Source organism: Yinghuangia soli (assembly GCF_021502675.1).
Classification (GTDB): domain Bacteria; phylum Actinomycetota; class Actinomycetes; order Streptomycetales; family Streptomycetaceae; genus Yinghuangia; species Yinghuangia soli.
Window position 1 is genome coordinate 120,861 of sequence record NZ_JAKFHA010000013.1, and the last position, 57,671, is coordinate 178,531.

General features: G+C 72.5%; 45 protein-coding genes and 2 tRNA genes (1 of these 47 only partly in view). 33 read left to right on the forward strand and 14 right to left on the reverse strand.

Annotation, left to right across the window (positions count from 1 at the left end; genetic code table 11):
• Window positions 1–241: 241 nt before the first annotated feature.
• From LZ495_RS22010 to LZ495_RS22040, 7 genes are all read left to right on the forward strand, one after another.
• Window positions 242–3,772: an ATP-dependent helicase gene (locus LZ495_RS22010; protein ID WP_235054496.1), complete on the forward strand. Its 3,531-nt coding sequence runs from the start codon at window positions 242–244 to the stop codon at window positions 3,770–3,772.
• 112 nt (window positions 3,773–3,884) lie between these two features.
• Window positions 3,885–4,628, forward strand: a complete 744-nt coding sequence (locus LZ495_RS22015) for a hypothetical protein (RefSeq protein WP_235054498.1) — start codon at window positions 3,885–3,887, stop codon at window positions 4,626–4,628.
• Between the two features lie 129 nt (window positions 4,629–4,757).
• On the forward strand, window positions 4,758–5,486 hold the full coding sequence (locus LZ495_RS22020) for a hypothetical protein (protein WP_235054499.1): 729 nt from the start codon (window positions 4,758–4,760) through the stop codon (window positions 5,484–5,486).
• A 184-nt stretch (window positions 5,487–5,670) separates the two neighbouring features.
• The gene (locus LZ495_RS22025) at window positions 5,671–7,035 is read left to right on the forward strand and encodes a hypothetical protein (RefSeq protein WP_235054501.1); all 1,365 of its coding nucleotides are present in this window, start codon (window positions 5,671–5,673) and stop codon (window positions 7,033–7,035) included.
• 215 nt (window positions 7,036–7,250) lie between these two features.
• Window positions 7,251–8,060 carry a hypothetical protein gene (locus LZ495_RS22030; protein ID WP_235054503.1) on the forward strand — a complete coding sequence of 270 codons (810 nt, stop codon included), beginning with the start codon at window positions 7,251–7,253 and terminating at the stop codon, window positions 8,058–8,060.
• A 133-nt stretch (window positions 8,061–8,193) separates the two neighbouring features.
• Window positions 8,194–11,892 (forward strand): ATP-dependent helicase, encoded by a 3,699-nt coding sequence (locus tag LZ495_RS22035; RefSeq protein WP_235054504.1) that lies wholly within the window; start codon window positions 8,194–8,196, stop codon window positions 11,890–11,892.
• 163 nt (window positions 11,893–12,055) lie between these two features.
• On the forward strand, window positions 12,056–13,234 hold the full coding sequence (locus LZ495_RS22040) for a PP2C family protein-serine/threonine phosphatase (protein WP_235054505.1): 1,179 nt from the start codon (window positions 12,056–12,058) through the stop codon (window positions 13,232–13,234).
• Window positions 13,235–13,256: 22 nt separating this feature from the next.
• On the opposite strand, the gene LZ495_RS22045 is transcribed toward LZ495_RS22040, so the two are convergent.
• Entirely contained in the window at window positions 13,257–14,120 is an 864-nt protein-coding gene (locus LZ495_RS22045) for an endonuclease/exonuclease/phosphatase family protein (protein ID WP_235054507.1), read from the reverse strand.
• Window positions 14,121–14,322: 202 nt separating this feature from the next.
• Here LZ495_RS22045 and nudC point away from each other — a divergent pair, with 202 nt between their 5' ends.
• Complete coding sequence (gene nudC / locus LZ495_RS22050; protein WP_235054509.1) at window positions 14,323–15,231, forward strand: NAD(+) diphosphatase; 909 nt, start codon at window positions 14,323–14,325, stop codon at window positions 15,229–15,231.
• A 147-nt stretch (window positions 15,232–15,378) separates the two neighbouring features.
• Here nudC and LZ495_RS22055 read toward each other — a convergent pair whose 3' ends face one another.
• The gene (locus LZ495_RS22055; protein WP_235054510.1) at window positions 15,379–15,642 is read right to left on the reverse strand and encodes a mycoredoxin; all 264 of its coding nucleotides are present in this window, start codon (window positions 15,640–15,642) and stop codon (window positions 15,379–15,381) included.
• A 131-nt stretch (window positions 15,643–15,773) separates the two neighbouring features.
• Here LZ495_RS22055 and LZ495_RS22060 point away from each other — a divergent pair, with 131 nt between their 5' ends.
• The 4 genes from LZ495_RS22060 (at window position 15,774) to LZ495_RS22075 (ending at window position 19,393) form a co-directional block, all read left to right on the forward strand.
• Window positions 15,774–17,948 carry an ATP-dependent DNA helicase UvrD2 gene (locus LZ495_RS22060; RefSeq protein WP_235054511.1) on the forward strand — a complete coding sequence of 725 codons (2,175 nt, stop codon included), beginning with the start codon at window positions 15,774–15,776 and terminating at the stop codon, window positions 17,946–17,948.
• Between the two features lie 239 nt (window positions 17,949–18,187).
• Window positions 18,188–18,595 (forward strand): hypothetical protein, encoded by a 408-nt coding sequence (locus LZ495_RS22065; protein WP_235054512.1) that lies wholly within the window; start codon window positions 18,188–18,190, stop codon window positions 18,593–18,595.
• A 163-nt stretch (window positions 18,596–18,758) separates the two neighbouring features.
• Window positions 18,759–19,097, forward strand: a complete 339-nt coding sequence (locus tag LZ495_RS22070) for a WhiB family transcriptional regulator (protein ID WP_372498621.1) — start codon at window positions 18,759–18,761, stop codon at window positions 19,095–19,097.
• Window positions 19,094–19,393, forward strand: coding sequence for a putative WhiB-interacting protein (locus tag LZ495_RS22075; protein ID WP_505011343.1), 300 nt, complete (start codon window positions 19,094–19,096; stop codon window positions 19,391–19,393). Before LZ495_RS22070 ends, LZ495_RS22075 begins: the two co-directional genes overlap by 4 nt.
• 117 nt (window positions 19,394–19,510) lie before the next feature.
• Here the strand turns inward: LZ495_RS22075 and LZ495_RS22080 are convergent, their stop codons facing one another.
• A complete protein-coding gene (locus tag LZ495_RS22080) occupies window positions 19,511–20,941 on the reverse strand; it encodes an ABC1 kinase family protein (RefSeq protein ID WP_235054514.1) in 1,431 nt (476 codons plus the stop codon).
• A 266-nt stretch (window positions 20,942–21,207) separates the two neighbouring features.
• On the opposite strand from LZ495_RS22080, the gene LZ495_RS22085 reads away from it, so the two are divergent.
• From LZ495_RS22085 to LZ495_RS22100, 4 genes are all read left to right on the forward strand, one after another.
• A complete protein-coding gene (locus tag LZ495_RS22085; RefSeq protein ID WP_235054515.1) occupies window positions 21,208–21,870 on the forward strand; it encodes a M48 metallopeptidase family protein in 663 nt (220 codons plus the stop codon).
• A 419-nt stretch (window positions 21,871–22,289) separates the two neighbouring features.
• On the forward strand, window positions 22,290–23,990 hold the full coding sequence (locus LZ495_RS22090; RefSeq protein ID WP_235054516.1) for a TerD family protein: 1,701 nt from the start codon (window positions 22,290–22,292) through the stop codon (window positions 23,988–23,990).
• 7 nt (window positions 23,991–23,997) lie between these two features.
• A complete protein-coding gene (locus LZ495_RS22095) occupies window positions 23,998–24,678 on the forward strand; it encodes an AIM24 family protein (RefSeq protein ID WP_235054518.1) in 681 nt (226 codons plus the stop codon).
• Window positions 24,679–24,692: 14 nt separating this feature from the next.
• Entirely contained in the window at window positions 24,693–25,445 is a 753-nt protein-coding gene (locus LZ495_RS22100) for an AIM24 family protein (protein WP_235054519.1), read from the forward strand.
• Window positions 25,446–25,514: 69 nt separating this feature from the next.
• Here LZ495_RS22100 and LZ495_RS22105 read toward each other — a convergent pair whose 3' ends face one another.
• Both LZ495_RS22105 and LZ495_RS22110 read right to left on the reverse strand, forming a co-directional pair.
• Window positions 25,515–26,060, reverse strand: coding sequence for an NUDIX hydrolase (locus LZ495_RS22105; protein WP_235054520.1), 546 nt, complete (start codon window positions 26,058–26,060; stop codon window positions 25,515–25,517).
• 675 nt (window positions 26,061–26,735) lie between these two features.
• Complete coding sequence (locus LZ495_RS22110) at window positions 26,736–28,274, reverse strand: zinc-dependent metalloprotease (RefSeq protein WP_235054521.1); 1,539 nt, start codon at window positions 28,272–28,274, stop codon at window positions 26,736–26,738.
• A 327-nt stretch (window positions 28,275–28,601) separates the two neighbouring features.
• On the opposite strand from LZ495_RS22110, the gene LZ495_RS22115 reads away from it, so the two are divergent.
• From LZ495_RS22115 to LZ495_RS22130, 4 genes are all read left to right on the forward strand, one after another.
• On the forward strand, window positions 28,602–29,708 hold the full coding sequence (locus LZ495_RS22115; protein WP_235054522.1) for an NAD-dependent epimerase/dehydratase family protein: 1,107 nt from the start codon (window positions 28,602–28,604) through the stop codon (window positions 29,706–29,708).
• Between the two features lie 112 nt (window positions 29,709–29,820).
• Window positions 29,821–30,249: a molybdenum cofactor biosynthesis protein MoaE gene (locus tag LZ495_RS22120; RefSeq protein ID WP_235054523.1), complete on the forward strand. Its 429-nt coding sequence runs from the start codon at window positions 29,821–29,823 to the stop codon at window positions 30,247–30,249.
• Window positions 30,250–30,442: 193 nt separating this feature from the next.
• Window positions 30,443–30,733 carry a hypothetical protein gene (locus LZ495_RS22125; protein ID WP_235054524.1) on the forward strand — a complete coding sequence of 97 codons (291 nt, stop codon included), beginning with the start codon at window positions 30,443–30,445 and terminating at the stop codon, window positions 30,731–30,733.
• 10 nt (window positions 30,734–30,743) lie between these two features.
• On the forward strand, window positions 30,744–31,796 hold the full coding sequence (locus LZ495_RS22130) for a YlbL family protein (protein ID WP_235054525.1): 1,053 nt from the start codon (window positions 30,744–30,746) through the stop codon (window positions 31,794–31,796).
• A 99-nt stretch (window positions 31,797–31,895) separates the two neighbouring features.
• Here the strand turns inward: LZ495_RS22130 and LZ495_RS22135 are convergent, their stop codons facing one another.
• The gene (locus tag LZ495_RS22135; RefSeq protein ID WP_235054526.1) at window positions 31,896–32,417 is read right to left on the reverse strand and encodes a PPA1309 family protein; all 522 of its coding nucleotides are present in this window, start codon (window positions 32,415–32,417) and stop codon (window positions 31,896–31,898) included.
• A gap of 233 nt (window positions 32,418–32,650) precedes the next feature.
• On the opposite strand from LZ495_RS22135, the gene LZ495_RS22140 reads away from it, so the two are divergent.
• Both LZ495_RS22140 and LZ495_RS22145 read left to right on the forward strand, forming a co-directional pair.
• A complete protein-coding gene (locus tag LZ495_RS22140) occupies window positions 32,651–35,671 on the forward strand; it encodes a UPF0182 family membrane protein (RefSeq protein WP_235054641.1) in 3,021 nt (1,006 codons plus the stop codon).
• 137 nt (window positions 35,672–35,808) lie between these two features.
• Window positions 35,809–35,885 (forward strand) — tRNA-Met (locus LZ495_RS22145).
• Window positions 35,886–36,105: 220 nt separating this feature from the next.
• On the opposite strand, the gene LZ495_RS22150 is transcribed toward LZ495_RS22145, so the two are convergent.
• Window positions 36,106–36,390, reverse strand: coding sequence for a hypothetical protein (locus LZ495_RS22150; protein ID WP_235054528.1), 285 nt, complete (start codon window positions 36,388–36,390; stop codon window positions 36,106–36,108).
• 327 nt (window positions 36,391–36,717) lie between these two features.
• Between LZ495_RS22150 and LZ495_RS22155 the strand changes: the two genes are divergently transcribed.
• From LZ495_RS22155 to LZ495_RS22185, 7 genes are all read left to right on the forward strand, one after another.
• Window positions 36,718–38,223 (forward strand): aldehyde dehydrogenase family protein, encoded by a 1,506-nt coding sequence (locus tag LZ495_RS22155; RefSeq protein ID WP_235054530.1) that lies wholly within the window; start codon window positions 36,718–36,720, stop codon window positions 38,221–38,223.
• On the forward strand, window positions 38,220–39,953 hold the full coding sequence (locus tag LZ495_RS22160) for an N-acyl-D-amino-acid deacylase family protein (protein WP_235054531.1): 1,734 nt from the start codon (window positions 38,220–38,222) through the stop codon (window positions 39,951–39,953). Before LZ495_RS22155 ends, LZ495_RS22160 begins: the two co-directional genes overlap by 4 nt.
• A gap of 106 nt (window positions 39,954–40,059) precedes the next feature.
• Complete coding sequence (locus LZ495_RS44960) at window positions 40,060–41,349, forward strand: cytochrome P450 (RefSeq protein ID WP_235054533.1); 1,290 nt, start codon at window positions 40,060–40,062, stop codon at window positions 41,347–41,349.
• Window positions 41,350–41,458: 109 nt separating this feature from the next.
• Window positions 41,459–42,553, forward strand: coding sequence for a Gfo/Idh/MocA family protein (locus LZ495_RS22170; RefSeq protein WP_235054535.1), 1,095 nt, complete (start codon window positions 41,459–41,461; stop codon window positions 42,551–42,553).
• A gap of 105 nt (window positions 42,554–42,658) precedes the next feature.
• Window positions 42,659–42,735, forward strand: a tRNA-Met gene (locus LZ495_RS22175).
• 120 nt (window positions 42,736–42,855) lie between these two features.
• Window positions 42,856–44,952 carry an SEL1-like repeat protein gene (locus LZ495_RS22180; protein ID WP_235054536.1) on the forward strand — a complete coding sequence of 699 codons (2,097 nt, stop codon included), beginning with the start codon at window positions 42,856–42,858 and terminating at the stop codon, window positions 44,950–44,952.
• Window positions 44,953–45,496: 544 nt separating this feature from the next.
• Window positions 45,497–46,864, forward strand: coding sequence for a DUF6777 domain-containing protein (locus tag LZ495_RS22185; RefSeq protein ID WP_235054537.1), 1,368 nt, complete (start codon window positions 45,497–45,499; stop codon window positions 46,862–46,864).
• A 92-nt stretch (window positions 46,865–46,956) separates the two neighbouring features.
• Here the strand turns inward: LZ495_RS22185 and LZ495_RS22190 are convergent, their stop codons facing one another.
• From LZ495_RS22190 to LZ495_RS22200, 3 genes are all read right to left on the reverse strand, one after another.
• A complete protein-coding gene (locus tag LZ495_RS22190; RefSeq protein WP_235054538.1) occupies window positions 46,957–48,108 on the reverse strand; it encodes an ABC transporter substrate-binding protein in 1,152 nt (383 codons plus the stop codon).
• Window positions 48,109–48,208: 100 nt separating this feature from the next.
• Window positions 48,209–49,048 (reverse strand): ABC transporter permease, encoded by an 840-nt coding sequence (locus LZ495_RS22195; protein ID WP_235054642.1) that lies wholly within the window; start codon window positions 49,046–49,048, stop codon window positions 48,209–48,211.
• A gap of 74 nt (window positions 49,049–49,122) precedes the next feature.
• A complete protein-coding gene (locus LZ495_RS22200; protein ID WP_372498622.1) occupies window positions 49,123–49,947 on the reverse strand; it encodes an ABC transporter ATP-binding protein in 825 nt (274 codons plus the stop codon).
• A 429-nt stretch (window positions 49,948–50,376) separates the two neighbouring features.
• Between LZ495_RS22200 and LZ495_RS22205 the strand changes: the two genes are divergently transcribed.
• Entirely contained in the window at window positions 50,377–51,651 is a 1,275-nt protein-coding gene (locus LZ495_RS22205) for a hypothetical protein (RefSeq protein WP_235054539.1), read from the forward strand.
• 22 nt (window positions 51,652–51,673) lie between these two features.
• Here LZ495_RS22205 and LZ495_RS22210 read toward each other — a convergent pair whose 3' ends face one another.
• The gene (locus LZ495_RS22210) at window positions 51,674–52,090 is read right to left on the reverse strand and encodes a Fur family transcriptional regulator (protein WP_235054540.1); all 417 of its coding nucleotides are present in this window, start codon (window positions 52,088–52,090) and stop codon (window positions 51,674–51,676) included.
• A gap of 139 nt (window positions 52,091–52,229) precedes the next feature.
• Between LZ495_RS22210 and LZ495_RS22215 the strand changes: the two genes are divergently transcribed.
• Window positions 52,230–53,696, forward strand: coding sequence for a catalase (locus LZ495_RS22215; RefSeq protein ID WP_235054541.1), 1,467 nt, complete (start codon window positions 52,230–52,232; stop codon window positions 53,694–53,696).
• Between the two features lie 126 nt (window positions 53,697–53,822).
• Here LZ495_RS22215 and LZ495_RS22220 read toward each other — a convergent pair whose 3' ends face one another.
• Together LZ495_RS22220 and hisN are read right to left on the reverse strand one after the other, a co-directional pair.
• Window positions 53,823–54,239 (reverse strand): CBS domain-containing protein, encoded by a 417-nt coding sequence (locus LZ495_RS22220; protein WP_235054542.1) that lies wholly within the window; start codon window positions 54,237–54,239, stop codon window positions 53,823–53,825.
• Window positions 54,240–54,477: 238 nt separating this feature from the next.
• On the reverse strand, window positions 54,478–55,266 hold the full coding sequence (gene hisN, locus LZ495_RS22225) for a histidinol-phosphatase (protein ID WP_235054544.1): 789 nt from the start codon (window positions 55,264–55,266) through the stop codon (window positions 54,478–54,480).
• Window positions 55,267–55,493: 227 nt separating this feature from the next.
• Between hisN and LZ495_RS22230 the strand changes: the two genes are divergently transcribed.
• Window positions 55,494–56,096, forward strand: a complete 603-nt coding sequence (locus tag LZ495_RS22230) for a hypothetical protein (protein WP_235054648.1) — start codon at window positions 55,494–55,496, stop codon at window positions 56,094–56,096.
• 96 nt (window positions 56,097–56,192) lie between these two features.
• On the opposite strand, the gene LZ495_RS22235 is transcribed toward LZ495_RS22230, so the two are convergent.
• Complete coding sequence (locus LZ495_RS22235; RefSeq protein WP_235054546.1) at window positions 56,193–57,029, reverse strand: hypothetical protein; 837 nt, start codon at window positions 57,027–57,029, stop codon at window positions 56,193–56,195.
• 210 nt (window positions 57,030–57,239) lie between these two features.
• Here LZ495_RS22235 and LZ495_RS22240 point away from each other — a divergent pair, with 210 nt between their 5' ends.
• Window positions 57,240–57,671, forward strand: partial view of a TetR/AcrR family transcriptional regulator gene (locus LZ495_RS22240; protein WP_235054548.1) — the 5' portion only. It continues 123 nt past the right edge of the window; only the first 432 of its 555 coding nucleotides appear in the window; its start codon is at window positions 57,240–57,242; the stop codon falls past the right edge of the window.

Here is a 57,671-nt window from a genome sequence, read left to right on the forward strand (position 1 = left end):
GCAAGGCCGCGCCCTGCCGACCGGGGCGCGGCCCCCTGCGCACCCCGAATGCCCTGCATGACCTGGAAGATGCCCGGATGGATGCCCGGAAGGTTGCCCGTGCCACGCGGCCGGCCGCTGTGTCGTCCGTCCGCCGTACCGCCTCGATGACCCTCTCCACTTCTCCCCGCTTCTCGGCTTCCCCGTAATCCCCGTCCCCGTCTTTCCCGAACCCCTCGGCTTCCCCGTAAGGCCCCGAGCCATGACGACCGCGACCTCCGCGTACCGCTTGCGGCGTACCGACGTCAGCCCGCAGGCAGTGCTGACGCTGGACGAGCGCCAGCGTGCCGTGGTCGCCCATCCGGGCGGCCCGCTGCTGGTGCTGGCCGGCCCCGGTACGGGAAAGACAACCACTCTTGTGGAGGCGGTCGCCGACCGGGTCGCCCGGGGGATGCTTCCCGAGGAGATCCTGGTTCTCACGTTCAGCCGCAAGGCGGCCGGGGAGCTGCGCGACCGTATCGCGACCCGGCTGCGCGGTGGCGCAGGCGCGCAGGACGGTCCCGCGCGAGGGGGTGCGCTGCCGACCGCGACCACGTTCCACTCGTTCTGCTACGCCCTGGTCCGGCAGCACCAGCCGCCCGAGCTGTTCACGTACCCGCTGCGCCTGCTGTCCGGTCCCGAGCAGGACGTGTTCGTCCGCGAGCTGCTGGCCGGCGAGGCCGAGGACGGCACCGTGCGCTGGCCCGACGAGCTGCGTGCCGCCCTGGGCACGCGCGGGTTCGCCGACGAGGTGCGGGCGGTGACCGCGCGCAGCCGCGAGCTGGGCCTGGACCCGGAGGCGCTGGCCCGGTTCGCCGCCGCGACCGGCCGCCGGGACTGGGCCGCGGCCGCGGAGTTCCTCGGCGAGTACCTGGACGTGCTGGACGCGCAGGGCGTGGTCGACTACGCCGAGCTGGTGCACCGCGCGGTCATACTCGCCGAGCGCCCCGAGGTGTCCGAGGAACTGCGCCGCCGCTACAAGGTGGTGTTCGTCGACGAGTACCAGGACACCGACGCGGCCCAGGTGCGGCTGCTGCGTGCGCTTGCCGGGGACGGGCGCGACCTGGTCGCGGTGGGCGACCCGGACCAGTCGATCTACGCGTTCCGCGGCGCCGACGTGAACGGCATCCTCGACTTCCGCCACCGGTTCCCGGACCGCACCGGGCAGGCCGCGCCGACCATCGTGCTGCGCACCTCGCGGCGCGCCGGGGCCGGACTGCTGCGCGCCTCCCGGGAGATCACCAAGCGCATGCCGCTGTCCCGGCTGCCCGCGGCCGACGCCCTTGCGCACCGCGACCTGACCGCGGACCGGGTGGGGGACGACGACCCGAGCCGCGTGCAGGTCTTCACGTACCCGACGCCGGGCGCCGAGCTGGACAACATCGCCGACATCCTGCGCCGCGCGCACCTGGAGGACGGCGTGCCGTGGGGCGAGATGGCGGTGCTGGTGCGGTCCGGCGCCCGCTCGATCCCGGCGATCCGGCGCGCGCTGTCGGTCGCGGGCGTGCCGCTGGAGATCGCCGGCGACGAACTCCCGCTGGCCGCCGAGCAGGCCGTCAACCCGCTGCTGACCGCGCTGCGGGTGGCCGCGGACCCGGACGCGCTGGACGAGGAGACCGCGCGGCTGCTGCTGCTCTCGCCGATGTGCGGCATGGACTCGGCGGACCTGCGGGTGCTGGGCCGCGCGCTGCGGGCCGAGGAGCGCGCGGCGGCGGTCGCGGACGCGCAGCTCGCCGAGGCCGACGCAGAGGCCGACGCAGAGGCCGACACGGAGGCAGCGGCCGATGCGGAGGCCGGCGCCGACGGCGGGCCGCAGGACGGCGAACCCGAGCAGCTGACCATGTTCGGTTTGCCGGCGGCACCGCTCGAAGCCGCGGATGCCGCCGAAACTGCCGGAGCCCAGGCCGCGGCCCCCGCGGACCCGGGCGCCCCCGCGGAACCTGCCCCGCCCGCCTTCCCCGTCGTCGCCCGCCCCTCCGCCGTTCTCATACGCGACGCCCTCGCGCACCCCGAGCAGCTCGTCGCGGTCGACGCGCAGATCGCCGCGGGTGCGTACCGGCTCGGGATCCTGCTCGCCAAAGCCCGCGCGATCCTGGACGCGGGCGGCACCACCGAGGCCGCACTGTGGGAGCTGTGGCACGGGACCCCCTGGCCGGCCCGCCTGGAGCGCGCGGTGCTGCGCGGCGGCCCGTCCGGCCGCAACGCGGACCGCGATCTGGACGCGGTGGTCGCGCTGTTCGAGGTCGCCGCCCGGGCCGAGGAGCGGGCCGGGCACCGCGGTGCGCTGAACTTCCTGGAGGAGTTGACCGCGCAGCAGATCCCCGGCGACCGGCTGGACGACAAAGCGGTGCGCGGCGAGTCCGTGCGGCTGCTGACCGCGCACCGCTCCAAGGGCCTGCAGTGGCGGCTCGTGGTGGTGGCCGGGGTGCAGGAGGGCCTGTGGCCGGACCTGCGGCGCCGCGGCTCGCTCCTGGAAGCGGACCGCATCGGCGCCGACGGCCTGGCCGAACCGCTCTCGCCCGGTGCGCTGCTGGCCGAGGAGCGCCGGCTGTTCTACGTCGCGGCCACCCGCGCCCGCGAGCGGCTCGTGGTGACCGCGGTGAAGTCCGCGTACGAGGACGGCGACCAGCCCTCGCGGTTCCTCGCCGAACTGGGCGACGAGAAGACCGGGGTGGAGCGGGCCGATGTGACCTCGCGGCCGCGGCGCCCGCTGTCGACGTCGGCGCTGGTCGCCGAGCTGCGGTCGGCGGCGGTCGACCCGAAGGCGCCGCGCAGTGTGCAGCTGGCCGCCGCGCGGCGGCTCGCGAAGCTGGCCGCGCTGCGCGACGAGGACGGCTACCCGATGGTCCCCGCGGCGCATCCCGAGCGCTGGTGGGGGCTGGTGGAGCCGACCGACCCGGGCATCCCGGTACGCGATCCGCGGGCGCCGGTCCGGCTGTCCGGCAGCGCGGTGGAGAAGGTCGACACCTGCTCGCTGAGCTGGTTCCTGGGCCGCGAAGTGCGGGCCGAATCGGCGCGCAGCGCAGCGCTGGGATTCGGCAATGTCGTGCACGCGCTGGCCGACGAGGTGGGCACGGGCGCGACTGCGGCCGAACTCCCGGTGCTGATGGACCGGTTGGACCGGGTATGGGATGCGCTGGCGTTCGATGCGCCATGGCAGTCCGAGCAGCAGAAGGAAGAGGCCCGGGGGGCGTTGGAGCGGTTCCTGGCCTGGCATACCCACGAGCGGCACCGCGTGGTGGCCGCGACCGAGCACGAGTTCGAGGTGAGCCTGACCGCGGGCGAGCACGACATCGTGATCCGCGGGTCGATGGACCGGGTCGAGCGCGGCGCCGACGGCCTGGCGTACGTCGTCGACTTCAAGACCGGCAAGCACAAGCCGACCGCGAAGGAGGTCGACCGGCATCCGCAGCTGGCGGTCTATCAGGCGGCGGTGTCGGGCGGCGCGTTGGACGAGGTCGAGGCGTTCGGCGGGGCCCGCCCGCCGGTCGGCGGTGCGGAGCTGGTGCAGCTGCGGCACCGGGCGGCGGCGAAGGACGCCGGACCGGACGCCGAGCGGCTGCCCGCGGTGCAGGAGCAGGGCCCGCCGGTGCCGGACGAGGACGGCGGTACGTGGGTGTCCGCGCTGCTGGCCGACGTGGCGGGCCGGATCCTGGGCGAGCGCTTCCGGCCGAAGGGCGGTTCGCACTGCGACCGTTGCGAGTTCCGGCGCTGCTGCAGCGCGCGCAGCGAAGGCCGCACCGTCGTCGAGTGACCGCGCCGCGCCGCGCCGAGGACGCCGGACGGGGGCGGTTCGGCGGGACGAATCGGGGCATCGCCATACTGGCGATCAAGACCGGCCGCCCCCGGAACCGATGGAGCTTCTCGTGCACGTGCGCCGTATTGCCCTCTCCGTGTCCGCCGCGTTCCTCGCGGTCGCCGCTCTCGGCGCCTGCAGCGACGACAAGGGCGAGGACAAGACCGACAACACGAAGACCGACGCGAAGACGCTGGCCGACCAGTCCATCGCCGAGATGGACAAGCTCGAATTCGTGCAGGCGGACGGCACCGGCACCGCGGACGACGGGAAGCCGGCGTCGGCGTCCATGTGCGCGGTGATGAAGACCAAGGCGGTGTCCGGCTCGGTCACCATCGACGGGCACAAGCTCGACGTCATCGCCATCGACGGCGCGCAGTACATGCGCGGAGCCGGCGAGGCGTGGGCCTACCTGCTCGGCAAGCCGGACGATGCGCGCATCGTCGCGGCGGCGGGCAAGGTCGCCGGCGACAAGTACATCAAGTCCCCGGCGGAGGACAAGGACGACCAGATCGTCGACTTCTTCGACGGCAAGACCGACACGGTCACCAAGGGCGAAGTCACCGACTTCAAGGGCCAGAAGGTCGTGCCGCTGTCGCAGACCGGCACGGACGGCGAGAAGAAGACGTACTACGTCGCGGCCGAGGGCAAGCCGCTGATCGTCGGCAAGAAGGAAGAGGCGGCCGAGGGGCCGGAGCGCCAGGAGACGGTCTTCACGAAGGCCGGTTCGTGCGTGGTCAAGGCGCCCGGAACCGACCAGGTCATCGACGCGGACACGTTCGACACCGAGCTCAAGGCCGAGCTCACGAGCTGACGCCTGCCCGCCGGCCGATGAACGCAAGTACCGTTGATCATTTTTGACGGTGATTTGACCGCTGCCATACTGGCGCGCACTTGCGATCTTGTGCCGGGGGAGAGCCCGGTGCCGACACCCGGAGTTTTTGTGCGCGTTCGCCGTCTTGCCACTGCCGCCTTTGCCGCCGTCTTCGCCGTCGCCGGCGTCGCCGCCTGCTCCGAGGACGAAGGGGCCGACAACACCAAGACCGAGGCGAAGGCGCTGGCCGACCAGGCGGTCGCCGCGATGAAGAAGGTCCAGTACATCAAGGGTGAGGCCAAGGGGAAGGACGAGGAGGGCAAGGACGTCGCGCTGTCCATGTGCGCCGACATGACCGGCAAGACCTTCTCGGCCAAGGGCACCATGGCCGGCCACGCCGTCGAGATGATCGAGATCGGCGACGACAAGTACATGAAGGGCGACGGCAAGTTCTGGGCATCGGTGACCGGCGGCGGCGAGGACCCGGAGGCCGCGGCCACGTTCGACAAGGTGCTGGGCGGCAAGTACGTCCTGACCAAGGCCGACCCGGGCGACGAGGACGGCGTCACCTTCTTCGAGGGCGGCACCGACGGCGTCACCAAGGGCGAGGTCACCACTTTCCAGGGCAAGAAGGCCGTCCCGCTCGTCAAGACCAAGAGCGGCGACAAGACGACGTACTACGTCGCGGCCAAGGGCGACCCGGTCGTGCTCGGCCAGCTGGAGGAGAACAAGGACGGCTCGCGCAACGAGGTCACGTACAGCAAGAGCTCCAAGTGCGAGGCCCAGGCGCCTGCCAAGGACCAGGTCATGACCGACGACGACGTCGAGGCCGCGCTCGAGGCGGAGAAGGCCGCCTGACCGAGGTCGGCGGCCGGTCGGGTCGCGGGTAGTCGCAAGTAGTAGCAATTAGCAGGGAAGCAAGCAATATCCGGGAAGCGCGCCGGATATTGACCGGATCTTTCCGTGTCATTGGCTGCTGCCATACTTGCGCGCACGTTCGACCTGAGCCCGGTTGCCGGGTGCCGACCCACGGAGACCTCCTGTGCGTGTGCGTCCCTTTGCCATAGCCGCGTCCGCGACGGCCCTTGTGGTCGCCGGCCTTGCCGGGTGTTCCGAGGGCAAGGTGGCCGACAACACCAAGCTCGACGCCAAGGTGCTCGCCGACAAGGCCGTCGCCGAGATGAACAAGATGCGGTACGTCGACGCGGCGGCGAAGGGCAAGACCGCCGAAGGCGTGGAGACGACGAGCGCTCTGTGTGCGGACCTGTCGGCCAAGTCGCTCGCGGGCAAGGGAACGTTCGCCGGGGAAGCCGTCGAGATGGTCCAGGTCGACGACCGGACCTACTCGAAGGGCAACGGCAAGATGTGGGCCGCCGCGGCCGGCTCCGCCGACGACGTGGCCGCGACCGCGGCGTTCGAGAAGGCCCTCGCCGGCAAGTTCGTCCAGGGCAAGGCGGATCCCGACGCCATGGTCGAGTTCTTCTACGGCGACACCAACGGTGTCACCAAGGGCGACGTCATGACGTTCGCGGGACAGCAGGCAGTGCCCCTCACCAAGACCAGCAGCAGCGGCGGCAAGACGACGTACTACATCGCCGCCAAGGGCGCGCCGGTCATCCTCGGCGACGTCGAGGACGACAAGGACGGCGCGCGCGACGAGACCACGTACACCAAGGCCGCCGCCAAGTGCGAGGTGAAGGAGCCGGCCAAGGACCAGGTCATCCCCGAGGACGAGGTCGAGGCGGCGCTCGAGGCCGTGGCCGACAACACGCTGGCCGACCCCAAGGACCTGGCCGACCGGTCGCGTGAGCACGCCCTCAAGCAGAAGTCCGTGGCGCTTTCCGGCACGGGCACGGACGAGGACGGCACCTTCACCATGGAGGGCTGCATCTCGTACAAGGCGGACGGCACGATCACCGGCCTCAAGGCCAGCATGGCGGACACTAAGGGCCGCAAGATGGAGATGATCGAGGTCGACGGCAAGTCGTACATGAAGATCCCGACCTCGGCCTTCATCGACGCCATGGGCTCCGCTGCCACCCCCAAGGCCAAGGAGGTGGTCGAGAAGGCGCTCGGCGACAAGCACCTCGTGGCCGATGCCGAGGACGGCGAGGAGTTCGACAAGGCCGTCGGCAAGGTCACCAAGGGCACGGCCACCACGTACCAGGGCAAGCCGGCCGTCGAGTTGGTCTTCAAGGCTACGGATGGCCTGCAGCACCTCCGCTATGTGGCCGCGGAAGGAGCGCCGGTCATCCTCGGGGATATCGAGGACCCGGACGGCAAGGAGCGCGTGGAGTCGGTCTACAAGGCCTTCGGCGGCGGCTGCGACGTGGTCGCGCCTCCGGCGGCTCAGGTCATCGAGGAGTCGCAGATCGAGAAGGCCTTGGAGGACGCCGCCCGCGGTTGAGCCGAGATACACCGGGCGGCAGGGTGACCGCGCTTCTGAGCCGCCCACGGGCCGGTCCTACCGATCCCCGGGCCGGAGGCCGGCGGCAGTCCACCATCGGTGACTGTCCGTCAGATGCTTGACAGAGTCGGGATACTGGGCGCGCGATGCTCCCACGGCGCCCCGCCATCGCACGGTCCGCGGTGGCGGGGCGCCGTCCGTCCCGAGGAGTACCTGTGCGTCCGACCCGCCCTGTTCCGACCGCGCTGGCCGCCGGTGCCGCCCTGGTGTTCGCGTTCGCGAGCCTGACCGCCTGCTCCGGCGGCGCGGCCGAGAACCCCGAGGCGGTGTCCCGGACCGGTCCGGGCGCCCCCGGCGGTACGGCTCCCGCGCCCGGCTCCATCATCGACGGCACGAAGGGCGCGGTCCCCGACACGCGTCCGCCCGGCGCCCTCAGCGGCCGCGAACTTGCGGACCGCGCGGTGCAGTTGATGGCCGCCACCTCGTACAAGCTGACCGGCAGCTCCGGTGCCGGCGCCGATGCGGTCACGCTCACCATCGAGGTCAGCAAGCAGCGCGACGCGGTGCAGACCGTGGCCGGCGTCGAGGTGAAGCAGGAGCTCATCCGGGTCGGCGGGGTCGTCTACACCAACGTCGAGAGCGTCATCGGCGCGACGCCGGGCGCCCAGATACCCGCGTCACTGCGCGGCATGTACCTCAAGGCGGACGGCCAGCAGCTCGACCCCAAGCTCGTCGACCCGTTCGCCGGAACCTTCGCGGGTGCGGTGGACGTGGCCAAGGGCGCCGAGACGCAGGTCGACGGCAAGAACGTGTGGCCGCTGACGGTGAAGTCCGCGGACGGCTCGACCACCACGATGTTCGTGATGGCCTCGGGCGACCCGTTCCCGATCCGCATGACGGTCGCCGGCGGCGCGCCGCTCGACCTCAAGGTCAGCGACTTCGGCGCCGACGTGCGGGTCGTCGCGCCCCCCGCGGACCGCGTCCTGGACCAGGCGGCCCTGCAGCAGCGCCTCGCGGGGGCGTAGCGCCCGGCGGGTGCCCCGACGTGCGACAAAAACGGACGCTTGCGGACGCGCAGGGTAGCGCTCCCTGCGCGGCCCGTGGGACACAACGCACAGGATGCGGTTCTTGTCCTCAGGTGCGTCTAACGTTGCGCCGGTGCGACCGGCCCACCCCCACCCCATCCGCGACGCGGACGACCTCAAGGAGGTCCTCGGCGTCCCCTACACCGCCGAGCAGATCGCCGCCATCACCGCACCGCTCGAACCCGGCGTGATCGTCGCGGGGGCGGGCTCCGGCAAGACCACGGTGATGACCGCGCGGGTGGTGTGGCTGGTCGGCCGCGGCGACGTGCGCCCCGACGCGGTCCTGGGCCTGACCTTCACCAACAAGGCCGCGGGCGAGCTCGCCGAGCGCGTCCGCACCGCACTGCGCAAGCTGTGGCCCGACCCGGCCGGCCTCGCGCTCGGCGGCGACGAGGACGCCGGCGAGCCGACCATCTCCACGTACCACGCGTTCGCCGGGCGCCTGCTCGCCGAACACGGCCTGCGCATCGGCCTGGAGCCGTCCGCCCGGCTGCTCGCCGACGCCACGCGCTTCCAACTCGCCGCCCGCGCCGCGCGCCGCGCCCCCGGGCCGTTCCCGATGCTCACCAAGTCGCTGTCCGCGATCACCGCCGACGTCCTCGCGCTCGGCGGCGAGATGGCCGAGCACCTCGTCGGCATCGAGCGGCTGCGCGCCCACGACCGCGCCCTGATCGCCGAGGTCGAGGCGGCCGCCAAGCCGTCCGCGGGGGCCCGCGAGGCGGCCGAGGCCGCCCGTACCCGCCTCGACCTGCTGCGCCTGGTCGCCGACTACGCCGACGCGCGCCGGCAGCGCGACCTCCTCGACTTCGGCGACCAGATCGCGTACGCCGCCCGGCTCGCCGAGGAGCGCGCCGAGGTCGGCCGCATCCTGCGCGAGACGTACCGGGTCGTGCTGCTCGACGAGTACCAGGACACGTCCGTCGCGCAACGCCGCCTGCTGTCCGGCCTGTTCGGCGTCCCGGAAGGCACCGACCCGGGCCAGGCCGAAGGCCGCGGCCACCCGGTCACCGCGGTCGGCGACCCCTGCCAGGCCATCTACGGATGGCGCGGCGCCTCGGTCGCCAACCTCGACGAGTTCCCGCACCACTTCCCGCACCTCGACGGCACGCCCGCGCGCCGCTACGCGCTGGCCGAGAACCGGCGCAGCGGCGGCCGCCTGCTCGCCTTCGCCAACGAGCTCGCCGTACCGCTGCGTGCCATGCACGAAGGCGTCGAGGCGCTGCGGCCCGCGGACGGCGCCGAGCACGACGGCTGGGCCCGCTGCGCACTGCTGGCCACCCAGGACGGCGAGATCGCCTGGCTGGCCGACCAGGTCGCGCACGTCATCGGCACCCGCTTCGGACCGGAGGGCGACCTGCTCGGCCCCGGCGACGTCGCGGTGCTGGCGCGGACCGCCGCGGACTTCCCGGAGATCCACAAGGCCCTCGTGGAACGCGACGTGCCGGTCGAGGTCGTGGGCCTGTCCGGGCTGCTCAACCTGCCCGAGGTCGCCGACCTGGTGGCCGCCTGCGAGGTCCTCGACGACCCGACCGCCAACGCCGCCCTGGTCCGCCTGCTGGTCGGGCCGCGCTGGCGCATCGGGCAGCGCGACCTGGCGCTGCTCGGGCGGCGGGCCGGCGACCTCGTGCGCTTCGACCGCGGCCGCGCCGACGGACCCGACGCCCGGCTGGAGGAGGCCGTCGCCGGCGTCGACCCCACCGAGGTCGTGTCGCTGTCCGACGCGCTCGCCGACCCGGGGGAGGAGTACCCGTTCTCCCGGGCCGCCCGGGTCCGGTTCGCCCGGCTGGCCGCCGAGATAAGGGAGTTGCGGCGGCACCTCGGCGAGCCGCTGATGGACATACTTCACCGCGTCCTCTCGGCCACCGGGCTGGAAGTCGAGCTGTCCGCGTCGCCGAACGCGCTGGCCGCGCGCCGCCGCGAGACGCTGCACTCGTTCCTCGACGTCGCGGCCGGGTTCGCGGACCTGGACGGCGACCCGTCGCTGACCGCGTTCCTGGCCTTCCTGCGCACCGCGGCCGAACACGACAAGGGCCTCGACGGCAGCCTGCCCAGCGCGGGCGACTCGGTGAAGGTGCTCACCGCGCACAAGTCCAAGGGCCTGGAATGGGCCGTGGTCGCGGTCCCCGGCCTGGTCAAGGACGCCTTCCCGAGCACCAAGGCGCAGGCCAAGTGGACGAAGAGCGGGCACACCCTCCCGCATCCGCTGCGCGGCGACGCCGACGGGCTCCCCGAGCTGGCCGGCCTGGCCCCCAAGGACTTCAAGGCCTTCGAGGCCGGCATGAAGGACCACAAGGCCACCGAGGAACTGCGCCTGGGCTACGTGACCTTCACCCGCCCCAAGCAGCTCCTCATCGCCTCCGGGCACTGGTGGGGCCGCACCCAGACCAAGAAGCGCGGCCCGTCGGACTTCCTGCTCCGCCTCGAAGAGCACTGCGCGGCCGGGCACGGCGAGGTCGCCAGCTGGGCCGTCGAGCCCGAAGAGGACGCCAACCCGCACCTGGCCGGGCAGGTCGAGCAGCTGTGGCCGCTGCCGCTGGACGCCTTCGCCCTGGAGGAGCGCCGCCGCGCGGCCCGCGACGTCGCCGACGAACTGGCCCGGCTGGAAGGCGCCGCCCGGACCGCGGCGGAGCAGCACCCGGACGTCGGCGCCGCACCGGGCCCCGAGGCGGACGCACCCGGCGCCGACGCGGCGGTGTTCGCCGAGGAAGAGCCGCCGCCGTTCTTCGACGAGCCCCCGCCGGACGACGACGAACTGCCGCCGCCCCCGGACGACGACATGCCCCCGCCGGGCGGCTGGTACGACGACGCAGACGAGGATGAAGCCGCCGAGGACGTAGGCGCCGCGCCTGCCGCGAGCGGCGGCCACGCCGCTTCGTCGGCCGCCGAAGCCGCCGCCGACGCTGCGGGCGCGGTCCCGGCCGGGCACCCGCCGGTGGACGCCGGGCCCGATGTCCTGCCCGATGCCCTGCCCGCCGCCCGGTCCGGGAGCGGGCCCGGCGTCCTGCGCGAGATCCTGCCCGGCGTGCTGCCGGAGGACCCCGAGGACCTCGTCCTGTTCCCCGGCTTCGAGTCCGACGACGAGCACCTCGGCCCGGTGGACCGCGAGCTGATCGAGTCGTGGGACCGCGACCTCGACCGCCTGGTCGAGGAGCTGTCCCGCGGCCGGTCCGGGGTGCGCGAGGTGGAGCTGCCCGCATCGCTGTCCGCCTCGCAGCTGCTCAGGCTGGCCGCGGACCCGGACGGCCTGGCCCGCGAGCTGGCCCGGCCGATGCCGCGCCCACCCGCCCCCGCCGCGCGCCGCGGCACGCGGTTCCACGCGTGGATCGAGGCGCAGTTCGGCGAGCGTCCGCTGCTGGAGCCGGACGACCTGCCGGGCGCCGCGGACGAGGAGATCACCGACGAGGCCGACCTGGTCGAACTGCAGGAGGCGTTCCTGCGCAGCCCCTACGCGCAGCGCGCCCCGCACCGCATAGAGGAGCCGTTCCAGCTGGTCATCGGCGGCCGCGTGGTGCGCGGCCGGATCGACGCGGTCTACCGCGACCGCGACGGCCGCTACGAAGTGGTCGACTGGAAGACCAGCCGCACCCACACCGCCGACCCCTTGCAGCTCGCCGTCTACCGGCTGGCCTGGGCCGAGCTGGCGGGCGTCGACCCGGAAGAGGTCACCGCCTCATTCGTGTACGTGCGGTCCGGCGCGGTGGTCCGCCCGCAGCGGCTGCCGGACCGCGCGGGCATCGAACGCGTGATGGCCGGCGGGCCGGACGGACCTTGATCCGCTCGCTACACGGCGATTCGTATCCTTGCGGTCGCATCGTTTCGGTTCCGACCGCATAAGTCCGTATTAATCTGCATCAATCTGCAACAATCTGCACTGATCCGCATCGGAATGCATCGAACCGCATCGGACCGCCGGAATCGAGGTAGTAGCTCCACCGATGGGATCGCCGCAGCCTGAGCGCCGCACCGCCCCGCCCCCGGCCGAGGGGTCGTCCGGGCACGACGGGCTGCTGCCCGTGGCCGGGTGGACCCTGCGGGTCCTGCCCGTCGCCGTCATCGTCTGCGTCGTCGTGATCGGCTTCGCGACCCCGCCCGAAGTGCACGTCGGCCCGCTGCTTGCGGTCGCGCCCGCGCTGGCCGGCCTCACCCGTGGTTCGGCCCGCACCCCCGTGTGGATCGGTATCCTCGCGGCCGGCGCGATGCTGGTGCTCAGCAATCTGGGCGAGACAAAGGGCGACGGCGAGCCGTTCGTGACGCTGCTCTCGATCTTCCTGGTCTCGATGACCAGCTGGGCCGGCGTCCAGGTCCGGCGCCGCCAGGATCGCAAGCTGGAGGACGTCCGCAGCGTCGCCGAGGCCGCCCAGCACGTCCTGCTCAGCCCCGTGCCGCGGCGGATCGGCCCGGTCCGGGTCGGCGTGCGGTACCGGGCGGCGGCGGCCGAGGCGCGCATCGGCGGCGACCTGTACGAGGTGATCCTCACGCCCTACGGGGTCCGCGCGGTGGTCGGCGACGTCCGCGGCAAGGGCCTCGGCGCGGTGCAGACCGCGGCGGCCGTGCTCGGCGCGTTCCGGGAGGCCGCGTACGAGGAGCCCGGTCTGCCCGGCGTGGTCCAGCGCATCGCGGCGAGCATGAGCCGGCGCCTCGAGGAGAACGTCGAAGAGTTCGTGACGCTCGTGCTGGTCGGCTTCCCGCCGCAGGGCGGCGTCGAGATCGTCAACTGCGGCCACCCGGCCCCGCTGCTCCTCCGGGCGGCCCGCGCCGAGCTGCTCGAACCGCCCTCGCCGGTGCCGCCGCTGGGCATCGTGGACCCGGCGCTGTTCGGGATCCCGGTCCTGGACCTACCGGTCCAGCCCGGCGACCGGTTGCTGCTCTACACGGACGGCATCGTCGAGGCCCGCGACGCGCAAGGCGTCTTCTACCCCCTTCTCGACCGCGCGCCGGACAGCATGCCGGGCGTCGAGGAGACGCTGGACCGGCTCGACGCCGACGTGCAGCGGCACGTCGGGCGGCCGCTCCAGGACGATGCGGCGATGCTCCTGCTCATGTACGCGCCGGGCGTCGGAGGCATCTACGACACGGGCCCGCTGCCGCCCGCCGACCTGCACAAACGGACCTGACGCACGGCCCCTCCCCGGAGCGTCACAGGTCCAGTTCCACGACCAGCGCGCAGTGGTCCGACACGCCCAGCCGCACGACCTCGGTACGCCGCACCGCGTCCGGCCCGAGCCCGTGCCCGAAGACGTGGTCGAACTGCACGCGCGGCCGGTACGACGGATAGGTCGGCACCCGGGCCAGCGACCGCCAGCGCACCCGGTGCCGCCGCGGCCGGGCCGGTGTGCCGCGCTCCGGGCGCCGCCCGACCACCGCCTGCGGGATCCGGCCGGGCAGGTTGAAGTCGCCGAGCAGCAGCTTCGGCTGCGGCAGGTCCGCGGACGACCGGCCGACCCGCGACAACTGCGAGACGTTCCACCCCGGGACGAACGACAAGTGCGCGGCCAGCACGGTCAGCGGCCCGTGCGGGCCGTCCACCACCGCGGCGAGCACCGCGCGCGGCTCGTCCGGCACCCGGGTCAGCCCCGGCCGGCCCTGCACCCGCAGCGGCAGGCTCAGCGGCGCGGCCGGGAAGCGCCGGGCCCGCCAGCGCAGCACCGGCAGCCGGGACACCAGTGCGATGCCGTACGAGGGCCCGCCGGTGCCGTCCTGCGCGGGGCCGTAGACGTGCCGCTCGGGTTCGCCCGGATCCGGCAGCCACCCCGACACCGGCGCCGGGACGCCGTGCACCGACGCCAGGAACCTCCAGTCGGCTGCCCCCAGCGCGCGGGCCGCGACCGCCGCCTGGTCCGCCCCGCCGGACCGCTCCTGATGGCGGTCGACCTCCTGCAGCGCCACGATGTCGGCGTCCAGCGCGGCCAGCGCCTCGGCGAGCCGGTCCGGTCCCGCGGTCCCGTCGTCCAGCGCCATCCCGTGCAGCAGATTGAACGTGGCCACGCGCAGCACAGTCATGAACCGACGGTACGGGCCGCCCCGCGGACCCGCAGCGCATTGCCGCGACCCGCCCGCCGCTCCGGGGCCATCCCGCTTCCCCGGCCCGTGCCGCGATCGTGTAGACCGGAAGCACGCGCCGCGCTCCGGGAATGCCCGGCAGTCGGCTGCGGCTGGGACGAAACGGAACACGGAACGACGTGCGAGAACGAGGGGTGTGTTCGTGGGCGATCGCGATCCGAGACTGCCGCTGACCCGGGCCGGCCACGACCGGGCGGCCGTGCACCGGCTCGACGAGGCCTGGTTGGCGCAGGCGTGGGCCACCCCCGAGACCCGCGTCCTGGTCATCGAGCAGGGCAAGGTGCACTGGACCGACGCGGGCGGTCCGGCGCTGGTCCTCGTGGGACCGGGCGACGCCCCCGAGGGCGAGCGGTACTTCCTCGGCCTGGACCCGGACGGCGTGGCGTTCTTCGCGGTCGCCGCCGCGGCCCTGCCCGAGGGCGTCGACGCCCAGGTCGGCCACCTGTTCACCCTCGGTTCGACGCTCGGCGAGCGCGACGCGGGCCTGCTGGTGCACGCGTACGGGCTGGAGAACTGGCACCGCACGCACACTTTCTGCGCGCGCTGCGGGCAGCCGACCGAGCCGGTCGCCGCCGGGCACGTGCGCAAGTGCACGGTGTGCGCCGCGGAGCACTTCCCGCGGACCGACCCCGCGGTGATCATGCTCGTCGTCGACCCGCAGGACCGGGCGCTGCTGGGCCGCCAGACGAGCTGGCCGGAGAAGCGCTTCTCGACGCTGGCCGGATTCGTCGAGCCGGGCGAGTCGCTGCGCCAGGCGGTGATCCGCGAGGTGGCCGAGGAGGCCGGCGTGCGGGTCGCCGACGTGACCTACATCGACAGCCAGCCGTGGCCGTTCCCGTCCAGCCTCATGCTCGGGTTCCACGCCACCTCGGTGGACGACCGCATCGACGTGGACGGCACCGAGATCGCCGAGGCCCGGTGGTTCTCGCGCGAGGAGCTGCGCGCCGCGGTGGACGCGGGGGAGATCCTGCTGCCCGGCGCGATCTCCATCTCGCGGCACCTGATCGAGCTCTGGTATGGCGAGCCCATCCCGGAGACCAACAAGTGGTGACCGGCCGGCGCTGAGCCGCCGCGCGGTCGTCCGCGGACCCCGGCGGACATGCGAGGGCCCCGGCAGCGGATCCGCTGCCGGGGCCCTTCGCGTTCAAGCTGCGTTCAAGACGCGCTCGAGCTGTCGATCAAGCCGTCGCTCAAGCCGTCACGCGGCGGCAGCCGCGAAGGCGTCCTTCACCTGGGCGAGGCTCGGGTTGGTGGCGACCCACTGGATCTCGCCGCCGACCGTCACGACCACGGTCGGAACGGTCTGGTTGCCGCCGTTGACGCTCATCACGTAGTCGGCCGCCGCGGCGTCCTGCTCGATGTCGACCTCGGTGTAGGCCAGACCCTCGCGCTCCATCTGGCTCTTGAGGCGGCGGCAGTACCCGCACCACGGGGTGCTGTACATCGTCACGGTGGCCGACATCGGCGAGGTCTCCTCTGCTGCGGGTGGACGTACTGACGTCACAACGTACGACGCCGCCGGGTTTCTTCCGCAACCGCACAGCCTGTGGACAACTTCACGTCCGCGACAGTGCGGCCTGAGAGGATGGCCCGGTGTTCGACCAGTACGGGCCCCCGCCCACCGCCGACGAGATCCTCGACGCGCTCGACCCGGAGCAGCGCCGAGTGGCCAAGTCCGTCGACGGTGCCGTCTGCGTGCTCGCCGGTGCCGGCACGGGCAAGACTCGGGCGATCACCCACCGCATCGCGTACGGCGTGCTGACCGGTGTGATGCAGCCCACCCAGACCCTCGCGGTCACCTTCACCGCGCGGGCCGCGGGGGAGATGCGCGGGCGGCTGCGGCAGCTGGGCGTGTCCGGTGTGCAGGCCCGGACCTTCCACTCGGCGGCGCTGCGCCAGCTGCAGTTCTTCTGGCCGCGCACCTACGGCGTGAACGCCCCGCGGCTGGTCGAGCGCAAGGTCCCGCTGGTCGCGGAGGCCGTCGCGGACTGCCGGCTGCGCGCCGACAAGGCCGAGTTGCGCGACCTGACCGGCGAGATCGAGTGGGCCAAGGCCACCCAGACCGCGCCCGACGACTATCCGGGCCAGGTGCTGGCCACCAAGCGCAAGCCGCCGCGGGACGCCGCCGAGGTGGCCCGGGTCTATGCGGCGTACGAGAAGATCAAGGCCGGCCGCGGCCAGATGGACTTCGAGGATGTCCTGCTGCTGACCGTCGGCCTGCTCGACGAGCGCATCGAGGTGCGCGAGCAGGTCCAGGCGCAGTACAAGCACTTCACCGTCGACGAGTACCAGGACGTCAACCCGCTGCAGCAGCGGCTCCTCGACCTGTGGTCCCAGCAGTCCCGCAGCCTGTGCGTGGTCGGCGACGCGAGCCAGACCATCTACTCGTTCACCGGGGCCACCCCCGGCTTCCTGCTCGGCTTCCGGCACCGGCACCGCAGCGCCGAGGTCGTCGAGCTGGTCCGCGACTACCGCTCCACCCCGCAGGTGGTGCGGCTCGCCAACCGGCTGCTCACGCATGCCACCGGTGAGGCCGCCAAGCACCGCATCGAGCTGATCTCGCAGCGCGCCGACGGCCCGGCGCCGGAGTATGTCGAGTTCGGCGACGAGCCCGGCGAGGCCGAGGGCGTCGCCCGGCGCGTCGCCAAGCTCCTGGAGCAGGGCGTGCGGGCTGCCGAGATCGCGGTGCTCTTCCGCACCAATTCACAGTCCGAGAGCTACGAGCAGGCCCTCGCCGACCTGGGCATCCCGTACGTGCTGCGCGGCGCCGAGCGGTTCTTCGAGCGGCCCGAGGTGCGCCAGGCCGCGGTCCTGCTGCGCGGCGCGGCCCGCTCCGCGGACTCCGGCGCGGGCAGCGGGCTGGCCGCCGAGGTCGGCGCGGTGCTGGTCGCGGGCGGCTGGACCCCCGAGCCGCCGAGCGGATCCGGCCAGGTGCGCGAGCGCTGGGAGTCGCTGAACGCCCTGGTGCGGCTGTCCGAGGACTTCTCCGCGGCCCGCCCCGAGGCCACCCTGGCGGACTTCGTCGAGGAGTTGGCCGAGCGGGCCAACGCGCAGCACGCCCCGACCGTCGAAGGCGTCACGCTGGCCTCCCTGCACGCCGCCAAGGGCCTGGAGTGGGATGCCGTCTTCCTGGTCGGCCTGACCGAGGGCATGATGCCCATCACCTACGCCGACACCGACGAGAAGGTCGAGGAGGAGCGGCGGCTCCTGTACGTCGGGATCACCCGGGCCCGCGAGCACCTGACCTTGTCGTGGGCGCTGTCCCGGTCGCCCGGAGGGCGGCCGAACCGCAGGCCCTCGCGTTTTCTGGATGGTCTGCGCGGCGGCGGTCCGGTCTCGTCGGGCGGCAGTTTCGCGCGCACGGCCGGCGCCGCGGCCCCCGCGTCCGGCGAAGCGCGCGAGCGGGCCGAGCGCCGGACCCGGTCCGGGCCGGTGCGCTGCCGGGTGTGCGGGCGCGGCCTGGCCGAGGCGGCGGCCCGCAAGCTGGGCCGGTGCCTGGAGTGCCCGTCCGACCTGGACGAGGAGCTCTACCAGCGGCTGCTGGACTGGCGGAAGGGCCAGGCCGCGGAGCTGGGGCAGCCTGCGTACTGCGTGTTCACCGACGCCACGCTGACCGCGATCGCCGAGGCCCAGCCGTCGTCGGAGAACCAGCTGGCGGCCATCTCGGGCGTCACCCGTGCCAAGATCGGCAAGTTCGGCGACGATGTGCTCGCCCTGGTCGCAGGGCGGGTGCCGGGTACTTCGGAACCCTTCGTCGAGGCCCCGTGAAGGCCGTTCGACGAGGGACTTCCCTCAAGTGAGCGCAGACACGCGGAAAATAGTTTGCGCTCGTCTTGTTGCCCGATCTAACCTCACGAGCACGGTCAACGTGTTGACCGTGCTCGGCTGTGAAGTCGAGCCGCAGCAGCACGCTGCAGCAGAACCACCAGCACCACCTGTCCGAATCAGCTGATCCGGATCCGCCTCAGGCGGAGCCCCGAACATCCCGTGGAAGGGAGGCGAACGTCGTGTCGATCAACATCAAACTCTCAGTTGACGCCATTGCCGTCGCGCCCTCCGCGATGTCGGTGCGCTCTGCTGGGCTGGGTTCGCTGAAGCCTGCCTCCCTTTCGTCCTTGAACCTCAAGGGTCGGAACCTGCTCCTGGCTGCCTATGCCGGGACCGATGCCCGCATTCTCGCCACCGCCACGCCCGTAGTGGGCCTGGGCAGCGGCGAAGGCATCGGTCTGGCGGCAAGCGCCGAAGCAGGTTGGCAGGGCAGCGAGCGTACGAGTGTCATCACGCGCGATGAGCGACCGTCGGCATCCAGCGTGGCGGCATGCGAGCAGCAGCAGGTCGAGGACATGGCTCAGGCCATGGGCACGACCGGATTTGCCGGAATGCACGGGTACCCGTCCTGGAGGACGCGAACCTGACGATACGTCAGGTCGGCTTACCTCCAGGGCCGCGGAACCCGTACACCGGGATCCGCGGCCCTTGTTCTTTGCCCTGACCCAACCGGCAGGACGCGTCCACCAGGACCGCGAAGACAACCAACTGGCGACAACGCCAAACGAGTTCACTCACGAGGAGCACCACGTGCCGTTCGACAAGCCCCCCACCGCAGCTGCTTTGGCCGTCCCAGTACCGGAGGTAGACCTGATGACTCTGACCGCGTTCGACGACATCGAGACCGTCGAGGGCACCATCCCGTGCCGTTCGTACGACCCGGAGGTGTTCTTCGCCGAGTCGCCGGCCGACGTCGAGTACGCCAAGGCCCTCTGCGGCGAGTGCCCGGTCCGGGCCGCCTGCCTGCAGGGCGCGCTCGAGCGCCGCGAGCCGTGGGGCGTCTGGGGTGGCGAGCTGTTCATCCAGGGTGTCGTCGTGGCCCGCAAGCGGCCGCGTGGGCGTCCGCGCAAGACGGAGGTCGCCGCGTGAACCCCGCCGACCTGCCGCGCGCAGCCACCGTCCGCACCACCTCGAACGCACGCCAGGAACCGATGAGCACCCAGCCCGCACCCGCCGAGACCCACAGCACCCCGATCCTGGACAGGAACCGCGACATGTATCTGCTTCATGAAGCCCTCGCAAGAGCACAGATGGACGAACGACATCGGGAGGCCGAGCTGCACCGCCGTGCGGTGCACGTCCGGGCCGCGCGCAAGATGAAGCGCCGGGCCGAGGTGGCCTCGCTGCGCGCCCGCCGGGCCCTGGCCCTGGCGGTCATGCAGTAACACGGCGCCGACCTGCCGATGCGCACGGAAAACCTGCTGTGAAGACGTGAAGACCTGAAGAAGCGAAAGGGCGGGCACCCGAGAGGGTGCCCGCCCTTTGTGCGTCGATGCTTGCGGTCAGCCGGACTTGCCGGCGCCGGCGGCCCCGTCCGGGCCCCCGGCCCCTTCGGTCCCCGCGGTCTCCTCGAGTTCGTCGAACTCCTCGAACTCGTCCAGCTCGTCGTCGATTTCGTACTCCAGCTCGGCGAAGCCGGGGAGCCAGCACTCCAGTTCCTCGCGGAACGGCACCTCGGCGTCGAGCTGGCACAGCACGCCGATGGTGCTGAGCGTGACGCGGTGGATCAGCAGGTAGTTCGGCGGCAGGTTGAGCTGGCGGGCCATCGCGGACGCCGGGTTGCGCGGGTCGCCGATCCGGGCGCCCTGCAGCCGCAGCCAGGCGCGGGTGAAGCGGAAGCGCTCGACCTGCGCCGGCTCGACCATGGGCAGCAGGTAGTCGAGGACCTCCTGCGCATCGAGCTTGATGGACGGCTTGACGAAGCCCTCCGCGCGCAGCACCTCCATGACGCCCTCGGCCTCGTCGTCCAGGGCCAGCCGCATGGCCACCCCGATCGGTTCGGGCAGGCCGTCCGGCAGCCGGTTGACGGTGCCGAAGTCCAGGACGCCGAGCCGGCCGTCGGGCAGCAGCCGGAAGTTGCCCGGGTGCGAGTCGGCGTGCAGCATCCCGGTGCGCACCGGGCCGGAGAACAGGAACCGGACCAGCAGGTGCCCGGCCTGGTCGCGCTCCTCCGGGGTGCCCTTCTCGATGATCTTGGAGAGCGGGGTGCCGGTCATCCACTCGGTGACCAGCACGCGCTCCGCCTGGAAGACCACGCGCGGCACGAAGATGTCCGGGTCGTCGGCGAACTCGTCGGCGTGCGCCTGCTGGGCCTCGGCCTCCAGCTGATAGTCCAGCTCCTCGGCGACGCGCGCCTTGAGTTCGGCGATCAGCGGCTTGACGTCGATGCCGGGGATCAGCGCACCGGCGAACCGGGCCACATGGCCGAGCTGGTTGAGGTCGGAGATCAGCGCATCGCCGGCTCCCGGGTACTGGATCTTGACGGCCACCTCGCGGCCGTCGTGCCAGACCGCCCGGTGCACCTGCCCGATCGACGCGGCCGCGGCCGGCTTGTCGTCGAACTCCACGAACAGCGAGCGCCAGTCGGTGCCGAGGTTCTCGGCCAGCGCCTTGTGTACGGTGCGCACCGGCATCGGCGGCGCGGCGTCCTGCAGCTTGGTGAGCGCGGCGCGGTACGGCCCGGCGACTTCCTCGGGCAGGGCGGCCTCGAAGACGGACAGCGCCTGCCCGAGCTTCATGGCGCCGCCCTTGAGCTCGCCGAGCACCTTGAACATCTGCTGTGCGGTGCGCTGCTGGAGCTCGGCGGCGACGATCTCGGCCGGGCGGCCTCCTATCCGGCGCCCGAGCCCGATGGTCGCTCTGCCGGCGACGCCGAGCGGCAGCGATGCGAGCTTGGCGGTACGGGTCACCGCCCTGCGCGGAAGATCACTCATGCTTGCCCTTCGCCGGTTCGCTCGCATGGCTGGCTCACGATCCCATTGTGCGGGACGCGGTGCGCTGCCATGCACGATCAAGCGCCGGGCGCGCGGACCGGACCCGACCGTTGCGCGCTGCTTCCGTCCGACAATCGGACCAATCAGCGCACTGAACGCCGCAAAATGGAGGAAAATCACCGGTTGCTGCGATCGAACACGGGTGATTTGCGGACGCGGCGGCGAAGCAGCGGCTCGCGGCGCGCGGCGTTGGGTAACGTCTGGTTGTGGCCGCCGATCCCGGGGCCGGGCGCTCCGCCGTGCCCGGAAACCCGTACGAGAACGCCGTCGAAGTCCGCCGCAGCGCTCGACGGCGACGAACCGTGTCGGCCTACCGCGACGGCGACCGCACGGTCGTCCTGCTGCCCGCGCGGATGTCCGCGGCCGAGGAGCAGCGCTGGGTCGGCATAATGCTCGACCGGCTGGCCGCCCAGGAGAAGCGCCGGCGCCCGAGCGACGAGGCCTTGGCCTTGCGGGCCCGCGAGCTGTCCGACCGCTATCTCGGCGGCCGCGCCGTACCGCTGAGCGTGCGGTGGGTGGACAACCAGAACACCCGCTGGGGCTCGTGCACCCCGCTCGACGCGTCCATCCGGCTGTCCAGCCGCCTGCAGGGCATGCCGACCTATGTCGTCGACTACGTGCTGCTGCACGAGCTGGCCCATCTGCTGGTGCCCGGGCACGGCCCGCGATTCTGGACGCTGCTGGCCGCATACCCGCGGACCGAGCGGGCCCGCGGCTACCTGGAGGGCGTGGCCGCGTCCGGCGGACCCGACCTCTCGGACGAGGACGACGACGTCGACGGCCTCGACGGCATGGCCGATGCCGATGATGCGGACGACGCAGAGGACGACGTGGACGACGAGGACGCCGCCGCAGAGCTCAACGGCTGACCGGCGCGGCCGCCGCCCGGCGGCTGCCCGGTCGGCCCGCCGGCGCATCGCGTGCCGCCGGCGCGTCCGAACGGCTGAATCCGGCATACGGCCGCGCACCGGACCTCGGCGCCCGGCCGAGGTGAGGCATAACCCTCGGATCCCGGGTCCAACCTGCCGAGACCATCGCGGTGGTCCCTGCCTCCGTATTAACGTGATGCCTTGCCCCGCCGGGTGCCGTGCGATACCACGGCACCTCTGACGGAACCGGGAACGGCGTCTTCACGTCGGGATTCCACGGGGACTCGACCGAGTCTCCGCCGGGGGCCTGAACGGGGCCGAGGGGCCCGGCCCGACCCGGGTCGGGATGTTGTAGCGTGCCGTGCGCGGTGGGGGTCAATGCCCGGATGGGCCCCTTCTGACGGGAAGGGAGCCACGAGGTGGTCGAGTTCAGGAAGGGTCAGAAGGCCAAGCTGTCCGATCTGACCCCGGGAACCGATCTGTACGTCGGCCTGCGGCTTGACGCCCCGGGTTTGACGTTCGACATCAGCTGTTTCGGCCTGGACATGCAGGACCGGTTGTCCGACGACCGGTATTTCGTGTTCTTCAACCAGCCGAAGTCGCCCGAGGAGTCGATCCAGCTGCTCGGTGCGCAGGCGGGCGACCAGGAGTCGTTCCGCGTGACGCTGGACCGGGTGCCGCCGCAGATCGGCAAGCTCGCGTTCACCGCGACGATCGACGGCCAGGGCCAGATGTCCCAGGTCGCGTCCGGATACTTGCGCATCGCAGTGGGCGGCCAGGAGGTCGTCCGCTACGCGTTCTCCGGTGTGGAGTTCAGCACCGAGCGCGCCGTGATGATCGCCGACTTGTACCGCAAGGAGCCGTCGGTCTGGCGTTTCGCCGCCGTCGGCCAGGGCTTCGACGGCGGCCTCAAGGCACTCCTTGAGAACTTCGGCGGCGAGGCGGCCGAGGACGAGCCGGCCCAGCAGGCGGCGCCGCAGGCCGCACCCGCGTTCGGTGCGCCGCAGCAGGCCGCCCCGGCGTTCGGTGCGCCCGGCCAGCAGGCGCCCCCGCAGCAGGCTCCCGCGCCGCAGTTCGGCCCGCCGCCGGGTGCGCCGCAGCCGATGGCCGCGCAGCAGACCATGCCGATGCCGCAGCCGCAGCAGACGATGCCCATGCAGCAGCCGCCCGGGCAGTTCCCCGGCCAGCCCGGCATGCCCCCGCAGGGGATGCCGCCGCAAGGGATGCCCCCGCAGGGCATGCCGCCGCAGGGCATGGCCCCGCAGGGCCACATGGCGCCGCCCGCTCCCGGCATGCCGGGGCAGCAGATGCCCGGCCAGTACCCGGGCCAGCCCGGGATGCCGCAGCCCGGCATGCCCCCGCAGGGCATGCCCGGCCAGCCCGGCATGGCGCTGGGCACCGCGCAGGGCGGCATGAACCAGGCCGGCATGGGCCCGGCCGGACTGCCGATGGAGGCCCAGTACGGCTTCGGCCTCGACCAGTTCCGCGAGGTCCAGGGCCAGGGCCGCTGGGTCCAGCAGAACCCGAAGATGATCCGCGCGAGCCTGGCCGGCAGCACCGTCAAGGTGATCGCCAAGCAGGGCTCGATGGTCGCCTACCAGGGCAAGGTCGACTTCAAGTTCCAGGGCCAGAGCCTGCGCGGCCGGTTCGAGAACCGGCAGACCGGCCAGTCCATGGAGCTCATGCGGTGCGAGGGCGACGGCGAGGTGTTCTTCGCCGAGGACGCCGCCAACCTGCACCTGGTCGAGCTGGCCGGGCACCGGCTGTGCGTCAACGCCGCCAACGTCCTGTGCTGGGACGAGGGCCTCACGCTCGAGGTGCAGCGCATCGAGGGCCAGGGCATCCCCGGCGGCGGCCTGTTCGTCCAGACCTTCAGCGGCAACGGCACCGTGGTCGTCAAGACCATGGGCATCCCGATGGTGCTGCCGGTCAACCCGGGCGCCCCCACCTTCGCGGACACCAACGCGATCGTGGCGTGGACGCACGGCATGCAGGTGTCGACCAGCACGGCGGTACGCGTGCGTCGTACGGCGTACCCCGGGCACAGCGGCGAGACGGTTTCGCTGCAGTTCCGGGGCATGCAGGGCCACTTCATCGTCGTCCAGCCGTACGAGGTGTGAGGGGACCATGAACCAGCAGATGATGGCCGCGTACGGCCAGCAGGCGCCGGTCGGGCGGATGAGCCCGCACGGCAACAAGATTTGCCGCGTCGCGATGCAGCAGGGCTACGACCTGTTCGCCAAGCAGGGCTCGATGATCGCCTACAACGGCTTCATCACCTACTCCCCGTACCGCGAGAACCGCGGCGCGCGGATGCGCGGCCGGGCCGCGGGCGAGACGCTCGAGCTCATGCAGTGCTCCGGGCAGGGCGACCTGTACCTCGCCGACTACGGCGCCGACGTGGTGATGCTGCAGCTCCAGGGCAACGGCATCTCGGTCAACGGCTCGAACATCCTCGCCTTCGACGCGCAGCTGACGAAGTCGATCGAGTTCGTCTCCGGCATCGCCAACAAGTTCAGCGGCAACGGGATGACCAACATCACGCTGACCGGGAACGGCTGGGTGGCCATCACCACCCGCGGCACGCCGGTCGTCCTCGACCCCTCGCAGCAGGAGACCTGCGTCGACCCGGACGCCCTGGTGGCCTGGTCGACCGGCCTGCGGATCAAGAGCAAGCGTTCGGCGCGCATGGGTGCGCTGGTCGGCCGCGGCACCGGCGAGGCCATGCAGGTCGCGTTCAGCGGCGCCGGCTTCGTCGTCGTCCAGCCCTCCGAGGACTCCACCGACCGCTTCAAGATCCGCGGCTGAGCGGGGGAGAGACGATGCAGAGTTCACTGTTCGGCTACATGGAGGTCCAGTCGCAGGAGCGCTGGGCCCACCAGAACGCCCAGATGCTGCGGATCATGCTCGGCCAGCAGAACCGCGAGGTGCTGGCCCGCAAGGGCACGATGGTCGCCTTCACCGGCGGCATCGACTTCGACGGCCACCTGCAGTCCGGCGGCGAGCGCCAGGCCGCGCGGCAGACCGGCGAGCAGCTCGACCTGATGCGCTGCTCCGGCAACGGCACCGTGTTCCTCGCGAACATGGCGCAGTCCATCCACGTCATCGACCTCGCCAACGAGGGCCTGACCGTGGACGGCCAGTACGTGCTGGCCCTCGACTCGACGCTCAGCTGGAACGTCGTGCGGATCGAGAGCGAGCAGGGCATCGCCGGCGTCGGCGGCGGCTACAACCTGGAGATCGGCGGCACCGGCAAGCTCGCTGTCATGACCTCGGGCAAGCCGCTGGTCATGCAGGTCACGCCGCAGCAGGAGGTCTTCGCGGACGCCGACGCGGTCATCGCGTGGAGCACCAGCCTGGTGACCCGCATGGAGTCGCAGCTGACCTCGCAGCGCGTGTGGAGCCGCCGCGGCGGCACCGGCGAGGGCTGGAACCTGAGCTTCCAGGGCCAGGGCTACGTCATCGTGCAGCCCAGCGAGATGCTGCCGCCGACGGCCTTCACCTCGGCGGGCGGCTTCATGGCCAACCGCGGCATGGGCCAGCAGGGCATGCGCGGCAACACCTGGGGCAGCTGACCCCGGGACGGATACGCACGGCTGAGGGGCGCACCCGCAAGGGTGCGCCCCTCAGCCGTTTCAGGGGTGTCAGCCCAGCAGCTTGGCGGCGCGCGCGACCAGCGTGCGCACGGCATCGTCGGTCTTGTCGGGCAGCGCGTCGAACGGGAACCAGCGCAGGTCGAGCGACTCCTCGCTGATCGCGGCCTGCGCGTCCGGTGCGGCGACCGCGACGTACTCGACGTCGAAGTGCACGCTGGCCAGGTCCGGGCCGCCGCACTTCACCTCGTGCCGGTCCAGGCACACCGGCTCGGGCAGCAGCTCCAGATCGTCGATGCCGCCCTCCTCGACCGCCTCGCGCAGCGCCGCGGCGGCGAGCGTCGCATCGCCCGGTTCGCAGTGCCCGCCGGTCTGCAGCCACAGCCCGACCTTGGGATGCAGCGTGAGCAGCGCCCGCCCGCCGACCGGGTCCACGATCAGCGCACTTGCGGTCAGATGCCCCTCGCGCCGGGCTTTCCACATGCCGTCGGGGTAGGCGTCGAGGTGCGCGAGATAGCCATCCCGCAACCGGGCCTGCGCATCATCCGGCGCGACCCAACCGGTGAGCACCCGTCGGGCGTCGTCATGGAGCGTCATACCCCCAAGCCTGCCGCAAACGGGCCGCCGCCCGACCACCAGGGCGACGCGGACGGCGACCTGGACCACACGCCAAGGCACGCCAGCCCCCGCTCCGCCGCTTGCCGCCCCCAGGCGAGACGCACTTCGACGCGACGACTCGTGTGCACCGCGACGCCCCCGACGACGACCGGCAGCCGGCACCGCACCTGAGGACGGGGCCCGCGCCGCGCCCGCGCGCAACGAGCCGCCCCAGCGATGGGGGCAGGTCGCGCCCCCACCTGCCACAGATGGCGGCTCGCGCAGCAGGAGCACAGCGGGCCGTCCTGCTTGCCGCCTGTCTCCGGTGACGGGCAGGCGGTGCCACAGGCCGGCGGATGTGCTGCGTGCGCGATGCCTGGAGACGTTCCTCCACCGAGGTATGGGAACGCCGCGGAGTCTGGCGCGGGAGCGACGCGGATCTCGGTCGGAGGTCCAGGGCTTGCGGTGTCACCTCCATCCGGCCTGCCGCTCGTGCTTTTGCCGCCCCGCGGTCCCCGCATGGCGGGACACGGGCTTGGGTGGCTGCTTTGCGGGGCGGATGTGGTGCGTGTGGTGCCCGGACGTGCCCAGTCACGCGTCGGCAGGGCTGTCGGGAAATGCCGCGGCACCCGGCGCGGAAGCGCGCCAGGTGCCGCGGGGGGCCTTGCGGGTGGGTCAGGCGGGCGTGCCCTTGTCGTCTTCGTCCGCCTTGCCCTGGCCGTCCTCGCTCGTGTCGTCCTTGCTGTCGTTCTTGTCCTTTTCGGCCTGGGCGGCCTGGGCGGCCTTGGCGTCCAGGGCCTCCAGGTCGGCGTCCAGCTGGGCGGTCAGGCCGGACAGGTCCAGTTCCTCGCGGTGCACGAAGCCGTCCGGGTCGTCCAGGTCGTCTGCGGTGGGCAGCATGTCCGGGTGCGCCCACAGCGCGTCGCGGCCCTCGATGCCGCGGGCGTCGGCGAGCGAGGCCCACAGGCGCGAGGCGTCGCGGAGGCGGCGCGGGCGCAGCTCCAGGCCGACCAGGGTGGCGAACGTCTGCTCGGCCGGGCCGCCGGTGGCCCGGCGGCGGCGCAGGGTCTCGCGCAGCGCGTCCGCGGAGGGCAGCCGCGGCGCAGCCGCAGCGTGCACGACGGCGTCGACCCAGCCCTCGACCAGCGCCAGCGCGGTCTCCAGGCGGGCCAGTGCGGCCTTCTGCTGCGGGGTCTCCTCCGGTTCGAACAGACCCTGCGTGAAGGCCTCCTGCAGGGCCTCCGGGTTGGTCGGGTCGAGCCGGCCCGCGGCCTCTTCGAGGCGGCTCATGTCGACCTTGATGCCGCGCGCGTACGCGTCGACCGCACCGAAGAGGTGCTGCCGCAGCCACGGCACGTGGGCGAAGAGCCGCTGGTGGGCGGCCTCGCGCAGGGCCAGGTACAGGCGTACTTCGTCCTGCGGCAGGCCGAGGCCCGCGCCGAACGCGGCCAGGTTCGCGGGCAGCAGCGCGGCGCGCCCCGCGGGGCCGATCGGCAGGCCGATGTCGGCCGAGCCGACCACCTCGCCGGCCAGCGCACCGAGCGCCTGGCCGACCTGGGCGCCGAACATCGCGCCGCCCATGCCGCGCATCATGCCGATCAGCGGCCCGGCCATCTGCTGCATCTCGCCGGGCATCATCTCGCCCATGGCGCTGACCACCCGGGTGGCCAGCGGTTCGACCAGGTCCTTCCACTGCGGAAGGGTCGCCTCGATCCACTCCGCGCGGCTCCAGGCCAGCGTGGTGCTCGCCCCGGAGGGCAGCGGGGTGGCCTCGTCGAGCCACAGCTCGGCCAGCCGCACCGCCTCCTCGACCGCACTGCGGTCGACCTGCCCGATGCTCGCGTCGCCGCCCTTCTGGGCCACGGTCTGCCGGGCGATGTCGTGCGCGAGGTCCCAGTTGACCGGGCCGCCCTCGTACGAGAGCAGCTTGCCGAGCTGCTGGAACGCGGCGCCGAGGTCGGCCGGGTTCATGTTGCCGAACAGCGCACCGAAGGGGTTGTCCGGGTCGCCGCCGAACGGGTCGAAGCCGCCCGGCCCGCCCGGGCCCAGCGGTCCGCCCGGACCCTTGCCGCCGCCCGACGACCCGCCCGAGCTGTCGCCGAATCCGAACCCGGGGGAACTCCCGGACCCGCCTGACGCGTCGGAGGAGTCAGGGTCGCGGTCGGGATCGTTGCCGCCCGACGGCTTTCCGAAACCGAAGGGGAAGTCACCCATGACAACCTCCGTGCCGACCCCCGTCGCCGGGGGTATGGCGGCGGCCTGCTGGGCCGGCCGCGCCTCGTTTGAGCTGCCCGGGGGCGTGGGCACGGGACCTGGCGGGGCGCGCTTCGGCGCCTCGCGTCATGGTCATGGCCACACCTCGGGCAGGATGGATTGCGGATGCTGCGTCGCGTGCGGCCGTTCCGGACGCGTACTCCTCGGTAAACGTAGAGCAGCCGCACATACCAAACTAACCACGGGAGGCGGTCAGTGAGTTCCCAGCCTCCGCACGTTCGCTCTGGGCGGAGTGGGCGGGACCGGTCGGCGCAGCCGTCCGACGAGATGCCCCAGGAGGTCGACATCGAGACGCCCCGACGCGGGATGGGCCCGGGTGCGCGCCCGGTCGTCGCGGTCACCGGCGCGGCTTCCGGGATAGGCCACCGAGTGGCGCTGCTGCTGTCCGAGCACGAGCAGATCAAGCGGCTGGTCGCGATCGACGAGCGGCGCGGGGACATCCCCGGCGCGCAGTGGCGGATCATGGACGTCCGCGATCCGGCACTGGCGAGCCGGCTCGACGGCGTCGACGTCGTGGTCCACCTGGCGCTGGACATGTCGCTGGATTCCGAGCCGCGGGCCCGCGGCGCGCGCAACGTCCGCGGCACCCAGACGGTCCTGACCGCCGCCGCGGCGGCCGGGGTGCCACGTGTCGTGCTGTGCACCTCGGCGATGGTCTACGGCGCGCTGCCGGAGAACGAGACGCCGCTGGACGAGGACGCCCCGCTCAAGGCCACCGCGGACGCCTCGCTGGTCGGCGACCTGCTGGAGATCGAGGAGCTGGCCGCCCGCGCGCCGCGTGCGCACCGCGCACTCAACGTCACCGTGGTCCGGCCGGCCACCCTGGTCGGCGGTCCCGAGGCGGACAGCGTCATGACCCGGCACTTCGAGGCGCCGCGCCTGCTGGTGGTGTCCGGCAGCCGCCCGCGCTGGCAGTTCTGCCACGTCGACGACCTGGCCGAGGCGCTGGTGTACGCCGCGCTCGGCAAGGTCGAGGGCGTCGTGACGGTCGCCAGCGAGGGGTGGCTGGAGCAGGAGGAGATCGAGGAGCTGTCCGGTATGCGCCGGATGGAGCTGCCCGCGACCCTCGCGCTGGGCACCGCGGAGCGCTTGCACCGGCTCGGCCTGACCCCGGCGCCGGCCGGCGATCTGGCGTACGCGATGCACGGCTGGGTGGTGCCCTCCACCCGGCTCCGCGCGGCCGGCTGGCGCCCGCTGTGGACCAACGAGCTGGCGTTCGCGGCCCTCCTGGAGGACGTCGCGGGACGTCACGCGCTGGTCGCCCGGCGCCTGGGCCGCAAGGACGCCACGACTCTGGGTGCGGCGGGTGCCACCGTGGCGCTCATCGGCACCGCGGCCATCGTGCGGAAGGTGCGCAAGCGGCGCGGCATCTGAGGGTTGGACCCGCTCCGGGGGACCGGTCGTACCGGTACGGCCCGGGGCGGGGCATACTGCGCCGCATCGGGATGTCGGCATGGATCGGCACGGAGGCAGGAAGGTACGCACGATGAGCACCGATGTGATCCGCTTGCTCGGCATCCGCGAGACGCCGCTCTCGCTGGACGAGGTCTTCGCCGCGGTCGGCGACCGCACCGCGGGCGGCACCGACCTGTTCGTGGGCACGGTGCGGGACCACGACGGCGGCAAGCACGTGACGAAGCTGGAGTACTCCGCGCATCCCAGCGCCGAGGACGAGCTGCGCCGGGTCGCAGAGAAGGTGGCCGCGGACTTCCCGGTCCGGGCGCTGGCCGCGGTGCACCGGATCGGCAGCCTGGAGATCGGCGACATCGCGGTGATCGTCGCGGTGTCCTGCCCGCACCGCGGGGAGGCGTTCGAGGCGTGCCGCCGGCTCATCGACACCCTCAAGCACGAGGTGCCGATCTGGAAGCACCAGCACTTCGCGGACGGCACGACGGAGTGGGTCGGCGCCTGCTGACGGCGGCCCCGGAGACAGCCGCGGACCGACCACGGACCGACCGCGGAGCACCCCCGAGACGGACCGGCACCCGGCGAACTCCCCGTAGGATTGGGCAGGTCGGGTGATTCCGGCGTTTTTCCGAAATGCAGCCCGGGTCACCAAAAGATACGATTAACGCACTAATCCGTTGGTCTTCGGGCGGGGGTGCGTCATGGCGTCGATCGCAGGCTGGTGGGCCATTCCGGCGGTGGCGCTGCTGCTCATCGTGCTGTGGACCACGTGGCGCGGCCGCACCCGGAAGCCCGCCGCGATGTACGACACGGTGGCCCGCTACGAGCAGTTCCAGGCGGTGCTGACCCGGGTCGTCGACGTCGACCTCGAAGCGCACCCGCCGACCGCCCCGCAGGGCAGCGTCCGGACCGCCGCGCCGCAGGTCACAAGGCCGCCCCGCAACCCGAACGCCACCGAGCCCCGCGCTGCCGGGCGCGGCGACGTGCCGTAATGTCGCGCACATGTCGCGACGTGCAGCCACCCTGGTCGTTCCCGGACTGCTGTTCATAGCCCTGACCCTCGCCGCCGCGGTCACTCCGGTGCCGTACGGGGAACTCACCCCCGGCCCGACGGTGAACACCCTGGGCGACTACCGCGGCAAGCCGGTGATCGAGGTCGAGGGCGCGCAGACCTACCCGACGACCGGGCACCTGAACATGACGACCGTGTCGGTCACGAGCAAGGGCTACGACATGCCGCTGCTCGAGGCGTTCGTCGGCTGGTTCCAGGACGACGCCGACATCACCGTGAAGACCGACCTGTATCCGGACGACAAGACCGAGAAGGAAGTCGAGCAGGAGAACGCCGAGGAGTTCACCTCGTCGCAGGAGCACGCCAAGATCGCGGCGTTCAAGGAACTCGGCATCCCGATCGAGGAGCAGGTCGTCGTCGCCAAGGTGGCCAAGGACATGCCGGCCACCGGGCTGCTGCACGCCGGCGACATCATCCGGTCCGTGGACGGCGTCCCGGTCAAGACGCCGGCCGAGGTCGGCGCGGTGATCACCAAGCACAAGGCGGGCGAGACGGTGCAGTTCACCGTCGACCCGGCGGACGCGCGCGGCACCGAGAAGACCATCCCGGTCACCACCGTCGCGGCCGAGGACGACGGGCGCCCGGTGGTCGGCATCACCCCCGGCGAACTGCCCAAGTTCCCCTTCAAGGTGACCATCCACCTGGAGGACGTGGGCGGCCCGAGCGCCGGCCTGATGTTCGCGCTGGGCATCGTCGACACGCTCAGCCCCGGCGACCTGACCGGCGGCAAGTTCGTGGCCGGCACCGGGACCATCACCGACGAGGGCAAGGTCGGCCCGATCGGCGGCGTGCAGATGAAGACCATCGCCGCGCAGCGCGCCGGGGCCAAGTACTTCCTGACCCCGAAGGCCAACTGCGTCGAGGCGGTCAAGAACAAGCCGGGCGGCCTGACGCTCGTCGAGGTCGGCTCGTTGGACGACGCGATGTCCGCGCTCGACGTGATCCGCACCGGTCAGGGCACCCTCAAGGAGTGCCAGGGCTGACCGGCGCGGACCCGCTGCGTCGTCCAGCGCCTGCGGCGGTCCTGCCGCGGTTCTGCCGTGGTTCTGCTGTGGTCCCGCCGTGGTCCGGCGGGGAAGGCGTCAGGCGAACGTCGCCTGGAGCGCCTCGGCGAGGCCGGGCACCAGGTCCGCACCGGACAGCACTTCGAGGTCGGAGTCCTTGTCGCGCAGCCGCACGACCGACTCGCGGGTGCCGTCGCGCAGCACGCCGACCGCGATCCGGACCTCCTGCTTGTCGGGCCGGGCCGCCACCCACGCGGCGATCTCCTCGTCCGACCCCGTGGCCGGCATCTCGGCCTCCGCGGCGGGCGGCAGCATGAGCCGCTCCAGCACCAGCGCGCAGCCGGCCACCGGCTCGGGCCAGGCGATGCCGGCCAGGAACTCGTCGACCGGCGTCTCGGCCGGGATCTCGTCCTGCTCGATCGGGGTCAGCGTCGACGCGCCCTCCTCGGCGGCCAGGCCGAGGTCCTTGGCGAGCTGCGGTTCGGAGCGGATCAGCGCGGCGGTGTCGACGAGCGCGTACAGGCGGGCGGGCTGGTCCCACCCGAATGCCGAGACGTGGCGTTCGATCTCGACGACGGCCTGGGTGAGTGCAACGGTCATGCCCCCCATCATCCCGGACGCACCCGAGCGCGCCGCCCGCGGACCGGCCGCCGGAGACCGCCTGTACCGGGCGCTTGCTCCGAACGTCCGCACCGGGCACCCCGAAGGTCCCGACCTCCCGACAGTTACGCCGTGTCGGTGGGGAACCCTGGCCGGGCTCGGTAAGTTGACGTGTCGAGCGCCGACCGGGCGCAACCAGGTAATGATCGAGGTGCGCACCCTTGGTTTTTCAGATGCCCGAACGCGGCGACGCAGGAGGTCGCCGCATCAGATTGGGAGCCCCTTCCCAAAGACTGCGAACACTCCTGCTCACGCTGGCCGTCATTTTGGTGCTGGCCGTGGCGTGGGTTCTGTTCGCGAATTTCTGGGCGGACTGGCTTTGGTACAAGTCGGTCGGCTACGGCGACGTCTTCACCACCAGGTTGTGGACGCGCCTGGGACTGTTCCTGGTGTTCGGTCTGCTCATGGCGGCCGCCGTCGGTCTCAATATGTACTTCGCGTACCGGCTCCGGCCGGCGTTCCGCGGCATGTCGATGGAGCAGCAGAGCCTCGACCGCTACCGCTCGGCGCTGGCGCCGTTCCGCGTGTGGATCCTCATCGGCCTGTCGGTGATCGTCGGCATCATCGCGGGCACCTCGGCATCCGGGCACTGGGGCACATGGCTCCAGTTCGTCAACGGCGTGTCGTTCGGGATCAAGGACCCGCAGTTCGACAAGGACGTCTCGTTCTTCGCGTTCGACCTGCCGTTCTACCGGTTCCTGGTGAACTTCGGGTTCGTCGCGGTCGTGGTCGGCCTGATCGTCGCGGTGCTCACGCACTACCTGTACGGCGGCCTCCGGGTGCAGAGCCCGGGTGCCCGGGCCACTCCCGCGGCGCAGGCCCACCTGTCGCTGCTGCTCGGCCTGTTCGTGCTGCTCAAGGCGATCGCGTACTGGCTCGACCGCTACTCGCTGGCGGTCCACTCGGGTGACTTCAAGGACGCCAGCCAGTTCACCGGCCTGCGCTACACGGACGCCAATGCCGTGCTGCCCGCGAAAACGATCCTGTTCATCGTCGCGCTCATCTGCGCGGTGCTGTTCTTCGTGAACGTCTTCCGGCGCACGTGGGCGCTGCCCATCGTCGGCTTCGGCCTGATGGTGCTCTCCGCGGTGCTGATCGGCGGCCTGTACCCGTTCATCGTCGAGCGCTTCCAGGTCAAGCCGAACGCGCAGGCCAAGGAAGCCAAGTACATCGACCGGAACATCGCCGCGACCCGGGACGCGTACGGAATAGCGGATGTGAAGGCCGAGGGCTACGCCGGCTCGGTCGACACCCGGGCCGGACTCGCCGACGAGGCCGCGGGCGCGGCCAGCGTGCGTCTGCTGGACCCGAACATCGTCAGCCCGACGTTCCAGCAGCTGCAGCAGCTGAAGCAGTTCTACGGCTTCAACCGCACGCTGGACGTCGACCGCTACGCGATCGACAACAAGACGCAGGACACCGTCATCGCGCTGCGGGAGCTGAACCCGAACGGGATCCCGAACCGCAACTGGGTCAACGACCACACCAAGTACACCCACGGGTACGGCGTGGTCGCGGCCGACGGCAACCGGCTCACCGCGGACGGCAAGCCGGAGTTCATCGTCCAGAACATCACCCCGGACGGTGCGGACAGCCCGCTCGGCAAGTACGAGCAGCGCATCTACTTCGGTGAGACCACGACGACGTACTCCATCGTCGGCGCCCCGTCGGGCACCGCTCCCACCGAGATCGACTACCCGGACGAGAAGCTCCCGGGCGGTCAGGCGGTCTACACGTACGACGGCTCCGGCGGCGTCCCGATCGGGTCGACGTTCAACAAGCTGCTGTACGCGACCAAGTTCGGCGACGGCAACATCCTGCTGTCGGACTCGCTGAACTCGAAGTCGAAGATCCTGTACAACCGCACGCCGAAGGAGCGGGTCGAGGCCGTCGCGCCGTGGCTCACCATCGACGGCGACCCGTACCCGGCGGTGGTCGACGGCCGCATCCTGTGGATCGTCGACGCGTACACGACGACGAACGGCTACCCGTACTCGACGCGCACCACGGTGGGCGACGCGACCACGGACTCCGCGGTCCGCGCCGACCAGAAGCGCGGCACGGTCGGCAACACCGGCAACGTCAACTACATCCGCAACTCGGTCAAGGCCACGGTCGACGCCTACTCCGGCAAGGTCGTGCTCTACCAGTGGGACGAGCAGGACCCGGTCCTCAAGACCTGGATGAAGGCGTTCAAGGGATCGGTCGAGCCGAAGAGCAAGATCTCGCCGGCCCTGATGAACCACCTGCGCTACCCGCAGGACCTGTTCAAGGTGCAGCGCGAGATGCTCACCCGCTACCACGTGACCGACGCGCGGACGTTCTTCAACGGCTCGGACTTCTGGAAGGTCCCGCAGGACCCGACGACGGCCAAGCAGGCCGGCGGCGAGCAGCCGCCGTACTACCTGTCGATGAAGATGCCGGCCGCGGAAGGACAGCCCGCCGAATCGGCGCAGTCGTTCCGGCTGACAAGTGCATTCGTGCCGAACCAGCGGCAGAACATGGCGGCCTTCCTGGCCGTGAATGCGCAACCGGGACCGGACTACGGCAAGTTCAGATTGCTGAGCCTGCCGTCGACGACCGCGATCAACGGGCCTGAACAGATGCAGAACGTCTTCGCGTCCAATACGGAAGTCGGCGCGCAGCTCAACGTCCTGCAGCTGAACAACTCGCAAGTGGTCTACGGCAACCTGCTGAGCCTCCCGGTGGGCGGCGGCATGCTGTACGTCGAGCCGGTGTACGTCAGAGCCTCGGCGGCGAACTCCTATCCGCTGATGCGGAAGGTGCTGGCCGCGTACGGCAACAACGTCGCCTTCGAGGACACCTTCGAGAAGGCACTCGCGGTGCTGTTCAAGGGCGCGCCGCCGAGCAAGACCACCGACCCGACGGTGCCGGGCACCGGTACGCCGACGCCCGGGGCCACCCCGACGCCGGGGGCGACCACCCCCGCGCCGGGCGGCACAACGCCGCCACCGGTCACCGGCCAGCCGACCGACCCGTCGGTGAAGGCGGCGCTGAACGACGCCCAGAAGGCCGCGCAAAAGGCGGACGCCGCCATGAAGGCCGGCGACTGGGCGACGTACGGCCAGGCCCAGAAGGAACTGATCGAAGCGCTCAACCGGGCGATCCAGGCCGAGGCCGCGGCAGCCGCGAAGCAAGGCACCCCGGCACCGACCGGAAGCCCTGCTCCGTAGCGGTTCCCGGCGGACCGCCCTGGTCCGCAGCAGTGCGCCCGACCGGGTTGTCCCGGGCCCTCCGCTCCGTGCGGCGGGCCCCGGGGCAACCCGGTTGGCGTTCGCGGAGGCGATCGCGTATGGTTAAGGCATACCGACGCGGGGTGGAGCAGCTCGGTAGCTCGCTGGGCTCATAACCCAGAGGTCGCAGGTTCAAATCCTGTCCCCGCTACCACGTCGAAAGACCCGGTCCTCATGGACCGGGTCTTTCGCTTTGTCCCGGCGGAATCCGGACGTGAGGTCCGGGTCGGCACCGCGGGCCGGGTGCATTCTGCAGAGGCCCCGGCGCGGCCGCCTGCAGGTCCGGGAAACGCGGCGCCGACCGGTCCCGAAAGATTCCGGTCGGCGCGGGCGTCGTACGTGCTGCGGGCCTCTGGGGTGCGGTGGCGCGGTTCCTAGAGCGACACGCGGCGGCGCAGGCCGCGCAGCGGTGCGGTGAGCACCGCGCGGGCCAGGCGGTGGCCGGCCCGGCTGGGGCGCGGAGTCAGGTCCTGGATGAGCATGGCGGACTCGCGTGCGGCGACCGCGGACGCTTCGGGGACCGCGGCCGGAGCCGGGGCATGCCCGAAGAGGGCGAGATGCCGTTCGAGTCGTTCGCCGGTGCCGCCGCGCAAGGCGTCGACCGCGGGGATCGGAACCCGCCGCGGCCTGCTCGAATGGTCCATTCCTGATATGACCACGACGCAGACCGTACCCCATCGGAGGCCCTCTGTGACCGGCCATTCCGGCATGTCGCGGGGGCAAAAACCAGGCGGTGTACCCGAGTCGGAAGGTCGATTTCACGCCGTGCCGCGAAGGGTGACGCCGGCCCTGCGGCGAGTCGTGCCAAAACGGGGCCAATCGTGCGGTCATATATCGATTCGGAGATTAGCCGAGTAGCCCTCGCCGGTGCCCGGCGATGTCATTGGCCCTTGATTTCTTTTCGGCACGCCCCGACGATGTGACGAACATCATGGCGAAACTCATTTCGAGATATCGAAACCGCAGGTCCTGTCGAAAGGCGCGGCATGAGTGGTCGGGACGAGATCGTCGGGAGCCGCCGCCCGTACGTCGGCGGGGAGTTCCTGGACCCTGACGCCGCCGGATGCGGGCGGCTCGACGTGCACGATCCGTCCACCGGAGACCTGCTCGCCACGGTCGGCACCACCGGCCCCGGGCAGATCGAGCGGGCCGTGCTCGCCGCCCGGGCCGCCTTCGACACCGGGCCCTGGCCGTGCATGGCCCGCGAGGAGCGCCTCGCCGCCCTCGGCCGCATGACCGCGTACCTCGAGGAGCGGCGCGGCCGGCTTGTCGGGACCCTGATCGCCGAGGCGGGTGCGCCGCGCTTCCTGGCCGAGTCGGCGCAGGTCGGCCTGGCCCTCGACCACGCCCGCGAACTCCCGGCGCTGGCCGCCGCGCTGCCCGAGTGGGAGCACAACGAACTCCCGCTCGCGCAGCACGCGTACGCCCCGGGCAGGCTGCGGCTCAGCATCCGCAGGTACGAGCCGACCGGCGTCGTGGCGGCCATCACGGCGTACAACTTCCCGTTGGTCACCACCATCGTCAAGGTCTATCCGGCGCTTGCCGCGGGCTGCACGGTGGTGCTCCGGCCCAGCCCGCTGACCCCGCTGACCGCCCTCGTGCTGGGCGAGGCCGCGGCGGCCGCGGGGCTGCCGCCCGGGGTGCTCAACGTCGTGGTCGAGGCCGGTGCCGAGGGCGGCGTGCTGCTGTCCACCCACCCGGCCGTGGACCTGGTCAGCTTCACCGGCTCCACCGGGGTCGGCCGCAGCATCGCCGCGCAGGCGGCCGGCACCGTCAAGAACCTCGTCCTCGAACTCGGCGGGAAGAGCGCCGGGTTGTACCTGCCGGATGCGCTGGCCGACGGCCCGGACAAGGCCGTCGCGGGCGCGGTGGCGATGTTCGCGAGCCATTCCGGTCAGGCCTGCGCCGCACAGACCCGCATGCTGGTCCCGCACGACCGCAAGGCCGAGGTGCTGGACGCGCTGCACGCCGCCGCGAAGGGCGTCGCGGTCGGCGACCCGCGCGAACCGGGCGTGCTGATGGGCCCGTTGATCAGCGCGGCGCAGCGCGACCGGGTGGCCGGGATCGTCGCCGCGGCGCAGTCCGCGGGCGGGCGCCTGGTCGCGGGCGGCGGCATTCCGGCGGGCCTGGACCGCGGCTGGTTCTTCGCGCCGACCGTGCTCGACATCGACGACAACGCGAATCCGGCGGCCCGCGAGGAGATTTTCGGGCCTGTCCTGACCGTTCAGGGGTACGCGGATGTGGACGAGGCGGTCGCCATCGCCAACGATTCGCCGTACGGACTGTCCGGCGGTGTCTACACCGGCGACCTCCTCGCGGGCATCGCCGTCGCGGAGCGGCTGCGTACCGGCTCGGTGCAGGTGAACACCGGCTGTGCGACCAGCTTCACGCCCGCGGGCGGCTATCGGAGCAGCGGCGTGGGAAGGGAGCGGGGCGTGGCGGGGATCCGGGCGTTCCAGGAGGTCAAGCACATATCGGTGGGGTCCGTATGAACGGGGGCGACGCCGCGGACCTGCGGCAGGAGACGCTGGAGATGGAGATGGTGCCGCTGCCCGGCGCGGGCGGCACCCGCCGGACCGTGATCGCGGGCGGCCTGGTCGTCGACGGCACCGGGGCGGAGCCGTACCGGGCGGACGTCGCCGTGGTGGGCGGCCGGATAGCCGAGATCGGCGACGGTGTCATCGCCGCACCCGGCGACGAAGTGCTGGACGCGGGCGGCTGCGTGGTCGCCCCCGGCTTCATCGACGTGCACACGCACTACGACGCCCAGGTGTTCTGGGATCCGGCCTGCACGCCCTCGAGCTTCCACGGCGTCACGACCGCGGTGCTGGGCAACTGCGGCTTCTCGCTGGCCCCGTGCCGCCCCGAGCGGCGTGCGCTGATGGTGCAGATGCTGCACGACCTGGAGGACATGCGCACCGACACGCTCGAAGCCGGTATCGGCTGGGGCTTCGCCACCTTCGGCGAGTACCTGGACACCGTGGAGCGGCTCGGCCCCGGCATCAACGTGGCCGCGTACGTGGGGCATTCGGCGGTACGGATCGACATCATGGGCGAGGACGCCTACGAGCGCGAGGCGACCGTCACCGAGATCGTCGAGATGCGCCAGGTGGTCCGCGACGCACTCGCGGCCGGCGCGATCGGGTTCGCGACCAGCGCGTCGCCGACCGGGCGGCGCTGCCCGTCGCGCTTCGCGGGGTACGACGAGACCGCGGGCCTGCTCGCCGAACTCCGGGACGCCGGGCGCGGCGTGGCGTCCTTCGTGCCGGGCGGCGCGTTCGACCACGCCGCGCTGTACGAGCTGCAGCCGGAGATCGGGCGGCCGTTCACCTGGACCGCGCTGCTGGCGCTCGCGGACGGCCGGCACCGCGACTGGGCCGCACTGCACCGGGCCGGGACCGCCGCGGGGGCGGCCGTGCACCCGCAGGTCAGCTGCCGCCCGCTGGTCGCCCAGACCACGCTTTTGGCGCCGTTCGCGCTGCGCGCCCCGAGCCTGGCCGAACTCGAAGGCCGTTCGCTGCTGCTGCGGTCCGCCGCCTACCGGGACCAGGAGTGGCGCGAACGGCTGGCCGGGGAGCTCTCCGAGGGGCTGCTCGCGCCGCGCTGGGACCGCTGGATCGTCTCCGAGTCGGCGGCCGAGGGCCTGGTCGGCCGCAGCGTCGCCGAGGTGGCCGAGGAGCGCGGCGCGGCGCCGCTCGACACCGCCCTCGACATCGCCCTCGCGGACGGTCTCGCGACCCGGTTCACCGTGGTCCTGGCCAACGACGACGAAGCCGAGGTCGCCGAACTGCTGCGGCTGGACGGGGCGGTGCTCGGCCTGTCCGACGCAGGCGCGCATCCGGACCAGATCTGCGATGCGGTGGCGCCGACCGACCTGCTGGGCGGCTGGGTGCGCGAGCGCGCCGTGCTGACCCTGGAAGGGGCGGTCCGCAAGCTGACCGGCGAACCGGCCGACCTGTTCGGCCTGGTCGACCGCGGCTACGTGCGGGTCGGCGCGGCCGCCGACCTGGCGGTCTTCGAACCGGACGCGGTCGGCCCCGGGCCGGTGCGCCGCGTCGCGGACTTCCCGGCGGGCGCGGACCGGCTGACCGCCGACGCGCCGACCGGGATGCGGCACGTGCTGGTCGGCGGTGTGCCGATCCGGCGCGACGGAGCGCAGGTGGACAAGCCGGTGGACGCCGAAGGGCGGGCGCCGGGACGGGTGCTGCGGCACGGAGTGTGAGCGCGGACGGCCACGGGGGCATGGCCGTCCGCGACCCGCAGCACGGCACGGCAAGGCACGGATTCGTGTGGGTATGGAGCGCAGCGGACCAGGAAGAGGTACGTACGTGAGCCAGTCGCACAGCCCCCAGAGCACCGACGGCGCGGCCCCGGCGTTCGACGCGTTCGCCGCGAAGGACGCGCTCAACGGGGTCGGCATCATGAAGGACCCCTATCCGCGGCTGGCCGAACTGCGCGCCGAATGCCCGGTCCACCAGGGCTCCGTGTCGGCGAAGTTCGGCATGCCCGGCGCGGACCGCATCATCGCCGCCGAGGACGAGCAGGCCGCGGTCTACACGTACAAGGGCGTGGACGCGGTGCTGCGCGACGCGGCGACCTTCTCGTCGAGCTGGTACCACATCTCGCTCGGCGAGGTGATCGGCCGGACCATCCTGGAGATGGACCCGCCCGAGCACCGGCGCTTCCGGTCGCTCATCTCGCCCGCTTTCACGCGCCGCGAAATGGACCGCTGGGAGCGCGAGTTCGTCCGCGGCATCGTCGACTCCTACATCGACCGCTTCGCCGCCGCGGGCCGGGCCGACCTGGGCGCGGACTTCGCGTTCCACTACCCGATCCACGTCATCGCGGTGGCCGCCGGGCTGCCGGTCGACGACCTGCCCGCGTTCTACACGCACACCGCGCTGCTCACGAACGTCGCGGTGTCGCAGGAGGAACGTTTGGCCGCCTCGCGCGATCTCGGCGCGATGGTGCAGCAGTTGATCGAGGCGCGCCGCAAGGACCCGTCCGACGACCTCATCGGCGTGCTCGTGCGGGCCCGGCTCGACGACGCCGACTGGGACGGCGCCAGCGACCGGCACCTGACCGACGAGGAGATCATCTCGTTCCTGCGGCTGCTGGTCCCGGCCGGCGCGCAGACGACGTACCGGGCCATCACCACGGTCCTGTACGGCCTGCTCAGCCACCCTGAGCAACTCGCCGCGGTACGCGCCGACCCGGGGCTGATCCCGCAGGCCATCGAGGAGGGGCTGCGCTGGGAGGTGCCGCTGCTGTCGGCGGGCCGCACCGCGGTGCGCGACACGGTCGTCGAGGGCTGCCCGGTCCGGGCCGGGCAGCACCTCAACACCCCGATCGGGGCGGCCAACCACGACCCGGCGCGCTGGGACCGCCCCGACGACTTCGACATCTTCCGCACTCCGCAGCCGCACCTCGGCTTCGGCGTCGGCCCGCACGTGTGCCTGGGCATCCATGCGGCCCGGATGGAGATGCGGGTGGCGCTGGAGCAGCTGCTGGTCCGGCTGCCCGGGCTGCGGCTCGATCCGGACGTCCCGACCGACGGGGTGACCGGCCTCGGGCTGCGCACCGCGGTGCACCTGCCCGTGGTGTTCGACACGCTCTGACCGACGCTCTGTCGATCTCCGCTCCGACGCGTTAGCGTGCCGCCGCACCGGCCGAGCCCGGCCGGTGCGGCGCAAGCCATGCTGTCTCCCAAGGGATCGGGGCCGCACGATGACGGACGACAAGCTCGGTGTGGTGATCGTCGGGACCGGGTTCGGGTGCCTCACCCACCTGCCCGCGTTCCGGGACGCCGGATTCGAGGTACGCGCGCTCGTCGGGCGCGATCCGGCCAAGACCGCGGCGCGCGCCGAGCGCTTCGGCGTCCCGCACGCCTGCACCTCGCTCACCGAGGCGCTCGCGCTGGACGGCGTGCACGCGGTGAGCGTCGTCACCCCGCCGCACACGCACGCCGACATCGTCGTCGAGTCGGTCGAGGCCGGGAAGCACGTGGTGTGCGAGAAGCCGTTCGCGGCGGACCTCGCCGAGGCGCGGCGCATGCACGAGGCCGCCGAGAAGGCCGGCGTGGTGCACATGCTGGGCACCGAGTTCCGCTGGGGCACCGGCCAGGCGCTGCTGGCCCGGCAGATAGCCGCGGGCGCGGTCGGCACCCCCAAGCTGGCCACCTGGCTGCTGCACATCCCGGTGCTCGCCGGTCCGGACGCGGGCATCCCCGACTGGTGGGGCCGCGCCGAGGACGGCGGCGGCTGGCTGGGCGCGCTGGCCACCCACTGGATCGACCAGATCCGCTACACCCTGGGCGAGTTCGAAGGCGTCAGCGCCGGCCTGCCGGTCGTGTCCGACCGCCCCGGCCAGACCGCCGAGGACACCTTCAACATCCGCTTCCGCACCGTCACCGGCGTCGAGGGCGTCCTGCAGAGCTCCGGCGGCATCTACGGCCCGCCGCAGATGGTGACCCGGGTGGCCGGCACGCACGGCACCGCGTGGCTGGAGTTCGACGACGTGTGGGTCGGCGACGCCGAGGGCGACCGCAAGATCCCGGTGCCCGACGACCTGGCGAACCCGGCGCCCGAGCCGCCGCCCGGCGACCTGCTGCACACCGCGTACGACCTGCTGCACTGCATGGGCATCGACCGGGCCCCGTACGCGAAGCTCGCCGGGGTGTTCCGGGACCGCATCCTCGGCCGCGAGGTCCCGGCCGACCCGCCGTTCGCCACGTTCGCCGACGGGGTCGCGAACCAGGCCGTGATGGACGCGGTCCGCAAGTCCGCCGCCGAGTCGGTGTGGGCGCCCGTCGAGCAGGTCTGACCCCGCGGCAGGCGGGCCGGGAGACGGCTCGCGGGCCCGGTGCGGGACGCGCTGCAAAACCGATTTGGCCTTCCGGCCCGACTGCCGTAGTGTTCTACCTACCGACGCGGGGTGGAGCAGCTCGGTAGCTCGCTGGGCTCATAACCCAGAGGTCGCAGGTTCAAATCCTGTCCCCGCTACCACGTATGAAGGTCCGGTCACCAACTGGTGACCGGGCCTTCGTCGTTGCCGACACCGCATTGTCATCTTTCTATCGAGAAATCGACCCTGACGGGTGGGTCCGATGATGCGACCATGGACTCATGGGGGTACGGCGGGGACGAGGTGAGCGGAGCGCGCCTGCGCAACCGCCGTCGGACCCTGCCCGCGCACCGGAGGAACCGGACCCGGCCGGGCGCGCCGACCGCTCCGGTCGTGCCGACTACGCCGCGGGCGACGCGTATTCCGGATACTCCGATGCGCATGCGGACTCGGGCACCTACGACACCTCCAGCGGTTCGTGGCCGGCGTCCGGCGGGCCCGACACCGTGGTCCTGGACCGCGGCCGGGCCGAGCCGTTCGCCCCGCCGCGCGCCAAACGCCCGGACGACTACGCGGTGTTGGTGCCGTTCCGCCCGCGCCGCAGGGCCGAGGGCGGCGACCCGGACCTCGCGGGTGCCGCGGCCGGCTCCGGCGAGGCGCTCGACCGCCGCGAACTGGCCGAGCTGGAACGCCGCTACCGGGACCGCGCGGGCCGCGACGCGACCGCCGCCAGCCGCCTGGGCCTGATGCTGCTGCGCCGCGGCGAGGACGACGAGGCCGAGACCTGGCTGCGCCGGGCCGCGGAGGCCGGGCACCGGGGCGCGGCCACCAACCTCGGCGTGCTCATGCACCGCCAGGACCGCATCGACGAGGCCCGCCGCTGGTGGTTCCGGGCCGCCGAGGCGGGCAGCCGCATCGCCGCGTTCTCGCTCGGGGCGCTGCTGCTCGACTGCGCGGAGGCCGAGGAGTACGTCTCGCGCAGCCGTCCCGGCGGCGAGCACGAGAACGAAGACCTCGTCCAGGCCCTGTACTGGCTGCGCAATGCCGCCGAGGCCGGGCATGTGCGCGCCGCCCTGGTGCTGGGCGAGTTCCACGAGCAGCAGGGCAACGAGGGCTGCGAGCGCTGGTACCGGCGCGCTGCCGAGGCCGGGCATCCGGAGGCGGCGTACCGGCTCGGCCGCCTCGGGCACGAGCGCGGCGACGAACGCGCGGCGTCCGCCTGGTACTTGCGGGCGGCTTCGTGCGGCCATATCCGTGCTGCGGTCCGCCTTGCGCGCCTGCTGCACCGGGCCGGCGACACCGGCGAGGCGGAGAGCTGGTTCCGGCTCGCCGCGGAGGAGGGCGACCCGGGCGCCGCCCGCGCACTCGGATTCCTGCTCCAGGACGAAGGCGACAAGGACGGCGCCGCGCACTGGTGGCGCCGCGCCGCCGAGGCCGGCGACGGCACCGCGGCCAACGCGCTCGGTGCGTTGCTGGCCGCCGAGGGCCGCGACCCGGAGGCCGCGCACTGGTACGAACGGGCCGCCGCCACCGGCGAGTCCAACGGCGCGTTCAACCTGGGCCTGCTGCACTCCGCGCGCGACGACGACGGCGCGGCCGAGCGCTGGTACCGGATGGCCGCGTACGCCGGGCACGCCGAGGCCGCCAACGCGCTGGCCGGGCTGCTTCTGTCGCGTGACGACGAGGACGAGGCCGAGGTGTGGTTCGCCCGCGCGAGCGAAGCGGGCAGCATCGACGGCGCCTACAACCTCGGCATTCTCTACGCGCGGCGGCCCGACGCGGACAGCCAGGCCGCCGCCGAGCGCTGTTGGTCGCGTGCCGCGGAGGACGGACACGCGGACGCCGCACTGCAGTTCGCGCTGATCCTGGAACGCCGCGGCGATGCCCGCGAGGCGGTCCGCGCCTACCGGGTCGCCGCCGGGGCCGGGCGCACCGTGGCGGCCGTCCGCCTCGCGGGCCTGCTCGCCGCGCTCGGCGACGACGAGGGTGCCGAGGACTGGTACGGCACCGCCGCGGACGCCGGCCACGTCCCCGCCATGCTCCGCTGCGGCATCCTGCTGGCCCGCCGCGGTGCGGAAGGCTCCGCCGCACGGCGCTTCCGCGCGGCCGCCGACACCGGCAGCGTCGCCGGCGCCTGGAACCTCGCCCTGATCCACCTCCGCCGCGGCGACCCCAAGTGCGCCGAGCCCTGGCTCCGCCGGGCCGCCGAACAAGGCCACGGCCGCGCCGCCATGCGTCTTGTCGTCCTGGCCCTGAAAGCCGGCGACGCCGCAACCGCCGAGCATTGGTGCACCACGGTCATCGCCCACGGCCCGCCCCACCTCGCCGAACGCGCCCGCCGCCTTTCGCAGGCCCTCCGCGCCGAACTGGCGTCCTGAGTCGGATCCGGATCCGGACCGCGCCGCGACACCGTGTGGCGTCCATATGGTGATACGACGAACGAGTGAACCGCAGGAGTCCCGAACGCCGCCCGCCTGCCCGTCGGTCCGGCCCGCGACGGGGGGCTGACCAGGGCAGACGGCCGCGCGGCAGGATGCCCGACGCGGCGCGGCGGTGCCGCGGGGCGGCCGTTCTTCCTGTTGAGGCGGCTCGCGGGGGTGCGGAGACTGAGCCGGGCGGGCTCTGCGCCCGCACGACCTTGGCACCGTGAACGGCACCCGCGTCGGGGACCGGCCGGTGGCCCGGTGGCTGAAAGGAACCGGCATGTCCTCGACGCGTGGTCCGTTCCCGCCCGGATACCCGCCGCCGCAAGAGCCTCCCGCGGGGCCGCCCGGCGGGGGGTACGTCCCGCCTCCTGGCGGACCCCCGGCAGGTCCGCCTCCCGGACCGCCGCCCGGCCCGTCCTCGGGCCCGCCGCCGGGCGGTGGACCGCCCCGGCCCTGGTGGCGCCGCGCGGGAATCGTCCTCCCCGTCATCGCCGGCGTGGTCGCGCTCGCGGTCGTCGTCGCGCTGATCGTCAGCGGAGGCGGCGGCGGGGGCAAGAAGGAGCAGGCGGCCGGCGAGGTGCTGCTGGAGAACGCGGCCTCCACCGGGCCCGACCCGTTCACCGCGAGTGTCGCGTCGCCGGTGCCGACGATTTCCGCCGCACCGCCGACGTTCCCACCCGCGCCCATCCCCACGGAGGCCGGCGCAGCCGCCCCCCTGCGCGTCGCGAACGGCGGCACGGTGGGGCTGTACGGCGGTACGCAGGACAACACCCAGTGCGACCCGGCGCAGATGACCAGGTACTTGGGGGAGAACCCGCCCAAGGCCGCGGCGTGGGTGGATGCCGTCAACGTCGACACCTCGCTGCGGTGGAGCGGCGGAAACTCGGTGACCACCGCACAGATCCCGGAGTACCTCGCCCAGTTGACGCCGGTCCTCCTCCGGGCCGACACGCGGGTGACCAACAACGGCTTTTCGAACAGCACGTTCACCTCGCGGCAGACGATCCTGCAGACCGGCTCGGCCGTGCTGGTCGACACCTACGGCGTGCCCCGCGCGCGCTGCGCGTGCGGCAACCCGCTCAGCCCGCCCAAGCCCGCCGCGGGCAAGGTGACCTACAAGGGCACGCAGTGGCCCGGCTTCTCGCCGACCACGGTGGTCGTGGTCAGCCAGTCGGTGACCGTGATCAACCAGTTCACCCTGGTCAACATCTACACCGGGACGACGTACCCGCAGCCGCCGGGATACCGGCCCGGCACGCCGACACCGACCGGCACCAGCGAGACCCGGACCGAGACCGTCACGGTCACACCGGGGCAGACCGTGCCGCCGCCGCCCCCGCGGGCCGCGACGCCGACCGCGACGCCGACCACGACGCTGACCGTGACCCCGACCGCGCCCACGACGCAGCCGCCCGCGCCGAGCACGTCCGCCACCACGCAGAGCGTGCCTCCGCCGGATCAGCTGACGGTTCCGCCGACGATCCAGCTCGGCACCGGCGACATCCAGGTCACGTTGCTGTTCACCGGCGACTCCGACATGGACCTGCACGTCGTGGACCCGTCCGGCCAGGAGATCTACTTCCGGAACAGGACGTCCAGCAGCGGCGGCAGGCTCGACCGCGACGAGATCCCCGGCTGCGGCGCCGCACCGGCGACGCACGCCGAGAACGTCTTCTGGCCGCAGGGCGGATCACCGAGCGGTGCCTACAGCGCCTTCGTGGTGAACTACGCGGCCTGCCCCGACAAGCCGCCGGCGACCTACCAGCTCACCGTCAAGGTCGGCGGCCGCGTGGTCTCCGAGACGACCGGATCTCTGCCGCAGACCCGCGGAGCGAAGTCCACCCCGGTGAACTTCACCAAGTAGCCGCACAGCGGCCGTCACGAGGACCTTCGCGCGTGACGGCGAGAGCCGCCGGGGCACATGCCCCGGCGGCTCTCGGTGTTCGTCGGATCCGGCTATTTGCCGGTGTGGCCTACTGCTTCCGAGTAGAAGGAGCGGTCGACCAGCTTGTCCTCGGTCAAGGCCGGGGCCTCGACGACCTTGCCCTCGATGAACATCTTCTGGGCCTTGTCGGTCGTCCCGGTGCGGATCTCCCAGTCGGTGACCAGGGACGGAACCGCGGAGAGCAGTTCGACCTTGCTGCCGAGGACCGTGGCCAGTTCCTGGGTGAAGGCCGGGTCGGCCTTGTAGTCGCCCGCGAAGTACGTGTTGACCGTGCGGATCAGCGCGCGGGCGAAGGCGGTGCCCACCTCGCGGTTCTTCTCCAGCAGGTTCGGGCCGTACAGCATGCCGCCGATCGGCTCGCCGGCCGGCTGGCCGCCGAGGAACACGTACCCGGGCTTGTTCTCGAACTGCTTCCACACCGGGTCCAGCAGCCAGGCCGCCTCGACGCCGCCGTTCTCCAGCGCCTGCGCGACGCCCTGCGCGTCGAGCTGCTTGAAGTCGACGTCCGTCACCTTGGCGTTGTGCTTCGAGAGGACCCGCTCGATCGGGTACATGATGATCGAGGTCTTGCCGACCAGCGAGGCGAACCGGGCGCCCTTGAGGTCGACCTGCTCGGCGGTCTGGCCTTCCTTGACCTTCGCCCACACGCCGGTCTTGGACTTGGGGTCGGACGAGTAGTTGCCGAACACCCACTTCACGTTGAAGCCCTGCTTGGCGGCGTTGACCATGCCCGCCTCGGGGGCCGAGTAGAGCGCGTCGATCTCGCCCTTGGCGAGCAGCGTGATGGCGTCCGTGGACGGCATCTGCTTGAGCTCGACGTCCAGGTTCTCCTTGGCGAACTCGCCCTTGGCGATGCCGAGCCGCAGCGGGCCGAGGTACTCCGCGGACAGCGTGCCCGCGGTCACCACGATCTTGGTCTTCGCGGCCAGCGGCTTCGCGGCCGGGGTGTTCGGCGCGCAGCGCGCCGGGGCGCGGGTGGGGGAGAGGTCGGACGGGTCGGTCCAGCCCTTCTCGCAGCCCGCCACCGCCTGGACCGGAGTGGTCTGCGAGGGGGCCGACTTGGCGCCTTCGGCGTTGTCGTCGGACGACACGCACGAGGTGGCGAGCAGGGCGGTGCAGGCGAGCAGGACGGACGCCATGCCGGCGCGGCGGCGACGTGCCATGAGGGTTCCTCCGGGGGACGGGAGCGGACGTGCAAGGGCGTGCCGGGGCAGGACGGCGCCGAGCCGGGGTGGGAGGGCGCGTCCGGGGGGGCGGGGCCGGTCAGGCGCCGCCGGGTCCGCGGCGGTCCGGGGCCCACGGGGTCAGCAGGCGGCCGATGTAGCGGACGAGTTCGGAGAACAGCACACCGACGATGGCGACCACGATGATGCCGACGTACATCGCCCGGTTGTCGAAGATGTTCTTGGCGTTGAAGATCAGGTAGCCCAGGCCGTCGTTGTTCGGCGAGGCCAGGCCCTCGGACGCCACGATGACCAGCACCGCCATGCCGGACGCCAGCCGCAGGCCGACCACGACCGGCGGCAGCGAGGCCGGGATGAGGATGTGCCGGTACATCTGCCACCGGTTGGCGCCGAACACGGTCGCCGCCTCGCGGTACCCCTCGGGGACGGCGAGCACCGCGGCCATGGTCTGGATCCAGATCAGGAAGAAGACCGTCACCGCGACCAGCACGATCTGCGGGGTCTCGCCGAGCCCGAAGATCAGCAGGAAGATCGGCAGCAGGGCCAGCTTGGGCACCACGTACAGCGCGTCCAGCATCGGTTCGAGGGCGGCGCGCACCAGCGGCATCGAGCCGGTGAGCAGGCCGACCACGTACCCGGCGAGGGAGCCGAGCAGGAAGCCGGGGACGACGCGCTTGAGGGTCGCCCAGATGTCCGGCCACAGCTTGCCGTCCACCAGGCGCTGCCAGCCGTCCTCGAGGATCGTCTGCGGCGCGGGGTAGATGCGCGCGTCGATCCACTTCTGCTGGACGGCGAGCTGCCACCACAGGATCAGCACGAGCGGCACCGCGATGCCGAGCACGATCTCCAGCGTGCGGCGGCGGGCGCGGGCCTTGCCCGGGTCGAGCTCGGCCGACCCGGGGCGGCGGACCAGCAGCATCTCGGCGGGCGGCGCTCCCTCGGCGGCGGGGGCGGCGCCGTTTTCGGCCGTCTTCGGGGTGGTCACCTGATCGCTCACTTCTGCGCTCCGGCGCTCTCGGCGGCGGTCTCGACCTCGCCGCGCAGCAGGGCCCACAACTCGCCCTGCATCTCCGCGAATTCGGGGGACGTGCGGACCGCGCCGGTACGCGGGCGCGGGAACGGCGGCACGCGCTCGGCGATCACCCGGCCCGGCCGGGACGACATGACCAGCACGCGGTCGCCGAGCAGCAGGGCCTCTTCCAGGCTGTGCGTCACGAAGAGCACGGTCCGGCGGTCCGCCTGGCAGATCTCCAGGAGCTCGTCCTGCAGGATCGTGCGCAGTTGCGCGTCGAGGGCCGCGAACGGCTCGTCCATGAGCAGGATCTCCGGCTCGACGGCGAGCGCGCGGGCGATCGAGACGCGCTGCCGCATGCCGCCGGACAGCGCGGCCGGGTAGGCGTCCGCGAAGTCGGCGAGCTTGAGGCGCTTGAGCCAGTCGCGGGCCCGGGCGTCGGCCTCCTTGCGCGGGACGCCCTGGATGTCGAGGCCGAACCGCACGTTGGCCAGCACCGATTTCCAGGGGCTGATGCCGTAGTCCTGGAAGACCATCGCGGCCGGGTGCGCGGACCGCGCGGCGATCTCGACGCGTCCCGCGGTCGGCTTGACCAGCCCCGCGACGATGCGCAGGAAGGTGGACTTGCCGCAGCCGGACGGGCCGACGATGCAGCAGAACTCGCCGGTGCGAATGTCCAGGTCCAGCGGCCCGAGGGCGTCGACGCGCTTGGCGCCGCGCCCGAAGTGGCGCTCCACGTCGACCGCATGGATCTTGATGCCGGACGCGGCATGCGCGGCGTCCGGTGCGGCGGGCGCAGGGAGCACCGAACTGCCTGGCGGGGCAGGGGGGTCGGTGTCCGGAACGGATGATTCCGCTTCCGCTGGCGATTCGGTCACGTGCATCCATTCCCGAACGGCCGCGCCGGCGCTGGGCGGTCGTCGCGTGGTCGGTTTTTGCAATGCCAAAGAGATCAGGGTTCCCCCGGACGGCGAGACGATATGACGGGTCGTCAGGTGAGGCAAGGGTGATCGGCGTTTAGTCGACAAACGCACGGTGGTGGGACGCCGGTCCGGGGCGAGTACGCGGTTCGTGCCGCGGTGCGGCACGCTGGGGCCGGACCGGGAGTTTCGGTCTGCACGTCGAGGTGCCCGGGGCCGGAAGGCCGGGGCGGGCGCGGCGGACGGGGCAGTACCGTCGAGGCAGGCCGTACGGCATCGGCTGCGGGGACACGTCGGGGCAGGGGAGGGATCGAGATGCGGGGATTCGGACGGGGAGCCGGACGCGGCACGGGTGCGGCGCGCGGCGCGCGCGGTACGCAGGCGCAGGCGGCGGTGCAGCCGGGCCCGGTGGCCTCCGCGGCTGCCTCCGGGCCGCTGGGCCCCGACCCCGAGCAGGTCCGCTCGGTGATCGACGCGCTGGCCGCCACCGGATTCCCGCGCGACGAGGCGGCACCCCTGCTGGGCCTGCTGCGCGAGGCCGTGCCCGGGCCGGACGCCGCCCGCGACGCGGCCGCCGACGTGCTGGCCGCGCTGCCCGCCGCGCTGCTCGTCGAGCTGGATGCCCTGGCCCGCCCCGCGGACGCCGTCGGCACGCTCGGCACCCTCAAGGAGCGCCGCGCGCTGCTCCGCACCTCCGGAGCCCACCCCGCGGTCGCGGCCCTGCTGTCCCTGGACGAGAACGGCGGCCTGCGCGAAGAGGCCGTGGTCCGGCTGGCCTCGATGCCCGGGCCGGTCCCCGCCGCGATGCTGGCGCTGCGCACCGACGACTGGGCCGGCCAGGTCCGGCACCGGGCCCGCGTCGCGCTGATGTGGCGGCTGGACCCGGACGAGGCGGCCGTGGTGGTGCCGATGCTGGACCTGCGCCGCGGCCGGGCCCGCGCCGAGGGCATCCTCGACGTCTACCGCGACGCGTACCGCGCCGAGCACCTGCCCACCCGGCGCCACGGGCACGCCCGCGACCTGGCCGCTTCGCGCACCCCGCAGCTCCGCCGCTTCGGCCACGAACTCGCACGCGGCCTGGGCATCGCCGACGAGAAGGCGCTGCTGCGGATCGCCCTGAAGGACCCGGACCACTCGTGCCGGGCCGCGGCCGGGCACGAATTGCTTCGCCGGGCCCGCGGGCGGCATCGCGACCGCACGGCGCTGGCCCTGCTCAAGGTCGCCGACCCGATGGTCCGGGAGCGCGCGGTGGAGGCGCTGCCGCCCTGCAGCGACCCCTTCCCGCTGGCCGGCGCACTCGCCGACCGCTCGCCGAACGTCCGCGCGGCGGCCCGCCGCCGCCTGGTCGCGGGCGGCACGGACCCGGCGGGCGCGTACCGCTCACTCCTCGAACTGCCGCCCTCGGCAGGACTGGTGCCCGGACTGCTGATCGGCCTGGGGGAGTGCGGCGGCGAGGAAGACCTGGCCGAACTGCACGAGCGCTTCGACGCCGAGCACCAGGCCCAGCGCCGCGCCGCCCGCGCCGGCGCCGTACTCCTCACCCGCGCCTGGCTGCCTGCGCAGGGCGACGGGCGGTACGGCACGCGCTGACGCGCAGGCCGCGGCGCCGGGTTCAGGCGCCGGACTGGCAGTCCGGGCAGAGGCCGCGGTAGGTGATCTCGACCCCGGAGATCGCGAAGCCGAAGCGGTCGTCCTCCGGCAGGGTGCCGTCGCCTGCCCCGGCCGGGACGTCCCGGATGGTGAGGCAGCGGGTGCACACCAGGTGGTGGTGCGCCTTGCGGGCGTTGGGGTCGTAGCGCTTGGCGCGGCCGTCGGTGGTGACCTCGATGACCTCGCCGAGGGCCACGAGCTCGCCGAGCGTGTTGTAGACGGTGGCCCGGCTGATCTCGGGCAGCAGGCGGCCCGCGCGGGCGTGCACTTCGTCCGCGGTCAGGTGCACGTGCTCGCCGTTCAGGACCTCGGCGACGACGCGGCGCTGCGCGGTGAGCCGCCAGCCGCGGTCGCGGAGCCGTTCCAGGAGGTCGCTCATGCCGTTGAGACTACACCTCACCCAGATTTAGACCTAGTCCAAATTCAGAACTAGACAAGTTCTAAGTTCGGACCTAGGTTGGTGATCGTTCGCAGGCCGGGACGGCCGATGTCCCGGGGTCCGAAGGGGAGAACGAACCATGTCCGACACCACCTCGCGCGCCGTCCTCACCACCGAGTCGGGCGCCCCGGTCGCCGACAACCAGAACAGCGCCACGGCAGGCCCGGGCGGGCCGCTGCTCATCCAGGACCAGTACCTGTTCGAGAAGCTCGCGCGGTTCAACCGGGAGCGCATCCCGGAGCGCGTGGTGCATGCCCGCGGGTCCGGCGCGTACGGCTCCTTCGAGGTGACCGCCGACGTGAGCCGCTACACCAAGGCCCACTTCCTGGCCGAACCCGGGCGCCGCACCGAGGTGTTCGCGCGCTTCTCGACGGTGGCCGGCAACCTGGGCGCGGCGGACGCGGTGCGCGACCCGCGCGGCTTCGCGCTGAAGTTCTACACCGAGCAGGGCAACTACGACCTGGTCGGCAACAACACCCCGGTGTTCTTCATCAAGGACCCGAGCAAGTTCCCGGACTTCATCCACACCCAGAAGCGCGACCCGTACACCGGCATCCAGGAAGCCGACAACGTCTGGGACTTCTGGTCCCTGTCGCCCGAGGTCACCCACCAGGTGACGTGGCTCTTCGGGGACCGCGGCATCCCGGCCTCGTACCGGCACATGGACGGCTTCTCCTCGCACACCTACCAGTGGGTCAACGCCCAGGGCGAGGCGTTCTGGGTGAAGTACCACTTCAAGACCGACCAGGGCATCCGCAACCTGAGCGCCGACGAGGCCGCCGCCATCGCGGGCGTCGACCCCGACTCGCACCAGCGCGACCTGCGCGAGGCGATCGACGCCGGGCGCTTCCCGTCCTGGACGCTCAAGGTGCAGGTCATGCCGGTGGCCGAGGCGGCGCAGTACCGCTTCAACCCGTTCGACCTCACCAAGGTGTGGCCGCACGAGGACTACCCGCTGATCGAGGTCGGCCGGCTCACGCTGGACCGCAACCCGGAGAACGTCTTCGCCGAGGTCGAGCAGTCGGCCTTCAGCCCCGCGAACTTCGTGCCGGGCATCGGTCCTTCGCCCGACAAGATGCTCCAGGGCCGGCTCTTCGCGTACGCCGACGCACACCGCTACCGCCTGGGTGTGAACCACACGCAGCTCGCGGTCAACGCCCCGCACGCCACCACGGCCAGCAACCACGGCCGCGACGGCGCCATGGCGTCGAACGCCGGCGGCCGCGCGAAGAACTACGAGCCGAACAGCTTCGGCGGCCCGTACGAGACCGGCGAGCCGCTCTGGGCCCCGACCGAGGTGTCCGGCCCGACCGGGACGCACGCCGCGGCCGTGCACGCCGAGGACAACGACTTCGTGCAGGCCGGCAACCTCTACCGGCTCATGTCCGAGGACGAGAAGGAGCGCCTGGTGGCGGGCCTCGCGGGCGGTCTCGCGCAGGTGACGCGCGACGACATCGTCGAGCGCGCGCTGGGCAACTTCCGGGCCGCGGACGCGGATTACGGCGCCCGCCTGGAGGCCGCGGTCAAGGCTCTGCGCAACGGCTGATCCGGTGCCCGGCCCCTGGGGGCCGGCTCGCCAGAACCGTCCGGTCGGGTGCGGGGGCGCGCCCGGCCGGACGTACCACCCGGTGCCCGGCCGAGCCGCCCTGCGCGGCCCGGCCGGGCACCTTGGTCATCCCACCAGTTCGGCCGCCGACTCCCTGGCCAGGCGGGCCTGTTCCTGCAGCGTGCAGCGCACGATGTCGCGCACCGAGATGATGCCCGCGACGTCCCCGCGGTCCAGCACCACGAGGTGCCGGAAGTTCCCGCGGTTCATCGCGACGGCTGCGTCGGCGAGGCTCCAGTGCGGAGTGGCGAACACGACGTTCGCGGTCAGATGGTCCCCGGCGATCTCCTGGTCCGGGTCTTGGTCGGCACCGAGCGAGAGCAGGATGTCCCGCTCGGTGAGGATGCCGATCCCGCTGGTATCGGGATCGATGACGACGGCGGCACCGATCTGCCGGGCGGCCATGAGCCGGGCAGCGGCGCGCAGTGTGTGGGTCGGGCCGATGGTCAGGACGACCGTGCTCATGCCGTCGCGGACGAGCATGACGCACCACCTCCGATGGGGGTCGGGCCGGTAGTCGCGGGGCCGCGGCGGCACTTGAGAAGCAATTCACAAGTGCACAAGCGGTCCCATGCTCATAGTCACACGGCCCTCGCGGCAAACGAAAGCTTTGTCGGGATTTACCGAGAATTTCTTGCTTTCCGGAGGAAGTGCGAGCGCGGCCGGGCCGACCGGTCGCGGAAACCGACCGGTCGGCGGCGCGCGGCGGGCCCGCGCCGGATCAGAAGCGCTGGTTGAGGTACCCGAGCAGGTCTTCGTGCAGCAGCCCGTTGGACGCGGCGGCGTGGCCCTCGGCGGCGCTCGGCACGCCGTCCAGCGAGGTGAACTGCCCGCCCGCCTCGGTCACGATCACCGAAAGCGCGGCCAGGTCCCACAGGTTGACCTCGGGCTCCGCGCAGATGTCCACCGCGCCCTCGGCGACCAGCATGTACGACCAGAAGTCGCCGTACGCCCGGCTGCGCCACACCGCGCGCGTCAGGTCCAGCATGCCGTCGAGCGCGCCGCGGTCCTCCCAGCCGCCCAGGCTGGAGTAGGCGAACGAGGCGTCCTCGATGCGCGCGACCTTCGAGACGTGCAGCCGGGACGCCTGCGACAGGCTGCGGCCGGTGAACGCGCCGGCGCCCTTCGAGGCCCACCAGCGGCGGCCCAGCGCGGGCGCGGAGACCAGGCCGACGACGACCTCGTCGCCGTCCATGAGGGCGATCAGGGTGGCCCAGACCGGCACGCCGCGCACGAAGTTCTTGGTGCCGTCGATCGGGTCGATGACCCAGCGGCGCGGCCCGTGCCCGGTGGGGCCGTACTCCTCGCCCAGCACCGCGTCGCGCGGCCGGGCGCGGCCCAGCTGGCCCCGGATGAGCTCCTCGGCGGCCTTGTCGGCATCGCTCACGGGCGTCATGTCCGGCTTCGTCTCGATCTTCAGGTCGAGCGCCTTGAACCGGTCGAGGGTGGTCGCGTCGGCGGCGTCCGCGAGGACGTGGGCGAGGCGCAGGTCGTCGTCGTAGCCGGGCATGGCGCGAACACTAGTCGTTCCGGGGGTCGCGGTGCCACGCGGGATCGGCGGCGCGACGGGGTCGCGGGCCCGGCGTTCATGATTCCCTTTCGCGCGCTCCGGGGCGCCTCGTACGCTTCGTCGTGCACAGGGGCGGCGCCGGCGCGCCGCGGGAGGCATCCCGCGCTGCCGGCGGTCCGTTCGGACGGACACGACCACCGGCAGGTGGAGGGGTTGCGGGGGCCGAAATGGCACTGTTCGGCGTCGGGCGCGGCAAGGCGCGCGACAAGCAGGCGGTCCCGGGACCCGCGGTGCTCGCACCGCGGCGGAGCCTGGACGGCTGGACCCTGGAAGGCACACCGCTCGCGGCCCGCTTCGGCCGCGACGAGCTGCGCGAGCTGGCCACGCTCATGCACGGCGTGAGCGCCGGCATGGACACGCCGTGGACCTACGAGCGGGCCGCGGACATGCTCGAGGAGAACGGCGAACGCCCGCAGGCGCTGGCGGTGTTGGACGCCTACTTCCTGCTGCCCGACCGCATACGCGAGGCGAACTCCGTCCAGACCCGCACCCTCGGCCGCCGCCGCCACCGCCTCCGCAAGCGCCTCGGGGCTCCGCCCCCCGCCACCGCCGACACCCCAGCCCTCGCCGAGCTCGCCGGCCCCCACACGCCCGCGCTCCCCGCCGCCCCGGCACCCACACCGCTCCCGGCCGGCCGCGAACCCCTGGCCCTCCCCGCAGCCCCGCCTGCGCCCCCGGCACCCCCGGCCTTGGTCATCCCACCCAAGCCCACCGCCCCACCCCCGCTCCCGCCAAAGACGACCGAGGACGCTGGAGACACCGAGGACTGACCCGCGGCGCCGCGAGGAATGGCCTGCGGCGAGCTCGCGCCGTAGGTGACCGGCCGCGCCCGCCGGTGGGCGGATGGCACGCGCGGCGGGGGCGTCCTACACGTCGGAGCCCAGCACCTCGGCCAACGTGTCGATCCGCACGCGCAGCGCGGCGTCGACGGCCCCGGAGACGATCACCTCGACCAGCTCGCCGTCGTGGCCCACGTTCGCGACGCGGACCCGAAGTGTCGTGAGCGAGCTTTCGATTGTGTGGGTGTCCCAGGTGCCGACTTCATCCTCAGCAGAGCTCGACACGTGGGCGGCGGCCTCCCAGTCGGTCTCGTCCACGTCGTCGCTGCTACCGCCGGCGTAGCCGGCGAGCAGGCGCAGGAACCGTCCGAGGTTGCGCCGCAACACCCGGCAGCCGAGGTCGTAGTCCGGCGGCGCGGTGTCCGAAGGTCCCGGGCGCAGGGCTCCGCTGACGGGGTGCGGGTCGTCCAGCAGGCTCATGCGCAGGCGCACCGAAAGGTCGAGCCACTGGCACGCGGCCTCGGGGCGGTACGCCGCATAGGGCAGCCGGCGCACGCGCTTGCGGCCGGTTTCGTCCGCCCGGTACGGCTCCTCGAACGCGCGATGCCAACTGTCGATGGCGGGGGTGAAGCGCTCCCGGGCGCTCGCCGGGTCGGTGCCGAGGTAGCGCGCGATGTCCTCCCATGAACTACCGCGCTCGTGCTCGAAGATCACCGCACGTGCGAGCAGCTGTCCGGCGGCCTCCAGCACGGACGCAGCCTCGCTCGCCCGTCCGCCCGGCCCGGTCTGGTCGTCGAAGCGCGTCACCGCGAGGGCCGTGGCCGCCTCCGCGAGGCCGTGGCTCGCGCTGCTCATGACCAGGCGGGCCAGGGCCGCGCGCGTGAATGCGCTGCGCTCGGCGTCGTGCGGAGTCGACTGCGTCAAGACCTGGTGCTCCCTCGGATCGTGGCCCCGTGTACGGGATCGCTGCGCCACTGTGGCGGCCAATGGGCTTGGCGTCCAACGGTTTTGGTGGGGTGGGGTGCTTCGGGGCGGGCTCTTGACGGTGTGCGGGTGCTGGGTGATGCTGCTTTTACACGGGGGCTGTTCGTGTAAAGCCTCCTACGTCGGCCGGCTGCCCGAGGGAGTGCACCGTTGTCCGTACGCGAAGCGCTGCTCGATGCTGCCCGGGATGCCGCGGTGGCCGGTCTGTGGGCCACTACGCGCATGGCCGATGTGGCCGCGGCCGCCGGGGTTTCCCGGCAGACGCTCTACAACGAATTCGGCAGCAAGGAAGCGCTTGCCGAGGCGCTGACCCGGCGTGAGGCCGACCGGTTCCTGGCCGGGACGGCCGAGGCGTGCCGGAACTCGCCCGGGGACGCCGGGGACTGCGTACGGGCCTCGACCGTATGGGCGCTGACCGAGGCCCGGCAGAACCTGCTGGTCAAGGCCGCGCTGACCGACGAGGCGGCCGGGCTGCTGCCGACCCTGACCACGCGGTCCGCCGGGCTGCTCGTGCTGTTCCGGGACGCCGCCGCGGCGGTGATCCTCGAACGCTGGCCGCATCTGGACTCCGACGAGGTGGCG

Coding starts and splice junctions, on each gene's coding strand:
- LZ495_RS22010 (WP_235054496.1), top strand. CDS start 242: ATGACGACCGCGACCTCCGCGTACCGCTTGCGGCGTACCGACGTCAGC.
- LZ495_RS22040 (WP_235054505.1), top strand. CDS start 12,056: ATGGGATCGCCGCAGCCTGAGCGCCGCACCGCCCCGCCCCCGGCCGAG.
- LZ495_RS22045 (WP_235054507.1), bottom strand. CDS start 14,120: ATGACTGTGCTGCGCGTGGCCACGTTCAATCTGCTGCACGGGATGGCG.
- LZ495_RS22055 (WP_235054510.1), bottom strand. CDS start 15,642: ATGTCGGCCACCGTGACGATGTACAGCACCCCGTGGTGCGGGTACTGC.
- LZ495_RS22080 (WP_235054514.1), bottom strand. CDS start 20,941: ATGAGTGATCTTCCGCGCAGGGCGGTGACCCGTACCGCCAAGCTCGCA.
- LZ495_RS22095 (WP_235054518.1), top strand. CDS start 23,998: ATGAACCAGCAGATGATGGCCGCGTACGGCCAGCAGGCGCCGGTCGGG.
- LZ495_RS22100 (WP_235054519.1), top strand. CDS start 24,693: ATGCAGAGTTCACTGTTCGGCTACATGGAGGTCCAGTCGCAGGAGCGC.
- LZ495_RS22105 (WP_235054520.1), bottom strand. CDS start 26,060: ATGACGCTCCATGACGACGCCCGACGGGTGCTCACCGGTTGGGTCGCG.
- LZ495_RS22110 (WP_235054521.1), bottom strand. CDS start 28,274: ATGGGTGACTTCCCCTTCGGTTTCGGAAAGCCGTCGGGCGGCAACGAT.
- LZ495_RS22115 (WP_235054522.1), top strand. CDS start 28,602: ATGCCCCAGGAGGTCGACATCGAGACGCCCCGACGCGGGATGGGCCCG.
- LZ495_RS22120 (WP_235054523.1), top strand. CDS start 29,821: ATGAGCACCGATGTGATCCGCTTGCTCGGCATCCGCGAGACGCCGCTC.
- LZ495_RS22125 (WP_235054524.1), top strand. CDS start 30,443: ATGGCGTCGATCGCAGGCTGGTGGGCCATTCCGGCGGTGGCGCTGCTG.
- LZ495_RS22130 (WP_235054525.1), top strand. CDS start 30,744: ATGTCGCGACGTGCAGCCACCCTGGTCGTTCCCGGACTGCTGTTCATA.
- LZ495_RS22135 (WP_235054526.1), bottom strand. CDS start 32,417: ATGACCGTTGCACTCACCCAGGCCGTCGTCGAGATCGAACGCCACGTC.
- LZ495_RS22140 (WP_235054641.1), top strand. CDS start 32,651: ATGCCCGAACGCGGCGACGCAGGAGGTCGCCGCATCAGATTGGGAGCC.
- LZ495_RS22155 (WP_235054530.1), top strand. CDS start 36,718: ATGAGTGGTCGGGACGAGATCGTCGGGAGCCGCCGCCCGTACGTCGGC.
- LZ495_RS22160 (WP_235054531.1), top strand. CDS start 38,220: ATGAACGGGGGCGACGCCGCGGACCTGCGGCAGGAGACGCTGGAGATG.
- LZ495_RS22170 (WP_235054535.1), top strand. CDS start 41,459: ATGACGGACGACAAGCTCGGTGTGGTGATCGTCGGGACCGGGTTCGGG.
- LZ495_RS22180 (WP_235054536.1), top strand. CDS start 42,856: ATGGGGGTACGGCGGGGACGAGGTGAGCGGAGCGCGCCTGCGCAACCG.
- LZ495_RS22190 (WP_235054538.1), bottom strand. CDS start 48,108: ATGGCACGTCGCCGCCGCGCCGGCATGGCGTCCGTCCTGCTCGCCTGC.
- LZ495_RS22195 (WP_235054642.1), bottom strand. CDS start 49,048: ATGCTGCTGGTCCGCCGCCCCGGGTCGGCCGAGCTCGACCCGGGCAAG.
- LZ495_RS22205 (WP_235054539.1), top strand. CDS start 50,377: ATGCGGGGATTCGGACGGGGAGCCGGACGCGGCACGGGTGCGGCGCGC.
- LZ495_RS22210 (WP_235054540.1), bottom strand. CDS start 52,090: ATGAGCGACCTCCTGGAACGGCTCCGCGACCGCGGCTGGCGGCTCACC.
- LZ495_RS22215 (WP_235054541.1), top strand. CDS start 52,230: ATGTCCGACACCACCTCGCGCGCCGTCCTCACCACCGAGTCGGGCGCC.
- LZ495_RS22220 (WP_235054542.1), bottom strand. CDS start 54,239: ATGCTCGTCCGCGACGGCATGAGCACGGTCGTCCTGACCATCGGCCCG.
- hisN (WP_235054544.1), bottom strand. CDS start 55,266: ATGCCCGGCTACGACGACGACCTGCGCCTCGCCCACGTCCTCGCGGAC.
- LZ495_RS22230 (WP_235054648.1), top strand. CDS start 55,494: ATGGCACTGTTCGGCGTCGGGCGCGGCAAGGCGCGCGACAAGCAGGCG.